Raw genomic sequence first — 56,923 nt, 5'->3', positions numbered from 1 at the left:
CGGGGATTGGAATAATGGTAGAGGCTGGCGTTGGCTTGTCTGCCGCGCAGAGAACTGAGTTACTGAAGCGAGATCTTATGCATGCCGGCCGGACGCTGAGCGAAGAGATCGGGAAACCGTATTCGCCGGCTCCGGATCGAGGTCACGTGAATGGTACTTATCGCGAGCCGGTGTCGCGAGTGAGCGGGAAGTTTGCGGTGATTGAGCGGCAGAGGGATTTTACGATTGTGCCCTGGCGGCAGGTGCTGGAGCAGCGGCGCGGGATGGCCGTGTCGGGGGTCGTGCGCGGGGGGCGAATTTCTTGGGCGCTTGGGCGTGGGGTTGGGATAGGAGAGTAACCCAACGCCACGAGCAATCGTATTGCATAAATCTACTCTGTAGGCACTGCACAATCTTAGACAAATGTCTTTTCGGATCGTAATTCTGACTAAAGTCAGGGCTCAGAAGAATTGAGCAGTTCCAGCAAGCGACGGGCTTGAGGTGGTGAGGGTCGCAGCCACTGAGGCAGGGCGCCCAGTTGAATTGGACATCAACCATCCCGCAGCATTTCGAGATTTCGATTCTTCGGATAATCCTCAAATGCAACGTTGATGATGTCAGGGATAGAAACGCTCAATCCGCGATCGATCTGCCTCAACGCGCGAACCCATTGTATTCGTCCCGTTCCTGACAAGACCAGTCTAGAGATGTCGCCGCCTGCACGCACCCAGAGTTCCTGATCTGTTGGGCCTAGCGGATAAAGAACGCAGAATAGCTCCACTAGAGAGTCTGCTTTCGTCATATGAGCTATTTCGGAATGCAACGATTTAGGTCGAATGCGCTTTTCCACTGCTTCGCAATAAGCCACGGCAAAATTAGAGTCTTGATGATGAGCGGCATAGACCGGGGCCTGACTAGGCCATTCTGCTCTAACACTTACGGCGACATAGTTGAACAAGTCGAACACGCGAATAAAGCCGCCTTCATCGTGACCACCAGCGCCGCGAAACCCCGCGACCAGATGCTTAGTAAAAAGGCTGGTCGAATCACCGCCAAGGATCATCGAAGATTCAGAGCTTCGGCTAGACGCAATAACAACGATCCCCTCCCCATCTTCCATTTCGTCGAGCAGTGCATTGCCCAGCCATTTCGAGCTCTTGGCGCGTGCACCAGTAAGGTCAATGCCTCCGGAACAACAGGCATCAATAGCAATAAGCTTTCTTTTGGATCGGACCTTAAGCAGCGCTTCCGCAAGCAATTGGGAAGTAAGCAGCCCAGTGCCCTGAGTTGGGACGGCATCAACAGGAGCCAAAAATGCGCCGCCCGCACCAACATCTCCGTGACCAGAATAGAATAGAAAAAACGGGTCGTCCTCTTCGATGATTGCAGACATTTTCTCTAGGGTGTCTTTGATGGCTTGTAGCGATGCGTCGGCACCCGATAAGCGAACGACATTTTTGTCAGCATATCCGCAAAGGCCGGGGTCTATGAGGATGGCCCTAACGGCGTCTCCATCTGCGATCACCGCCTTGCCAAGGTCTTTGAATGCCGGGTCGATATTCGAGTCGACCGTAACAATTAGTGCGTGTCCACGAAACTCTCGATAGTTCATTGACCAATCACCCCTGAAATTTGCTGCAGCCGAGAGTTGAGGGGATAATCAGCCAACATAGCGTTTAGAAGGTCTCGCAAGCTTATCTCACCCCCAAATCTTGCGAAGCGAAGTGCCTCTCGCCACTGATTCCGGCCAGAGCCGTGTGTACTCAGGCGTGAAAGGTCCCCGCCCGCCTGCTCCCAAACATCCGCTTGTGTCGGTCCATTAGGGTAGAGCTCGCACACTACTTCAAGAAGAAGGATTAATAGGTCTTCTTGGCTCGGTCGCCATAACCCGTTTGAAAAGCGCGTCCAGGAATCCAGATGGTCGCTACAGACAACGAAATAGGGTTTCAAGCGCGGAACACCGAACGTGTAGCCAAACGTGCGTGACGCAGTACGCCAGTTGCGCGCAACGGCGAGCCGCCCCGCTCGCTCCAACTCTACTCCATCCGGTGTTCGCCCAGCCCCTAGGAAGGCCTTGAAGGTGTCAATAAACAATCCCATCGGCAATGCGTGGTTGCCAAGAAAGGTATCCAACGCGGCTTCAAATGTCCCTGCCTTGAGCGCCGCCAACAATTTATGACTCTGCGAATCATCTGCAATAGACTCTGCAAGCGGCATTTCCGGTGTGAAGAATGCTGGGTTTCCGACATTGGCTGGGTAGCTAGCGATCCAGCTGGCAGCGGTCTCCGACAGTGCTGATGATCTGCAGGTGGACGGCAACAGGCCCCAGACCTGTGCTCTGCATTCGAAAGCGCACCAATCTCCGAGCGGCGTCGACATGAGAATCGTCAGCAAACCTGCATTCACCCCAGCACCCGAGATGGCTTTGAACAAGCGGTCCTGTATCGAAGATATATCTGGCGCGATTTGCCACGCTAGTTGGCTCTTAAGCAAACTTCGATGCCAAAGGGTTTGAACTTGTGATTTGGAAATATCGTGGCGAAAAAGAAAACTCGGATCCTTCGCGACCACCTTAGCGCCTGCTTCAATGACCAGGTCATTGTCCAGACTCGTCGCGCTAGTGACAATAACTTCGTCTGGCAAAGCTAACAGACAATATTCGATAGCGGTGTCGCCGTACACAGAATGATCCCGGCCGCAGGCCTCCTCAAGAGCCGCAAGTATGTTCTTAGGGTGACTGAGAAGCAGAAGTTGCGCTTCGGACTTGTGGAAGCGAGCTCTGGCAAGCAAAGGAGAGAGCTGCTCAATTGCCTTGCCCGCGATTGTTGGTGGCGTTTGCGACATCGCAAGATCAAGGAGAGCCGTAGGAGCTTCGCCGAGGACCATCACTCCAATCTCAGTATTGGTGACAAGCAAAGTCCATATGTGGGGAGCTAGTTTGATCGCCATATTTTTGGTCATCGCGCCTAGCACGCCAATGCCTGCCCGCCGCCATTCCCTGGTCGCTGCTTCTGCATCAAACATCGCCACGAGAAGTTCGCATACATCATCCTGAGGGCCGATGCTCGCCATTCGATTTGCGAAGGACATTTCAAGTTCTTCGGGTTGATCCAAAGCCAGATTGAATGGCGCCCAATTCACATTCCGTATGGCCATAATGTGTTCTAGTGCAGCCGGACCTGGACGAGACAAGACGGCGTCCAAGATCTTACGCTTCACTGACGTTCCTTTGTCCGGATCAGGCTGCAACACCCCTACTACGCGCAAGGCTGCAACAGCGTCGCTGAAGGACACACTTGTCTTTTCTGCGATCTCGCATGATCGTCCAAGTAGTGCGATTTTTGACAGGCTGATCGAATGGATGTTGAGATCTTCGATATGTGCTTCGAGTTTCCCGCTAGACCCGCTTGACAGGTACCGCCCCGCCGCGGTTCGGGCCGGAGACTGATCGTATGTCGCATCGATCCGCCTCTCAAGCGGCCAGAGCATCTCAAGCGAAGCAGGAACCAAGGCGATTTGCAGGCCCTGACTTTGCGCTTCGTCCGGCCCAAAACTCAAGCCGAACCTAAGCTCACTGCGCATAGCTGGCGGAAGCTTGGCCCAGAGGCGTATGATAAGATTCTCAAACCGCGCGTCGTCGACCGTAATGGCAGGAAACTTCGAAGGCACAGTCACCATATCGGAAAAGGGGCCTGGTGGAGGTTCCTCAACCCTACCGGTCGCACTGATCATTCGACGTTCAGCGAGTAGCGGCGAGCTTCGCGCTTTCTGCAGATGGCCAAAGATCGCCCGTAAATCCGCAAATGCCTCGATGTCGTCTTTTGCGACAACAATTGCATGACTGAAAACCATGCCGTTTCTCTCGGCGCTGGGGTCAGAGCTCGTGCGCGCGACGACATAGCTATTCCCGATCAAAGCGCCTGAAACATAGCTTGTCAGCACGTAGCCTTGTGGTGGTTGGCCCGGAAGGTCAAGGTAGTGTGCGAGGCTTTGCGATTGTGCGTCAGAGACACTCGATGACAACACATTCATCCCTCGATCACGTTCTCCGACGAAAATTTCGTCAACAACCAAGGGCATCGGTTTAACCACTAACTGCGCCTAGCAGCGTTAAGTACCCATTCTACCGGTGACAGCAAATCCCCGGATTGGGCGCCGTCTTCATCAAGAACATAACCCATCTTATCGGGCCCCTTGGCGACGAAATCAGCATCTGGCTCGGAATCGCTTAGCGCTTGACCAAGTGGCGAGACGCCGAAAATTCGCAGGTCTTCTGAACTCCAATTTGTACGCAAGTAAGCGTCAAGGAGCGGCAATTTCAGGCGCGAGTACTCAGCGGGAGAGAGGTCCGTTTTCAATTCATCATAACAAGACAAGATCACACATATAGGTGGCGGGTTGGTCCATGCCTCCGAATAGGCGGCGACCTTGAAACGAAGCATCTGCAGCGTTTCGACAAGGCGCGATTGAGCGGATAGAACACTTTCAGTTTCATCATCTTCGGCAGGCAATCTGACCTGACGCGTAAGGACATCTTCTGGCAAGCGCACGCGGCTGGCTCGAACCATAAAGACCCATGCAGAGGTCGATTCAATCTTCTCGCGCCATGCAATCGGCATGCGCCGTTCCGCGACCATAGCGCTTATTTGCTCACCGCCATAATCGGGCCATTCAAGGGTGAAACGCGCGTCATCAGATTTGCGTCTTATAGTCCAGCGACTTGTCGACGACTCGCTTCTTGGAGTGTGGCGTCCCGCCAAACCCTGGCTGATCTGGTCCATGGTTTCGCGGAAAGGCTGAAGATTGTCGCTATTGATGAGTTCCATCGTTCCAAGACCGCTATTGAGACGCCTCAGAAGCTGAGCGCCGAAATGCGTCTTGCCGACATCGGACTCACCGATCAGAAGAATTGAAGCGGAACGCTCAGTCATGATGCGTCTCGATATGCCATGAAGGGATCGAATGCGGCGTGGTCAGGCCTCGTCAGAGAAATGGTACGGCTCCGGGGCTCGAAAGCCCAAGAGAAAATCACCTCCAACTCTTGCAGTGTCTTGTCAGGGTCAGGATTTTCTTGCTCTGGGACGCCAATCGCGAACACTGGCCCATCCTTGAAACAGGATCGGAATAGGTCTTCGATCGTATTTGACAATTCTGCGTCTCGCGGGAGATCATTCTTGGTCCATACCAGCGCCACACCTTCGGTGCCAGAATCGCTGGCAATTCTCCTGATTAAAAACTCCAGCTCCCGGCGAGAAACCCCACCCTTCTTTCCCATCAAGGCGTCGGTGTCTGCGGCGATAAGCAGTTTGTCAGAATGGTCCGCTGTCCAGCGAGCGCCGGCCGCTTTTTCCGATGTCGGCTTGTCAGTCCATGCAGAAAACCACTCCCCTGAAGCGTCGGCCAAAAGCACATCCATGCGGTTCCGATCATCGTCAGAAAGCCCCAAATGCAAAAGGCCAGGTACTCGCCCGTTCTGGGATGTATGCGGTGGAAATTTGATGGTTTCTCCTGCATTCAATTGCAAATGACGCGCGATGTTCTCCCAGCCCTGTAGAGTAAATGAGCCAGAAAACGTATGAGGACCGATACGGCGCCCGCGATAGATGGCCAGAAAAAGAAGACAGAGAAGCGTCGTTTTTCCAGCGTCAGCTGCACCGGCAATTCCTACAAGGTGCGGGCGACGTGTCGCCGAGACGAAGCGAAGATCGATGAGGCCAAGTGGACGTCCAGTCCATGGGAAAAGTTCATCATCCTCAGTACGAAACGCTCCCATTGCCACGATTGCATTGGGTGCCACAAAGTGCGGACATTTCGAAGGATCCATATGGCCTTTCGCGCACGACGTTTGGGGAACAAAGCAGTCGTCTTGCTTGCAAGTTTGGTTATCGGACAAACTCATTTGGCGGCGCCCGTCACTTTTCCGGCTGTTCCGGCCTCGTCAGGGGGAGACACCGGCGTGACATGTTGAATCGCTTTCAAGGCTTGGAATTCAAGGAACAAAAGCGAAGCGAAGGCTGCCGGATCTAATTTCAGGGTTCCTTGGAAGACGGTCCGCTCGGAGATGAGTTCTGGGCGAGTTGCCCCCTCCAGGACAAGAGCGCCCAATGGTCTTAAGTTGGCTGTTTGATCTGGTTGCGAACTCTTGAATGGAACTATTTCATCGGCCTCTGACATCGCGGCAAGAAAATCGCCCAGTGAAGTCGTTTCGTTCTCACCCGAAAGGGTACGAACCGATTCTCGCAAAAAGGCTACAACACTGGCAGGCGCGAGCGCCGGAAGCATGGATTGATAGTCCAGGGCCATTAAACCAGGCGCCACTTTGCGGTCGATCAATCGATATTCTTTCCGGGCACTCGGCGAAATCTTAGCCTCCTTCCACCAAAGCAGCCTAGATCGCAGTTCGACACCATGGGATGCAGCCGCGGTTTGATTTATCGCTGCACTGACATAAGCGGTAACCATTGTACTGATTGCGCCAAAGATTTCATCCGATGCCAAATTGTAGACCCGCTCGCCTGCGGCTCTCTTAACCGCTGTCGCGATTGCTTCTGTCGCCAGTGGAACAAATTCATTCGACCAAGTTGCGCCAGCGTTCGGCGCATGAGGATTGCCGCCAGTTTCCTCACCGGCCTTGTTATTCGGTCCTGCAGCCTTTTCGAGCCCCTTCAGCAAAGCGGCTTCGTCGATTTTGATGGCACCCAATTTGCCTTTTATCTCGGGTGGTTTGACTGCGACCATAGGAGCAAGCGCGATGGCGCTCGGAACTGACCAGCGCGCCTCGGCCTCAGCCTCGACGGCTGAAAGCAATTCAGAGACTGTTTTCTGCCAGACCTCGGCTTCTTCCCCAAGCGACATGTGTGGCAGAGCACTCGATAGTAGGAGTGTAACGCCGAGCCGAATTTGATCGTCTCGCTTTGCGTTCTGTATTACCGCGTCGAGGATGATCCCTCGAAACACCAAGTCAAGCGACCCCATCGTGACAGAGGAATAAGTCCGCCAAACGCTTTTCAGCGTTTCCTGCGCCATTGCACGGGAGGGGTCTCCAAGCCGTTCCCGAGGGTCGACGGCCGAATATACGAATGCCGCCAATTGTTCGGGGTGTGCGCCGATATGAACCGCCAGCTTGTCGGCCGCTGCGGATATGTGCTCAAACCAAGCGTCATTTCCGCCAAGCTCCAAGAGTCCCGCGTCCAGAAATGTTTCGAGAATTCGGTCAGCCACAAAAGCCCCCTGTGTCATGATTATTTTGCATTTTTGAATAGCACGCCGATATCTTACTCTCTCATTGTAATTTCGTTGCTTTCTCTCACGATCAATTGCCCCACGCATAAGAATCAGCAGTTTGAATCTATTGAATATTCGGTACGCGTCTAAGTCCTTCTGGCAAAGCTAAAGGTTGAATTTAGTCTGAATGATCACAATCTACCAGCGACGTAGCCGAGATAATGTGCCACGGCGCGACCCGTAGAGTTCAGCAACTCACACCTTTCTGATCGCAGTCGGTAGGCTGCTAATTCGCCCCACATTCGTTCTGTGAGTTCGCTGAACCCAAAAGATTGCCAACCAAACTTCAGTGCCAGACAACGTTCTCCGAAGCAAACGGAGCATCCACGTCGCACGATCCGTCAGAGTATTTCTAATGAGTTGCCTCAATTCGCTCCACGACTCAAAATCTTCGACGAGCAGAAAAAATCCCGCAAATTCTTCCCGCAACTTCACGTCTGTCACCCTGCCGTTCCCAAAACTTCAGAATACCCCCCTGATTTCCCCCAATTCCCTCTCTGGAGCGTGAGGCGATGATTGGTCAGGTTCTGCGTCATGAAACATGGCACGAACCTCTTCTGGCAGATCATCCTGGTATCGCTCGTCGTCCTGGTGGCGCTCTGGTGCGCAACCCAGTGGACAGCCTTGTCGCTGGGCTGGTCGCCCCGTTTGGGCGAGCCACTCTTCGTCATCCTCGACATGCCGGTCTATGTGCCTTGGGCATTCTTCGGGTGGTGGTACTCATTCGATGCCTATGCGCCGGATGTGTTCGACCGGGGCGGACTGATCGCCGGTTCGGGCGGTGTCGCGGCCATCGTGATTGCGGTGACGGGATCGATCCTCCGCGCACGCTGGGACAAGCGGGTCTCGACTTTCGGCTCAGCGCGCTGGGCGGAAAGCAAGGATTTGCGCAAGCCCGGCTTGCTCAAACCTTCCGGTGTGTTCCTAGGTCAGGCAACGGGTTCTTACCTCCGCCATGACGGACCGGACCATGTCATGGCGTTTGCCCCGACACGGTCCGGCAAAGGTGTAGGGCTTGTCGTGCCAACACTCCTCTCCTGGCCGCATTCGGTGCTGGTGCATGACATCAAGGGCGAGAATTGGCAGCTGACCTCCGGCTGGCGCTCAGAGTTTTCCCATTGTGTGCGGTTCGATCCGACCGATGTCGCCTCGGCCCACTTCAATCCCCTCATGGAAGTCCGGCGCGGGCATTGCGAAGTGCGCGATGTCCAGAACATTGCCGACATTCTCGTCGACCCGCAGGGCAAGCTTGGCGATCTCGGGCACTGGGTCGACAAGGCGAACTCGCTGCTCGTCGGGGTTATCCTGCATGTCCTCTATGCCGAGCGTGAGAAGACGCTGGCGCGTGTGGCGAGCTTCCTTGCAGATCCCGACCGGACATTCCGCACGACGCTGTCGATCATGCTCCGGACAAACCACCTCGGCACGAGCGAAGCGCCCAAGGTTCATCCCGTCGTCGCCGAGACGGCCCGTGAACTGATGAACCAGTCGGAGAACGAGCTTTCGGGTGTACTCTCGACGGCTTTGAGGTTCCTTTCACTTTATCGCGATCCCGTTGTCGCAGAAGTAACCTCACGCAGCGATTTCCGGATCGACGATCTTGTGTCCGGGGATCGCCCCCTGTCGCTTTACCTTGTCGTGCCGCCCTCGGACCTGTCGCGCACAAAACCCTTGATGCGCCTCATCCTGAACCAGGTCGGTCGGCGCCTGACCGAACACCTTGAGGTTCGTCCGTCCACCTTCTTGCGGGGCAAATCGCTTGCGGCAAATGTACTCCGGATCTGCGGGCTCGTGTCGCCTGTGATTACGCTGGCTGAACCCAAATCCCGCCGGCGTGTCCTGTTCATGCTGGACGAGTTCCCTGCCCTTGGCCGGCTCGACTTCTTCGAAAGCGCACTTGCCTACATGGCCGGCTATGGCCTCAAGGCCTTCCTGATCGCGCAATCACTCAACCAGATTGAAAAGGCCTATGGCCCTTCGAATGCGATCCTCGACAATTGCCATGTGCGGGTCGCGTTCGCGACCAATGACGAACGCACCGCCAAGCGTATCTCCGATGCACTCGGCACCAAGACTGAACAACGGGCGATGAAGAACTATGCCGGCCACCGGCTCGCGCCCTGGCTGTCGCACAAGATGGTTTCGCGTCAGGAAACCGCCCGCCAGCTGCTCACCCCCGGTGAAGTGATGCAGCTGCCGGCAGACCAGGAACTTGTCCTTGTTGCAGGCTCCCCGCCCGTGCGGGCGCTGAAGCTCCGCTACTATGAGGATCAGAACTTCACCGAGCGGCTGAAGGCGGCTCCGGATTTCGCAACCTGCATTCCGGACGAGCGGGGCAATGACTGGGGCAGCGAAGTCCGGTCGATCCATGAAGGCCTGATGCAGGCCGCCGAGCTCGAGCCTGAAGTCGAGGGCCTTGGGCCTCAGAAGGCGCGGGATGCGGCCGAGGATCGTGCGCGGATTGCCTCGCCTGCAAAGTCGGGCAGGTCCCGGGCACGGTCTCGCGGCGCCCCTCAGCCCAGTCTCTTCGATGCGCTTGTGCAGGCCGACAGTCTCGAACAGGCGACCGGCATTGATCTCACGGGGAATGGCGAATGAAACCCCGCATCCAGCCCTATATCTCGCCCGAGAATTTTCACTGGCTGAAGGCCATGGCGAAACGCCCGGGCCTGTCAGAAAGCACAATCATCGACGGGGCTGTTACGGCCTACCGGGCAGGCGAGTCCGACAATAAGCGCGAAGCCGCGATCAATCGCCGGCTCGACCGGCTGACGCGCCAGTTCGGGCGGATCGAGCGGGACAATCTCGTCCTTGCCGAAACGCTCGCGACCTTCGTGCACTATTTCCTGACGGTGACACCGCCGGTGCCTGCCAACCAGGTTGAGGCAGCCCGCGCCAAGGGCGACATGCGGTTTGACCTCTTCGTCCGGCAGGTCGCCGAGGCCCTCCGCTCCGGGCAGCGCATTCTCCAGAACGCCGTCGAGGACGTGACGGCAGAAGCAGCTCCCCTTGAAACCCACCCTGAGCATTTGAATGGGGAGCGGGCCGATGCGTGAGGTTGAGAGTCTGACACGCACCCGCGCCATGCTGGTGACAGCGCTGGGAACCGAGATCGTGGCGGCGCTGGAGGATCCGTCCGTCGTCGAGATCATGATCAATCCCGATGGCAGGCTCTGGGTCGAACGGCATGGGTCTGGCCGGACCGAGTCCGGATCCGTTGTTTTACCTGCCGATACTGAACGCGTGATCCGGCTGGTTGCCAGCCATATGGGCCGCCGGGTCGATGCGGCCTCGCCCATCGTGTCGGCTGAGCTGCCTTTGGGCGGGGAACGGTTCGAAGGCGTTCTGCCGCCCGTATCGCCCGGGCCCTGTTTCTCGATCCGCAAGCCTGCCGGGCGGGTGATTGCTTTGGGTGAGTATGTCGCCTCGGGCGTCATGGCACCTCATCACGCCGAAGCCTTGCAGCAGGCCGTGCGGGACCGCGAGAACATTCTCGTGATCGGCGGCACAGGCTCCGGCAAGACAACACTCGCCAATGCCCTCCTTGCCGAAATCGCCCTGACCGGCGACCGGCTGGTCATCCTCGAAGACACGCGCGAACTTGTTTCGACGGCGCGCGATACGGTGCAACTGCGGACCCAGCCGGGATCGGTGACGCTCGCAGACCTTGTCCGCTCGACCCTGCGGCTTCGTCCCGACCGGATCATCATTGGCGAGGTGCGCGGCGCCGAAGCGCTCGACATGCTGAAGGCCTGGAATACCGGCCATCCGGGTGGCATCGCCACCCTGCATGCCAACTCGGCCCTTGGCGGCCTTTCCCGGCTAGAACAGCTGATCGGTGAGACCTCCGCCCAGGTGCCGCACGATCTCATCGCCGAGACGATTGACTGCGTCGTCTACATTTCCCGGCGCGCCGGGATCCACCGCGTCGAGACAGTCGCGCGCATGAACGGGCTCGGACGCGGCGGCTATGACCTCATGCCCGTCCAGCCCGACCTGCAGCTCGTCCTGCCGAGCCTGCCCTTTTCCGAACCGCTTCTCTCCACCGCTCCAGAAAGGACGTAATTCCAATGAACGACAGACTAATCAAAGCCCTGAGCCTGACGGCTTTTGCCGTTGCGCTCACCTTCCCGGCCCATGCGGCAGGCTCCGGCATGCCCTGGGAAGCGCCGCTGCAATCGATCCTCGACTCCATCGAGGGCCCGGTCGCGAAGATCCTTGCGACGATCGTCATCATCCTGACCGGCCTTGGTCTTGCTTTCGGCGAAAGTGGCGGCGGCATGCGCAAGCTCTTGCAGATCGTGTTCGGTCTCTCGATCGCCTTTGCCGCCACCTCGTTCTTCCTGTCCTTCTTCTCCTTCGGCGGCGGGGCAACGCTCTGATGGCTGACACCCGCCCCCTGCCCCCTGGCTATAGCGTGCCGGTCCATCGCTCGCTGACGGCGCCGATCCTGCTCGCGGGCGCGCCAAGGCTTGCGACCATCGTCAACGGCACGCTGGCGACCGCGCTCGGTATCGGCCTGCAGCTCTGGGGCGTGGGTCTCGTCTTCTGGATCGTGGCGCAGGGCATCTGCGTGTTCGCCGCCCGGCGCGATCCGCAATTTGCCGACGTGCTGATCCGGCACATAAGGACAAGGGGCTATTACGCATGCTGAACCTTCGTGAATATCGCCAACGTCCAGATTGCCTTGCAGATCATCTTAAATGGGCCTGCCTGATCGCGCCCGGCATCATCCTCAACAAGGATGGCAGCCTGCAGCGGAGCTGTTTCTATCGCGGACCCGATCTTGAAAGCTCGACGCCGGAAGAACTGGTCGCTGTCACCGCCCGCATGAACAATCTCCTCAGCCGGTTCGGGTCAGGTTGGGCGCTGCATATAGAAGCGGACCGGCGACCATCCGTCACCTATCCCGAAAGCACCTGGCGCGACCCGGCCGCCTGGCTGGTGGACCAGGAACGCCGCGCAGCGTTCGAGGAAGCAGACCGTCATTTCGAGACAGATTGCTACCTGACCCTCACCTGGATGCCGCCGGCCGACCGGACGGCCCGGATCGAACAGCTCTTCATCGAGGATCCAGCAGACGCCCCGGCGGCATTCTGGTCCGAACATATAGCGCATTTCGAAACCGAAACCTCCCGGGCACGGGACATGATGGCGGATTTGATGCCGGAAGCGCGGTTCCTGGATGATGACGAGACGCTGACTTACCTTCACGCCTGCATTTCAGTCACGCGGCAGATGGTACGGGCACCTGCGCTACCGATGTGCCTCGACGCCCTCCTGGTCGACACCCCGCTGACGGGTGGCCTCTCGCCCCGTCTTGGCGAGGAGACGCTGAAAGTTCTCACCGTGAACGGGTTCCCGGCGTCCGGCGAACCGGGACTGCTCTCAGACCTCGACCAGCTCGGCTTTGCCTATCGCTGGGTGACGCGGTTCCTGCCGCTGGACAAGCCGGATGCCGAGAAGACGCTCAATGCCTATGTTCGCAACTGGTTTGCCAAGCGCCGGTCGCTGACTTCCTACCTCCGCGAAATCCTCACCAACGAACCCGCCACGCTCTTCAACTCAGACGCCGACAACCAGGCCGCCGATGCAGATGAAGCTTTGCAGGCGCTAGGGGCTGGCCATGTCGCGTTCGGATACTCCACGACCTCCATTGCTGTCCGGCATGCGGATGCCGCGATCGCGGAAGACCAGATCCGCGCCGTCGAGCGCGTGATCCGGGGGCGCGGGTTCACATGTGTCTCCGAAAGCGTCAATGCCGTCGAAGCCTGGCTCGGCACGCTTCCGGGTGAAGCCTATGCCAATGTCCGCCAGCCGCTACTGAACACGATCAACCTTGCGCATATGGCCCCCTTGTCGGCACTCTGGGCAGGGCCGGAGCGTAACACACATTTGGACGGCCCGCCGCTCCTGATGGCTCGCTCGGCAAGTTCGACCCCGTTCCGGCTGGTGACCCATCAGGGCGATGTCGGGCACATGATGGTGGTCGGACCGACTGGGGCCGGCAAGTCGGTGTTGCTATCGCTCCTCGCCTTGCAGTTCCGCCGCTACGAGCGGGCGCAGGTCTTCATCTTCGACAAGGGTGGCTCGGCGCGCTGCGCGACGCTTGCCCTTGGCGGTACCTGGTACGACCTCGGCCTCGACGGCGACCTTGCGTTCCAGCCCTTGCGGGACATTGATAGCGAAGCCGGGATCGCCGAAGCGCAGGCTTGGGTGCTGGGGCTGATCGCTCAGGAGAATGTTGCCGTCACGCCTGAGGTGAAACAGGCCGTCTGGACGGCGCTGCAGAGCCTCGGCGCGGCACCTGTTGTCCAGCGTACACTGACGGGTCTTGCGGCGCTGGTACAATCTCCGGAACTCCGGCAGGCGTTGGAACCCTATACGCTGACCGGCCCGTATGGCGCTCTGCTCGACGCCGAAGAAGACAGTCTGGATTGTCGAGACATCCTCTGTTTCGAAATGGACGCATTGATGCAGAACAAGCGGCTCGCCGCGCCGGTGCTCGCGCACCTGTTTGCGAAACTGGAAGCCCGGTTCGACGGGAAGCCAACCCTGCTCATTCTCGATGAGGCCTGGCTGTTCCTTGATCATCCGATGTTTGCGGGGCGCTTGCGCGACTGGCTGAAGACGCTGCGCAAGAAGAATGTCTCGGTCGTGTTCGCGACGCAGAGCCTGTCGGACATTGCGGCAAGCGCGATTGCGCCAAGCCTGATCGAAAGCGCGCCGACCCGCATCTTCCTTGCCAATGCGCGTGCCGAGGAGCCGTCGCAACAGGCGACGTATGAAGGGTTCGGGCTGAACGCCCGTCAGGTCGAACTCATCGCACGAGCCACGCCGAAGCGGGATTATTACGTCCAGTGTCCGGATGGTAACCGCCTGTTCGATCTCGATCTCGGGCCGGTGGCGCTCGCCTTCTGCGCCGCCGGTTCCAAAGCCGACCAGAAGCGGATCTCCGAGATTGTTGCCGCAGTCGGTCCGGACGGTTTCGCGCCAGCCTGGCTGGAAGCGCGCGGACTTCACTGGGCCGCGGACCTGATCGGAACAGAAGGAGATGTGCCATGCGCCGCCGAATGATCGCCCTTCTGCTCGGATCGGTCTCTACGTTTGTGATGGCCGTGCCACCTGCAAACGCCTTACTCGGGGTTGGCGATGTCGTGATCGATCCGACGAACCTCGTTCAGAACATCCTAACTGCCACCAATACGCTCGATCAGATCAATAACCAGATCGAGCAACTCCAGCACGAAGCGCAGATGCTGGTGAACCAGGCCGAGAATTTGAAACGCCTCGACTATGCCTCGATCGAGCATCTGAAACGCCTGCTTGAGCGCATCGACACGCTGATGCGTGAAGCTGGCGAAGTGACCTACGAAGTCGAAAAATCCGAGCGCCAGTATGAGGAGGCGTTCCCGGACTCCTATGAGAACCTCTCCAATGAGGAGATCGTGGTCGAAGCCGCCGACCAGTGGCGGATCAGCCGGGAGGCGTTCCGGGCCTCGATCCAGGTCCAGTCGGGGATCGTGACCTCGATTGCGGAGTCGCGCGAGACGCTGAGCGACCTAGCCCGCGAGAGCCAGACGGCCACAGGCAACCTGTCGGTCCTCCAGGCCGGCAACCAGCTTGTCGCGCTTTCCGTCGAGCAACAGATGCAGATGCAGCAATTGATGGCGGCGCAGTACCGGATGGTCGCGCTCGAAGAATCCCGCCGGGCTGCCATCGAGGAACAGGCCCGTATCCGTCACAAACGCTTCCGCGGCGACGGCGTCGCCTATTCGAGGGATTAGGCCGATGGAAGACCTTGGCGTCATCGACCAGTTCGTTGCGACCTTCTCGGCCTATATCGATAGCGGGTTCGGGCTGTTGCAGCCGGATGTCGCGTTCCTGACCTCCGCGCTCATCGCGATCGATATCACGCTGGCAGGCCTCTTCTGGGCGATGGGGCCGGATACCGACATTGTCGGGCGCTTCCTGAAGAAGGTCCTCTATGTCGGGGCCTTCGCGCTCATCCTCGGTAATTTTGCCCTTCTCTCGGATGTGGTGTTCACGAGCTTTGCGCAACTGGGCCTGAACGCCACCGGCGGTACGATCACGGCCGATGACATCATGAAACCCGGCTTCGTCGCGGCGACGGGGTTCGATGCGGCGCTGCCCTTGCTCGACGAGATCGAGAAGCTCACCGGCCCGATCGCCTTCTTCCAGAACATTGTCATCATCGCTGTCCTGTTCCTTGCCTGGATCATTACCCTGCTCGCCTTCTTCTTCCTTGCGATCCAGCTCTTCGTCACGATCATCGAGTTCAAGCTGACGACCCTGGCCGGGTTCGTGCTGATCCCGTTCGCCCTCTGGAACAAGACGTCATTCCTTGCCGAAAAAGTGCTCGGCAATGTCATCGCTTCCGGCATCAAGCTCATGGTGCTCGCCATCATCGTCGGCATCGGCTCAACCATCTTCTCCTCCATCACATCGACCTTCCAGCCAGACGAGGTGACCCTTGAACAGGCTGCCTCCGTCATCCTCGGATCCCTCTCGCTTCTCGCCCTCGGCCTGTTCGGACCCGGCATCGCAACAGGCCTTGTCTCCGGCGCGCCGCAGCTTGGTGCCGGCGCGGCCATCGGTACGGCAGCTGGCGTCGCGGCCGGGACCGTCGCAGGCGGCAGCCTTGCCAAGGCGAGCATTGGAGCGGCCGCAGGTGGCGCGCGTAGCGCGGTCGGCGCAGCGGCGTCCATGGCAGGCGGCGCTCGCACGGCCTACCAGATGAATGCCGCCGCTTCCGGCAAGACCGGTGCAGGGGCCACGATCGCGGGCATGAGCGGTGTCGCAGGCGCAGGTATTCGCGCGGCAGCGTCTGGCGCGAAAGGTTTTGCCCGGCGCGCCTTTGGAACCCCTAGTGAGCGTCATCAAGCGGGTGCCCGCGCCGCCTTTGCGGCAACGGGCGGAACGGGTGCGCCCAATGCCAGTCCAGCCAATGGGAACAATTCTTCCCCGGACTGGGCCAGGCGCATAAGGCGCGACCAGTCGACCCGGGACGCCGGCATGATGGCAGCTTCCGCCGTGCGCGACGGCGACCGTCCCGGCGGCGGGACATCGATACAACTCAGACATGACGAGGACTGACATGAAGCTCTGGAAGCGAAATTCCACCCGCTATGGCGAGACACCGGAACCGGTCACGCCCTACCAGCGCGCGGCGCAGGCCTGGGACGACCGGATCGGTTCAGCCCGGATCCAGGCGGCGAACTGGCGGCTGGCCGCACTCGGCAGCCTTGGCCTCTCGTTCGTGCTGGCGGGCGGCCTTGTCTGGCGCTCAACCCAGTCCTTCGTCACGCCTTACGTGGTCGAGCTGACCGGCGAAGGCGCCGTGCGCGCCGTCGGCCCGGCTGACGGGCGCTATGAGCCGACCGATGCGCAGATCGCGTTCCACCTTGCAGAATTTGTGAAGAACACGCGGTCCATCTCCATCGATCCGGTCGTGGTCCGGCAGAACTGGCTGAAAGCCTATGCCTACGCGACCGACAGGGCGGCAGCCACGCTCAACGACTATGCCCGCGACAATGATCCGTTTGCCGATCTCGGGCGGCGCTCTGTGTCTGTCGACGTGACGAGCGTGGTGCGCGCCTCCGATGACAGTTTCACAGTCCGCTGGCGCGAAACCGCCTACCGGAACGGCACCGAGACCGGCCAGTCGAACCATACCGGCGTGCTCTCGATCGTCATCGATCCGCCCCGCACCGAAGAGGCCCTCCGGGCCAATCCCCTCGGCCTCTACGTTCACGGCCTCAACTGGTCGAAAGACCATCAATAGGAGCATATCCAATGAAACGCCTTGCCCTGATCCTCCTTGCCTCGACCGCCCTTGCGGCCTGCGAGAGCTTTCCGGCTGCTGTCGGCCCCGACATCACGCTCGATGAACCGGACTATGTCGAAGACCTCTATCTCGCCCCCGACGTGGAAGAGGCCGATATCGCAGACGTGGGCCTTTCTTCGACGCCGGTCGTTTACCGCACCTATACGCCGACAAGCGTCACAGGCGCGATGCCCGGCCAGTTGAAACCCATGCCGACGGAGACAGATGCGCCATCCCTGAAACCCTACCAGGCCATAGAAACAGCAAACGGCAAGGCGGCGGTCGAACCCTCGCTCGACAATTACATGAACGCGATCCAAGTCTATCCTTATACTGTGGGCGCGCTCTACCAGGTCTATTGCGCGCCGGAGCAGGTCACCGACATCGTCCTCCAGCCCGGCGAAGAACTTGTTTCTGTCTCTGCCGGCGATACGGTCCGCTGGGTGCTCGGGGACACAGTTTCGGGCACAGGCACAGAGTCGCAGGCCCATATCCTGATCAAGCCGACCCAGGCTGGCCTCAAGACAAACCTCATCATCACGACGAGTTTGAGAGCCTACCATTTGGAGCTCCGCGCGTTCGAAGAGACCTATATGGCAGCCGTGTCCTGGCGCTATGCCGACCAGGAATTGGTGACGCGGGTGGCGAGGTCCGGCGCGGCGCGTGGCACAACATCGTCTTCGCCCGCGGGGCTGCAGCTCGACCGGCTCAAGTTCCGCTACGATATCGACGGAGATGCGCCGCACTGGCGTCCGGATCGCGTCTTCGATGACGGACGCAAGGTCTATATCCAGTTCCCGGCCAGGCTCGACCAGGGCGAGGCGCCAGCGCTCTTCGTGATTGGGAGGGACGGTAAGTCCCAGCTCGTCAACTACCGCATGTCCGGCAACTATTATGTCGTCGACCGCCTGTTCGCCCGCGCCGAGCTGCGTCTTGGGGAAAAGCGCCAGGATGTCGTGAAGATCGCCCGCAATGATCTTGGCAGCGCGAAGCCATGACAGAGACTGCGTCCCCTTCAACCCCGCCACTCGAAATCCGCGGCGCACCTAGGCCTGTCAAACGGTTTTCCAAACGCGCGCTCATGGTCCTGCTTGGAACAGGTAGTGCGATTGTTCTCGGTTCGCTCGCCTTTGCGCTGCAAAGCCCGAAGGACGGCGCTAACGGTCCGGCCCGGGAGCTTTACAATACCGAGCATAATCCGACAGCGGATGGGCTCGCTGCGCTTCCGAAATCTTATGGCGAGATTGCGCCGGAAGACGACATCCTCGGGCCACCACTTCCAGGCGACCTCGGAACGCCGATCCTGAAGGCGCAGCGTGAAGGACGGATGGGACTGCCGACGGAAGATGCGCCCGAGGTGGATCCAATGCGTGAGCATCTGGCGGCGGTCGAGGCAGAGCTGCGAGCACGTGAAGTAGCTCTCTCTGATGCGGCACGTGGGAGCGGTGTGTTTTTCCAGGTTGGATCGAGTTCCGGGTCGCAAAGCGTGGGAGGAAGCGTTGCGAGTCCATCAGCGGCTTCGATCAGTTTTCCGGACCTATCGGCATTTGCGCCTTCTAATGGTAGCGCGTTTGGGTCATCCTTAAGTGAAGACCCAAACCGACAAGTTCGCAAGCTCGACTTTCTCGGTGCCGATCCTGATCCCTCGATCTACAATCCTCACCGATTGGAGACGCCGGTCTCTCCGTACCAGCTGATGGCGGGGACGATCATCCCGGCAACGCTGCTGACGGGGGTAAACTCGGATCTCCCGGGGCAAGTCATCGCGCAGGTGACAAGCCCGGTTTATGACACCGTCACGGGAGAGATCGTGCTCGTGCCGCAAGGGGCGCGGCTAATCGGTCGCTATGACAGTGTCATCGCGTTCGGTCAGTCACGGGCGCTCCTTGTCTGGAGCCGGATCGTCATGCCGGACGGCACTTCGATCCGGATCGATAACCTCGCCGGCGTCGATGCCCGCGGATATGCCGGTCTTGAAGACAAGGTCGACTATCATTCCTGGAAACTGCTGCAGGGCGTTGCGCTGTCGACACTGCTCGGTGTCGGGTCTGAACTTGCCAGCGATGATGAGGGCGATATTGCGCGCGCTCTCCGTCGCTCGGCGCAGATTGGCGCCAACGAGGCCGGCCAGGAAATCGTGCGACGTAACCTCGACGTCCAGCCCTCGATCACGATCCGGCCGGGCTGGAGCCTTGGCGTACTCGTCAACAAGGACATCGTTCTGAAGCCCTATGAAGGAGAAGACTGACCATGAGTGACATCAGTTTGAAGATCGGGGCGTTGCCCGACCGGACACCGCAGAAACTGACCGCGCTCATCGATCCGCCGCTGGCGGCGGATCTTGAGGATTATGCGCGGATCCATGCTGCAACCTACGGGGCAGAGGCATCGGTCGCCGTGCTGGTTCCTCTGATGCTTGAAGCTTTCCTTTTGAGCGATCCGGGCTTTCGTAAGGCCGTGAAAACTCAAGTCCGCCGGTGATGTCGAGCAATGGCCCGAACGCAAATACCTCCGCATCTAAAAACCTGTGAAATCAAGCGCCGCCTCAAAACGCTGATCGCTGCAGCGAAAGATACAGGATTTGACGTATGCGGCGTCCGGCTCATGCCTGACGGCGAAATTACACTTCTGGACAAGGCCTCTCTCAGGCTCGAAACTGATTCGGAGGCGAAATGGCTAGGGAGCTGACCATGTCCATCAAGGGACTGCATGTAATTGCGAAGAAGCTCGCGACGGGTCAGATCCGCTACTATTATTACGCGTTTCGCGGTGGCCCAAAGTTCTGGACGAGTGAAGGAGCGAGGCTGGACGGCCGTGGCAAGCGACTACCTCCGGAATTCATTCAAGCCTATTCAGAGGTAATGGAAGATGAGAGAGCGCCCGTCGCAGATTCTGTCGCCATGGGAGTCATGCTCTATCGGAAGAAATCTCCCGCATTCAGAAAGATGAAGCCGAAGGGGCAAACGGCAAGGATCAAATATCTCGACAAGTGGCTGGAAATGCCCCTGAAGGCGGGCCAGCCAGCTGCGAACGCACCGCTTTCGGTTTTCGATAGCAGACGCATTATCAAGTTTATCACGTCCCACCGCGATCGTGTTTGGGGTCACTCTCCGAGCGCTGCTGATGAGGCTGTCCTTGCTCTGTCGGCCTTCCTGACCTGGTGCAAAAAGGATGGGCGGCTCGATTGGAACCGAGCGCATGGAATCGAGCCGCTTTATGAACGGCCAACAGAAGCCCGTATTTGGTCTCCAGAGGAGCAAGCCAAATTTCTCAAAACCGCGTCGGTGCATTTGGCATGGGCCTTCAAACTGGCCCTTCACACTGGACTTCGCCGTGAAGACCTTACCCGCTTGCCCCTTTCGGCGATCACGAAACAGCATCTGATCATTCCCACGGGCAAGAGCCGTGGCCGCAACACTGCACTTATCCCCATCACGCCTCCGCTCCGGTCGCTGCTTGATGAAATCGATGCGGCGCGCGCCAAACTCGCGACGGCACCCCTCACGATTCTTTTCTCCAGTAAGGGCAAGCCTTGGACGGCAGAAGGGTTCGGCACGAGCTTTGATCGCCATCGCAGCCGTATGGGACTTGGCCCTGAAAACCACGGTCCAACCATCCACGACATGCGCAAGACATGCGCGACGAATATGATTATCCTTCAGCACCTTTACCCGACTCTGATATCAGATCAGGTTCTGACCGATTTGTTCGGCTGGACGCCCGGCACACTTGCGAAAATGAAGCGGATTTACGTGTCAGATGCAGCTGTCATTGAAGCGATGACGACTTCGATCTAGTAGCCAAGTCTCGTAGAGAATTCCGCCTGCATAGGTAAGAGATCGCTTGGTGTTGATTTGCACCAATTTGGTGATTTTCTTTACACGTTAGCTGGACATGTAAAGAAAATTGCGTTTCTTTGACACATCATGTCGAAGTTACCAGATTCCTCGTACAAATTGCCAGACCTTCCGCCACCGGTCGAGATAGAGACGGTACCGGTGCTGAAGGCACTTGCACGCGCCAACAGGGCACTGGCGGAATTGAAGGGCGCAGCCAAAGCCATCCCCAACCAGGGTATCTTGATCGACACGCTGGCCTTGCAGGAGGCCAAGGCAAGTTCTGAAATTGAAAACATCGTCACCACTCAAGACGAACTGTTCCAGGCAGACTTGTTTCCGGAAGGACCTGGCTCAGCAGCAGCAAAAGAGGTCGCGCTCTATCGTGATGCCCTGAGACTTGGATTTGACCAGCTACGCAAGACACAGGGATTGATCACCAACCGCATCATCATCGACATGTTTCGTTTGTTGAAGGGGCGAGACGATGGCTTCAGAACGCAGGCCGGAACAGAGCTGAAGAACGATCGCACGGGCGAAACCGTCTATGTGCCGCCTCAGGGCCCGCGTGAGATTGAAGCCCTTATGGCTGGGCTCGAAGTCTTCATCAATGATGATGACGCCTGCGATCTGGACCCGCTCATCAAAATGGCGATCATTCACCATCAATTTGAGAGCATCCACCCGTTTCCGGATGGCAATGGCCGCATTGGGCGTATCCTCAATGTACTTTATCTGACGCGCACGGACCTGCTCGACATTCCCATTCTCTATCTCAGCCGTCACATCACAGGTACGAAAAACGACTATTATCGATTGCTGCAGGCCGTGCGAGATGACGGCGCCTGGGAAGACTGGGTACTCTACATTCTGGAAGCGGTGGCAGAGACATCCCAGACGACCCTACAGCTGATCGAAGGTCTGCACGCCCAGATGGCGGACTACAAGAAGCGGATGCGAGCGGAGCTCGGCAAGATCTACAGTCAGGACCTGTTGAACAACCTCTTCCGCCACCCTTACACGCGCATCGATTATGTGATGCACGATCTGCATGTCAGCCGACCGACCGCCACCAAGTATCTCGACCAGCTTGCCGAAGCGGGTTTCGTGACCAAGCATCAGGCCGGCCGGAACAATTACTATATCAACGAACCGCTTCTCGCACTGTTCATGCGTGTGTCCGACGGTGGTGGACGGCAAGAAGCGAAGCAATCCAGCAACTGATAAGCCGGGAACGCCTCACCGAAAAAGTCTTCACCGATCTGTTCGGCTGGACACCCAAGACATGCACAAAAAATCTAGCGCGCACACACGTTTGACGCGACCGTTCTGGGCGGATGAGCGCCGCATTTTTAGGACGGAACAAGAACAGAACCTGTAAACTGCACTGTAAACTGTTCTCGGATGTTCTTTTTTCCACAGGCTAGTGCCTTGTTTTTATGGTGGGCGGTAACGGGCTCGAACCGCTGACCCTCTCGGTGTAAACGAGATGCTCTACCAACTGAGCTAACCGCCCTATTCCATCGCGGGCTTTTGCGGATTTCTGAGAGAAAAAGCAAGAGAGCGCGTGTGAAAAACACGCGCTCTCTTCATTTGGGAGACTAGGCGGCCAGCTCGGCAATGGCCTCGACAACGGACGTGTCGCCTTCCTTCATCTCGAATACTTTGCCTTCAATGCCGGCCTGCCAGACTGAGGCTGACAGCACGGCGGCTACATCATCGCGCGTTACCTGACCATCGCGGTCGACGTGGTCGGCGAGCGTGACAAAGCCTTTGCCGTCCTCATTGCTGAGGCTGATCGGGCGGACGATGACATAGGGCAGATCGGATTTTTGCAAATGCGCGTCTGCCGCGTGCTTGGCCTCCAGATAATGACGAATGCCGTCCGAGCCTTGCGAGGGGTCGTCTGCGCCGACCGAGCTGAGCATGACGAAGCGGCCAATTTTGGCCTTGGCTGCCGCGTCGATCAGCGCAATCGCCCCATCGCGGTCCACCTTGTCTGTCATGTCCTTGCCGGTATCGCCGCCCGAGCCGGCCGCGAAGACCACCGCATCCACATCGCGCACGACGTCCTCCTTCAGGTCGGTCAGGTCGGCCATGCGAAGTTCACAGCCCGCTGGCAGTACGCTCGTATCGGAACTCTCCCGCGCCATGGCGACGGGCACGTGGCCTGCGTCGGTCAGTTTTTGCACAAGGCGTGCGCCTGTATTGCCTGTCGCGCCAGCTACAAGAATTCTCATATCCATATCTCCTGTCAGTTTCATGTTCTGACAGACCAATGGGTGCAGGCAGCCAACGTTCCGCTTCGCACGCAGGCACAAAAAAAGCGGCCGCATCAGAAACGCGGCCGCTTTATCTTTATGTGTCAGTCCTTAGTGGGGACGAACCGTATCCGAACTCGAGGCCGGTTGGCCGGAGAGGCTTGCCTGCAAGGCAGCCTCGTCCGCTTCCGACCAGACAATCGGGCTCAGGGGCTCGCTCAGCGCGAGTTCCAGAACTTCGTTGATGTCCGACACCGGAATGATCCGAAGGCCGGTCTTCACATTGTCCGGGATCTCCTCGAGATCCTTCTCGTTCTCTTCCGGGATCAGCACCGTCTTGATGCCGCCGCGCAGCGCCGCCAGGAGTTTCTCCTTCAGGCCGCCAATCGGCAACACGCGGCCACGCAGCGAAATCTCGCCCGTCATCGCGACCTCACGGTTCACCGGAATGCCGGTGAGCAGCGAGACGATGGCCGTTGTCATGGCCGCGCCGGCACTTGGACCATCCTTCGGTGTCGCGCCATCGGGCACGTGCACGTGGATGTCGTTCGTGCTGAACACGGTCGGCTTGATACCAAGGACAACCGAGCGGGACCGGACCAGCGAGCTGGCCGCCTGGATCGATTCCTTCATGACGTCGCGCAGGTTACCCGTGACCTTCATGTTGCCACGACCCGGCATCTTGACCGCCTCGATGGTGAGAAGGTCACCGCCGGATTCCGTCCAGGCAAGGCCGGTAACGGCACCGATCTGATCGGTCTCATCGGCAAGGCCATAACGGAATTTCTTCACGCCGGCATATTCGGCCAGGTTCTGGGCATTGATCGTCAACGAAGTGAGCGACTCATCCGTTGCCAGCTTGCGCACGACCTTGCGGGCAAGCCGCGCGATCTCACGCTTGAGCGACCGCACACCGGCCTCACGGGTATAGTACCGCGCAAGGTCGCGAACGGCTTCGTCCGTGACAATCCATTCGTCGGCTTTCAGGCCATGGTCTTCACGCACCTGAGGGATCAGGTGGCGCTTGGTGATCTCGACCTTTTCGTCCTCGGTATAACCGGCGATCCGGATGATCTCCATGCGGTCCAGCAGGGGCTGGGGCATGTTGAGCGAGTTCGCCGTGGTGACGAACATCACGTCCGACAGGTCATAGTCGACTTCAAGATAGTGGTCGTTGAACGTGGCGTTCTGTTCCGGATCGAGCACTTCGAGCAGGGCCGAGGCAGGATCGCCGCGATGGTCCATGCCCATCTTGTCGATCTCATCCAGCAGGAAGAGCGGGTTGCCCGTCTTCGCCTTTTTCAGCGACTGCACGATCCGGCCCGGCATGGAGCCGATATACGTGCGGCGGTGACCGCGGATCTCGGACTCGTCACGTACGCCGCCCAGCGACACGCGTACAAAGTCGCGGCCCGTGGCTTCGGCGATGGACTTGCCAAGCGAGGTCTTGCCGACGCCGGGAGGGCCGACGAGGCAGAGGATCGGGCCTTTCAGCTTGCCGGTGCGCTTCTGCACGGCAAGGTATTCGAGGATCCGCTCCTTGACCTTCTCGAGACCGTAATGGTCGTCATCGAGCTGCTTCTCGGCCTTCGCAAGGTCCGTCTGGATATCCTTGCGCTTGCCCCATGGCAGCGACAGCAGCCAGTCGAGATAATTGCGCACGACGGTGGATTCCGCAGACATCGGAGACATCTGGCGCAGTTTCTTGACTTCGGCTTCGGCCTTGGCGCGGGCCTCCTCGGTGAACGGCGTGTCGGCGATTTTCTGCTCGAGTTCGGCCACTTCGTCGCGTTCGCCGCCGTCGCCGCCCTGTTCGCCCAGCTCGCGCTGGATCGCCTTCATCTGTTCATTGAGATAATACTCGCGCTGGGTCTTCTCCATCTGCCGCTTGACGCGGTTTTTGATCTTCCGCTCCATTTGCAGCATGCCCATTTCGCCTTCCATCAGGGCGAACACCTTCTCGAGGCGGTCCTTGATGTCTGACAGTTCGAGCAGTTCCTGCTTGTCGGAAATCTTCACCGACAGTTGCGAGGCAACGGCGTCAGCGAGTTTGCCCGGCTCGGTAAGCTGGCTGATCGTGGTGACGGATTCCGGCGGGATCTTGCGGTTCAGTTTGACGTAATTCTCGAACTGCTCCTGCACGGCGCGCATCAGCGCCTGCACATCGCCGCCGTCTGTCTCGGCTTCAGGAATGGTTTCAACTTCAGCTTCGAAATAGTCGCCCCGATCATGCAGCGCATTGAGGCGCGCACGTGTCTGGCCCTCGACGAGCACCTTAACGGTGCCATCAGGCAATTTCAGAAGCTGGAGGATGGTGGCAATCGTGCCGATCGGATGCACGTCATCAGCGCCAGGATCGTCGACCGAGGCGTCGCGCTGGGCCACCAGCATGATTTCATTATCACCCTCATCGATCATTTCGAGGGCACGAACGGACTTGTCACGGCCCACGAAAAGCGGTGCGACCATGTCCGGAAACACAACGATGTCCCGAAGCGGCAACACCGGAAGGTTCTTTTGTCTTGGCATGTGAATGCCTCCTTGGAATATGGGCCCCGCTTGGCGGCGACCCCTCTGTGCACCCTGCCCGTCAATCATGACGAGAGTCGGGCGGATAGCTAAGATGTGGATCGCAAGGGCCGGTGCTTCAAGCCGAAGAATGCGCAAGAATCTGGGGAATTGAAAAACAGCCTGAAATCAAGGCATCGCGGCCCGCCATTCCTTTGCACTTTCCGTCTCTTTCTTTTGATGAGCCATGAACGCTTTCAACACGCCTAGCCTGGGGTTTGTGGGCTTGCCGTCACCGAGCAGCCTTATCTGTTCATAATACCAGCCCTGAGCGCCAAATCCGTTGAGCGCCTTGATCAGTTTTATGGGCGAATTCGGCCCGAATATGCCCGGCCCGATGCGTAGCTCTGCCTCCCATTTGGTGGCATCGGCTTCACCGGACAAGAGCTTTGCCGGGGTCGCCGGATCAACACAGAGCGGGCGTCCGAGACCGACAAGATCGGCTTCATGCCCTTCAAGCGCAGCATCCATTGCAGATCGCGTACGAAACCCACCCGTTACCATCAGGGGCATCGTGGCGCGCTCCTGCACGGATTTGGCATAGGAGAGGAAATAGGCCTCACGCTCACGGGTCGAGCTGCGGCGGGAATCCTCGAAAGAGGGCTCAAGCCCCTCCATATCCATCATCGCCGGCTGCTCGTAATTGCCGCCGGAAATCTCCACGAAATCAACGCCAAGTCCGTTGAGAATATCAATCACGGCAAGACAGTCCGCATGGCTGAAGCCGCCTTTCTGGAAATCGGCCGAATTGAGCTTCACCGACACCGAAAAGCCCGGCCCGCCCTGCACTTTGGCCTCCCGCACACTATCAACCAGCAGGCGCGCGCGATTTTCCAGCGGCCCACCCCAGTCATCCTCGCGCCGGTTGGCGAGGGGTGAAAGGAAGGAACTGAGCAGGTAGCCATGGGCGGCATGGACCTGAATGCCATCAAACCCGGCCTTCCTGCCGACGCGCGCTGCCCGCCCAAAGCCCTCAACCACCGCCTTTATCTCATCGGCCGTCATCGCGCGCGGCTCTCCGAACTGCCCACCGGGCAGGCCCAATGCCACAGGGCTCGGAGCGGCAGGGCGCGGATTGACCAGTTTGGGCGTCTGCCGCCCGGCATGGCTGACCTGCATGATGAACGCCGCGCCATGCGACTTGGCCGCTTCAGCCCAGCGCGACAGGCCATCCAGCTCATCATCGCCCGACTTTGCGTCGATCACGACATTGCCGACGCGCTCAAGATGGTGGCGGTCAATCTGCACGTTTCCGGTCAGCAGGCCGCCTGCCCCGCCCTCGGCCCAGCGGCGATAGAGGGTGACATGTTCCTCAGTTGGCCGGTTGCGCGAATCCGCGAGTCCCTCTGTCATGGCAGCCTTCACAAGACGGTTCGGGAAGGTCAGCCCACTCGACAGGGTTAACGGGGCATTAATCGTGACAGGCATTATGTTCTCCCAATATCGACACTGAGTCGCACGCCCTTTAAGGGAGACCAATTATGGCCGCCGCCAATCAAGCAAAGCTGTTCGACACTATGGTACCAGATTCTTCCGGCTATTCGGCCAAAGATATTGAAGTTCTTGAGGGCCTTGAACCGGTCCGCAAACGGCCCGGCATGTATATTGGCGGCACGGATGAGCGCGCCTATCATCACCTCTTCGCCGAAGTGCTCGATAACTCGATGGATGAGGCCGTTGCCGGCCACGCGAACCGCATCGAAATCCACCTCGATGCCGAGGGCTTCCTGACGGTCGTCGACAATGGACGCGGCATCCCGGTCGACCCGCACCCGAAATTCCCCAAGAAATCGGCGCTGGAAGTCATCATGACCACGCTCCACGCGGGCGGCAAGTTCTCCGACAAGGCCTATGAGACCGCTGGCGGTCTCCACGGCGTGGGTATTTCGGTGGTGAACGCGCTGTCCGAACTGGTCGAAGTGGAAGTCGCGCGCGACAAGATTCTCTACCGCCAGACCTTCTCCCGCGGCCTGCCACAGGGAAAACTGGAAAAGGTCGGCGCCACGCCAAACCGCCGAGGCACGTCGGTGAAATTCCGTCCCGACACCCAGATCTTCGGCGAGAAGCTGCGCTTCCGCCCTGCCCGCCTGTTCCAGATGGCGCGGTCGAAAGCCTATCTCTATCGCGGCGTCGAAGTGCGCTGGAGCTGTGACCCGAGCCTGCTGCCGGAAGATTCCAAGATCCCGGCCGAAGCGGTCCTCTCCTATCCGAACGGCCTCGCTGACCAGCTGGACGAAGTCTTTGCCGATAAGGCGACGATTACCGAGAGTTCGTTCACCGGCCTCGTCGACGCCGGCAAGGAAGGCAAGGTCGAATGGGCCATCGCCTGGACACGCGCTGGCTTCGGCGAAGCAGACGGCTTTGCCCGCTCCTACTGTAACACGATCCCGACACCGGAAGGCGGCACGCACGAAGCCGGCTTCCGCTCGGCCATCACCAAGGGCCTGCGTAACTTTGCCGAACTGACGGGCCAGAAGAAGGGCTCAGACATCACGGCTGAAGACATCATGGGCCATTCGGGCCTGTTGCTGTCGGTCTTCATCCGCAACCCTGAATTCGTCGGCCAGACCAAGGACAAGCTGTCGACCACGGCGGCCTTCCGCTTGGTTGAAAACGCGGTCCGCGACCGGTTCGACCACTGGCTCGCCGGCAGCCCGAAAGAGGCTGACAAGCTGCTCACCTGGGCCATCGACCGGGCCGAGGAGCGCGCCAACCGGCGCAAGCAAAAAGAGATCAGCCGCAAGTCTGTCACCAAGAAGCTCCGCCTGCCCGGCAAGCTGGCTGACTGCGCCGAGAAGGGCCCGGAAGGCACTGAACTGTTCCTCGTCGAAGGCGACTCCGCTGGCGGCAGCGCCAAGCAGGCGCGCGACCGGAAAACGCAGGCCATCCTTCCCCTGCGCGGCAAGATCCTGAACGTGGAGAGTGCTTCGGCCGACAAGCTGGCGGGCAACCAGGAACTCAACGACCTCGCCCTCGCGCTCGGCACCCAGCTCGGTCGCAAGTTCGACCTGGATGAGCTGCGCTATGAGCGCATCATCATCATGACCGATGCTGACGTCGACGGCGCGCACATTGCGGCGCTGTTGATCACATTCTTCTATCGCCTGACGCCGGGCCTGATCGAGAGCGGACGCCTGTTCATGGCGCAGCCGCCGCTGTTCCGCCTGTCGAACAAGGGCACGATTGCCTATGCGATGAATGAAGAACAGCGGACTGAAGTGATGGCCAAGCATTTCAAGCCGAACCAGAAAGTCGACATGGTGCGCTTCAAGGGTCTCGGCGAAATGAACCCGTCGCAGCTCAAAGAAACCACGATGAACCCGTCCACCCGCACACTGGCCCGCGTCACGCTGCCGGACTCGATGGACGAACTGACGGAAATGAAGCCATCCGAACTCATCAACACGCTGATGGGCAAGAAGGCTGAAACCCGGTTCAAATTCATCCAGGACAATGCCGCCTTCGTAGACGAGCTGGATATTTAAGCGGGCTGCTTAACGCCCGCCCCCTGGCGAACGCCGGGGTCGCATGCGGCTTTTTCCTGTCTCCAATTGCCTGAAGCCCCGGCGTTAGCCGGGACTGCGCATAGATTTATCTGAAGGTATGTATGGAGAGGGGTGAGAAAGCGCTGCGACCGGCCATGTCCGCGAGGGGTGGCACGGGGGGCCGGTCGCAGCGCCCGATCCTCAGGCGGCGCCAGTCGGGGCGGGAGGCACCTGGCCTGTGGAGGTCTTGCGGGCAGACGTGTCATCGCTGCGGATGCTATCGCGAACGGAATCAGACAGACGTCCGAGAACAGAGTTTTCGCCGGTAAGGTTATGGCGGTCGGCCTCGTCCTTCATGGTTGAGAACAAGCGGCCGAGCTTCTTGCGGTTGGCATAGCCGGCAACGGCGGCGAGGCCGAGCAGCGCGATTGTGGACGGATATGATTTGCTGGACATTGAGATATTCCTTTCCGATTTCAGGGTTACGCGTGAGTGCGACGTGAGAAGAAGTTCCAGACAACGAGAACGATGACTGCGCCGAGCGTGGCACCGATCAGGCCAGCCCCGTCGCCTTCGCCATAGAAACCAAGCGTCTGGCCGAGGAAGGTGAAGACGAATGCGCCGACAACGCCGAGCAGCATCGTGAGCAGGAAGCCTTTCGGCTCGTTCTTGCCGGGGTGGAGAAACTTGGCGATGACACCGGCAATGAGGCCGATGAAGAGTGTCATGATGAAGCCCATTGCGAGGGTCCTTTTTGGCTGGATTGCTAAATCAATCCGCGCAAAGGCTTTTCGTTCCGGGGTTACAAAATGATTAGTTCGATTGGTCCGCGAGCTATCCGCGCCGGGCCTCGGTCACGAAATCCACAAAGGCGCGCAACGGCGCCGGCATGAAACGCCGATTGTAGAAATAGAGCTGCGGCCCTTCGAACTCAGGCCACCAGTCCTGCAAGACGGGCTCAAGCGCTCCGGTTGCGAAATGCGGCTCGAGCAAATTGCGGAAGCCCTGGATCAGACCGAAGCCATTGATCGCGCTTTTGATCGCCGCGCTTCCGCCAGAGGTACCGACGATCAGCCGGCCCTCCGGCTCGACCACGAGTTCCTCGCCATCGCGGGCAAACTCCCACGGGATCATGGCGCCGCTGGAGAAGCGCAGACGGACACATTCGTGCTGCAGCACGTCGCGCGGGTGCTCCGGGCGTCCATGGGCATCGAGATAGGCCGGCGAGGCGGCGGTGGCGGCCTGCTGCATGGCCGGACCGATCGGCACGGCGATCATGTCCTGCGCAAGGCGTTCGCCATAGCGGATGCCCGCATCGCACCCGGCGGCAACCGTATCGACGAAGCGATCATCGACCATGATCTCTACACTGACGTCCGGATGGCGGCGCAGGAATGCCTCGACCAGGGGCGGCAGGATGTCGACCATCACGGCGCCCGGCACGTTAAGCCGCAGCATGCCGCGCACGGCATTGCCGGAACTCATGGCCGCGTCGACGGCGGCGCGCGCCTCCGCGAGGATGGGTTCGAGGCGAGCAGCCAGATCGCGCCCGGCCTCTGTGGGCGTCACCGAGCGCGTGGTGCGGCTCAGCAGGCGCACACCCATGCTGGCCTCAAGGCGCGAGAGCGTTTCGCTGACGGTGGATGGCGACACGCCAAGCTGGCGCGCGGCATCACGGAAACCGCCTGCACGCACAATGGCCAGGAAGACCGAAAGCTCGTCGAGAGAGGCGGCGGAATTGTTCGACATTCCGATCAGTCTATTCGGGATTGGCCGGATTATCAATCTTGCCGCGCGACGCTATCTCAGTCGACGAAAAGGAGACATCGCGATGACACAGACAGATACAGGCCCCGCAGCAGCAGCTGGCCGCTTCACGTTTCCGGGCACCGACATCAGCGTCAACCGGATGGGCTACGGCGCCATGCAGCTTGCCGGGCCCGGCGTGTTCGGCCCGCCAAAGGACGAAGCCGTGGCGCGCGATGTGTTGCGTGAGGCCATTGCGCTCGGCATCGACCATATCGACACGAGCGACTTCTACGGGCCTTATGTCACCAACCGGCTGATCCGCGAGGCGCTGCATCCCTATCCGGCAGACCTGACGCTGGTGACAAAGGTCGGCGCCTACCGGGACGACAAGGGCGGCTGGCTGCACAACATCACGCCGGACTTCCTGAAACGCTCGGTCGAGGAAAACCTCGAGAATCTGAAACGGGACCGTATGGACGTCGTAAACCTGCGCATTGCCGGACCGGACGAGGACGTGCGTGAGGCCATGATCGCCATGCGCAATCTGCAGGAAGAGGGCCTGATTGCCCACATCGGCATGAGCACGGTGACGATGGACCAGCTGCGCGCAGGGCAGGACATTGCCCCGGTCGTGTGTGTCCAGAACATGTACAATCTCGTACACCGCGAGGATGACGCCATGATCGACGCGCTCGCCGATGAAGGCATTGCCTATGTGCCATATTTCCCGCTGGGCGGATTCTCGCCGATCCAGTCTGAGGGCCTGAATGACGTGGCGGCGGACCTTGGCGCGACGCCGCAGCAGGTGGCACTCGCATGGCTGCTGCAGCGCAGCCCGAACATGCTGCTGATCCCCGGCACGGGATCGATCGGGCACCTGCACGAGAATGTCGCTGCTGCGGCGCTCGAACTGACGCAGGACGCAAAGCTCAAGCTGGACGGGCTAGCCAGCGCATAATTGACCTGCCGTCGATTGCTTATCCTTCGCGGCCCGCCTAAATGCTCAGAATGAGCAAAGTACTGGATATTCTCGCCGCGCAGCTGAACCCCGTGGTTGGCGACATCAATGGCAACCTGGCGCTGGCACGAGAGGCCTATGCCGAGGCAAGGGAGCGGGACGCAGACCTTCTGGTGCTGAGCGAGCTGTTCATCCTCGGCTATCCGGCGGAAGATCTCGTGCTGAAGCCGAGCGCTGTGGACCTGTCCATGGCCGCCGTGAAGATGCTCGCCAGCGAAACCGGCGGCGGGCCAGCCATCCTGATCGGCTGTCCATGGGATGTGGACGGGAAAGTGCACAATTCATCCGTCCTGCTGAAGGACGGCATTGTAGCCGGGCGCTGCGACAAGCGTGAGCTGCCAAACTATGGCGTGTTCGACGAGAAGCGCATCTTTGCGCCCGGCGACGGCGCGCCCTTCGTGTTCACGCTGAAGGGCGTGAAAGTGGGCGTCGCGATCTGCGAGGACATCTGGTTCGAGCGGGTGCCGCTGTCGCTGAAAGGCGCAGGCGCCGAAATGCTGATCGTGCCGAACGGATCGCCCTGGCGCCGGACGGTCCATGCCGAGCGGCACACCACGTTCTCGGCATGGCGCAAGACCGGCCTGCCCTATCTCTTCGTCAACCAGGTCGGGGGACAGGACGAGCTTGTCTTCGACGGCTCCAGCTACGCCGTCGATGATGACGGCACCGAGCACCAGTTGCTCGGCGATTTCGAGACAGGCACCGCCATGGTCTCGTTCGACGGCGAGAGCGGCAGTTTCCAGAGCCAGGCACGGGCGACGCTGACCGAGGGCTGGGAAGCGGAATACCGCGCGGCTGTTCTGGCGCTCGGCGACTATGTGAACAAGAACAAGTTCCCCGGTGTCGTGCTTGGCATGAGCGGCGGGATCGACTCGGCGCTGACGGCGGCAATGGCAGTAGACGCGCTGGGGGCCGAGCGCGTCTGGTGTGTGATGATGCCGTCAAAGTATACGAGCAGCGACAGCCTTGAGGATGCCAAGGCGTGCGCCGAAATGCTCGGCTGCAAGTATGACATCATCAACATCCGCCCGGGCGTGAACGCGCTGGACGAGATGCTGGCCGACCAGTTCGCCGGGACACAACCAAACACGACCGAAGAGAACATCCAGTCGCGCCTGCGCGCTGTGACGCTGATGGCCCTGTCGAACAAGTTCGGCCACATGGTGGTGACAACCGGCAACAAAAGCGAAATGGCCGTCGGCTATGCCACGCTCTATGGCGACATGTGCGGCGGCTACAATGCGCTGAAGGATTTCTACAAGACCGAAGTGTTCGAACTGGCCAAGTGGCGCAATACGGCCATCCCGCGCGGCGCGCTGGGTCCCGGCGGCGAAGTGATCCCTGTGCGTATCATTACCAAGCCGCCCTCGGCCGAACTGCGCGAAGACCAGCGCGACGATGACAGCCTGCCGCCCTATGACGTGCTGGACGATATCCTGCGCGGCCTTGTGGACCTTGAAGAGGATATCGATGACATCCTCGCGCGCGGCCATGACGTGGCCACCGTGCGCCGCATTGAGCACCTGCTTTACATTGCCGAGTACAAGCGCCGCCAGGCCCCACCGGGCGTGAAAGTCGGCGGCAAGAATTTCGGCCGCGACCGGCGCTACCCGATCACGAACAGGTTCAGGGACGACTGAGGCTTATTCGATCGGCGCTTCGCCGAGGCTTTCCGCCAGCGCGGCATTCTGCTCCGCTTCAGCGCGGATGCCTTCCACCTGTTCCAGCGTGATGTCGGACGCGTCGCCATAACCGGTGATCGGTGACGGCACGATGCCGGGCACGGTGACAACCTCGTCATAAAGCAGCCAGGCCTTGCTGCCATCGCTACAGGTCACGCGCAGCCATTCATCTTCCTGGCCCTTGGTGGACTGGATATCGGTGATGTCCATCAGCTCGGCTTCGTTGATGTCATACTCCGTGCCGGCATAGGAGAGGATGGCAAAGCCCTCGCCGAGATAGCGCAGATAGTTCAGCTGCTCGCCTTGCTTCAGGTCCAGCGTCTGCATGCTGCCCGCATCGCTGATATACTCGATCTGGGCATCCTGATTGAGCGTGACGGGGAAGGTTTTCGTGGCGACGAAGAATTCCAGCTCGTCGGACGAGACGCGCGGATTGTTCCAGAGCTGGTAATTGGCGAGCTGCGGCAGCGTGCAGGCCTTGTCCTGTGGCGAAGCGGGGTTGGGCTTGGCCCGGCCCATGACGCTGATGCCTTCATCAAGCACGACAAAGCCCGCCGGATATTCCCCCGGCCAACCGGGCGAAATATACCAGCCCTCGCCATAGCCCGACAGCTTGGCAAAGTCCGGCGCCACATAGTCGCTCGCCTGAGGCGTTTCGCTCAGCGAGCCCGGCTCGGCCATTTCATGGTCCTCGACAGCCACGATGTCGCTTTCCTGCGGCACGTCCTTGGGCTGTCCACAGGCAGCCAGCAGGATGGCGGCGGTAAGTATCCAGCCATATTTCATATCCGACTCCTTCGGGCGACTCGCTCGAGAGTCGATGTTTAGCATAAACAATAGCAAGATTGTGACCTCCATGCCTTGGCTTTTTAGGCAATTTGATGTCGAAAGCGGCTTGGAATGACTGGAAAACAACGCCCATGACCCACCCGATTGTCCGCTTTGCCCCTTCGCCCACCGGGCGCCTGCACGTTGGCAACGTTCGCACAGCCCTGATCAACTGGCTGTTTGCGCACGCGAAGGGCGGTAAATTCATCCTGCGTATCGACGACACAGATCTTGAACGGTCCACCAAGGCCTATGAAGACGGCCTGCGCGAAGACCTGACCTGGCTCGGCCTGGTCTGGGCCGACACGTTCAGCCAGTCCGACCGCTTTGCCGAATATGACAAGGCCGCCGCGCGCCTCAAGGAGATGGGCCTCCTCTATGCCTGCTACGAAACCGCCGACGAACTGGAGCGCAAGCGCAAGATCGCCCTCTCGCGCGGCCGCCCGCCCGTCTATGACCGGGCTTCGCTCGACCTGAGCGACGACGAGAAAGCCAAGCTCGAAGCCGATGGCGTGAAGCCGCACTGGCGTTTCAAGCTCTCCGGCAACCGCGTTGACTGGGACGACCTCGTGCGCGGCCCGCAAAGCATCGACACGTCGAGCCTCTCCGACCCCGTGCTGATCCGTGAGGACGGCTCCTACCTCTACACGATGCCTTCGGTCGTCGATGATATCGACGCGAAAATCACGCATGTCGTGCGCGGCGAAGACCATGTGACCAATTCCGGCGCGCAGATCGAAATCTTCCTCGCACTCGGCGGAACGGCGCCGCAAATGGCCCACACCCCGCTGCTGATCGGCGCCGATGGCCAAGGCCTCTCCAAACGCCTTGGTTCGCTCTCCATGGGCGAGCTGCGCGCGCAGGGCTATGAGCCGATGGCGATTACCAGCCTGCTGGCCAAGATCGGCACGTCCGACAATGTCGAGGCACGCACCAGCCTTGATGAACTGGCCGGCGAATTCGACTTCAGCAAGATCGGCCGCGCCCCGGCGCGCTTCGACGAGGCAGACCTCCTGTCACTGAACGCGTCCATCCTGCACGGCCTTCCCTTTGAGGATGTGAAAGAGCGCTTGGCGGCGGTGGACCCGCGCGCCGCAGACGAAGCCTTCTGGACCGTTGTGCGCCAGAACTGCTCGCTGCTGCCCGATGTGTCAGCCTGGGTTGATGTCGTATTCGGCGACACCGCACCTCTGGTCGATGCCGAGGACAAGGACTTCGTTCTGCAAGCGGCTGACCTGCTGCCCGAAGGCGAGCTGACCGCCGAGACATGGAGCGAATGGACCAACGCCGTGAAGGCCGCGACGGGCCGCAAGGGCAAGGGCCTGTTCATGACCCTCCGCAAGGCCCTGACCGGACAGGAACATGGACCCGACATGGCGAGCCTGATGCCATTGATCGGACGCGAGCGGGCACTGGCACGGCTAAAGGCGGCTTAGATCCCTCACCTCCCACTGCCTTCGGCAGCGGGCCCCTCCTCTCCCAAAGGGAGAGGGGTTTGACCGGAAGAGCCACTTAACCCCTCTCCCTTTGGGAGAGGAGGGGCCCATCGCAAAGCGATCTAAGCGCGAACCAAAGGCTCATCCTGAGCGAAGTCGAAGGACGAGCCGGGCGAATCCAGCTCTCCCCGCGCCCGTCCTTCGACTTCGCTCAGGATGAGCGCTTTAGATATTCTGCGCTTCCACTGGTATATCTGGCCGCATGAAGCCAATCGCCTTAAAGCCACAAGACCTTGAATATGTTCCCTTATTGTTCACAAGAACAAAAATCGAACATACTCTCTATTCATTCACTTCAAATTGTGCATATTATTACATTTAGCTGCGGCAACCCGTGGTCAGCGTAGATTTGAATTATGCCCAAGAGGGCTGGTGCCGTGGCAAATTCAGTCACCACACAATCTGCCCTCCAATGTTACTTTTGGAGATTATATGATGGCAAAATTGGTAATCACCGGATGCGTGCCAGATGGTAGCGATTCGGATAGAGTAATCGATATCGTGTATGGCGATGGCTTCCGCCTACGGATGGATAAGGCAGTTGAACTTGCGCTTGCAGGTATTGAGTTTTGGGCAAAGATGCCCGGGATCACAATCGCTAAAGTGAACGTCCAGAAGTCGCTGACAGGTAATTATTTCCTGAGAACCAGCCCAGACGCATGGGTCGCCAACAATCTGGGCAGAATATGCTCAGGAAACAATATTGCGAAACTTACGCGTTCAGCATCGCTTGCGCCGGGGTTCGGAACTGTACTGAAGCAGCCTACGAACGCATTGGCTCCGAGCGCAAGGCTCCCCACTATCCTTGGCTAGATTACTCTTCCACCAGCTGAACCAGCACCACACCCTCGGCGACCTGCTCGCCAACAGCGCCTGACACCGCCTCAACCACGCCATCGCGCGGCGCAGCCAGGCTGTGCTCCATCTTCATGGCCTCCATCACAGCGAGCGTCTGGCCTTGGGTGACCGTGTCCCCGGCCTTCACGTTCATCGCGATGATCTTGCCGGGCATCGGCGCCTTCACGGCATCGCCACCGAGCAGGGCTTCGACATCGGCGTCATAGTCCGGCACCTCGACCAGCACGCTGTCGCCCGCCGTCGTGACGGCAAAGCGGCGGGGCGAAAGGTCTGTCACGAGCGGAAGCGGCAGGTCTGCATCGACCTCATAATCATCGGGGTCGATCCAGTCGGCATCCCCGCCAACGGCCACGGAAGCCCGGTGCAGGGGCGCCGCGTTCATCCGCCAGCCATCCTTGATGTCCCAGGGCTTGGCTGCGCCCGGCGCATCAAGGTGGATATCGCAGACGGCCATGACGGCGGCATGCTGGTGCGCCCCCGGCGCGTCGGTCAGCGCCTCGCCCTGCTCCGCAATCCAGTTCACATGGTGCGTCGCCTCAAGGAAGGCGTCCGACATGGCGCAGCGGCGCAGGAACCCGGCATTCGAGGGCACGCCGACAAGCTGGGTATGGGCCAGCGCGTCGATCAGGCGCTCAGCAGCTTCATCGCGGTCCTCGCCCCAGACGATCAGTTTGGCGATCATGGAATCATAGCTGGACGGCACACGGTCGCCGCTTTCAAAGCCGGCATCCCAGCGGACGGTTTCGCCATCCACCTCTTCCAGCAGGCCGAATTCAAGGATCAGCCCCGCGCCGGGGCGGAAGCCTTCAGACGGGTCTTCAGCGCAGATACGCGCCTCGATGGCGTGGCCATTCAGCGTGATCTCATCCTGCGAAAGCGGCAGCTCGCCGCCGGAAGCGACATGCAGCTGCCATTCGACCAGATCGGTACCCGTGACCATTTCCGTCACCGGATGCTCCACCTGCAACCGCGTGTTCATCTCCAGGAACCAGAAACTGTCGAGGCTGAGCGGGCGGCTGCCATCGACGATGAATTCCACCGTTCCAGCGCCCTCATATTTAACGGCTGCGGCCAGTTTCACGGCGGCGTCCGTCATCGCAGCCCGCACATCATCCGGCATGCCGGGCGCAGGTGCCTCTTCCAGCACTTTCTGGCGGCGGCGTTGCAGCGAGCAATCGCGCTCGAACAGGTGGACCGTATTGCCATGGCTGTCGCCGAAGACCTGCACTTCGATATGGCGGGGCTGTTCGACCAGTTTCTCCAGCATCACGCGCCCGTCGCCAAAGGCGCTTGTCGCCTCGCGCACAGCGCTTTCAAGCTCGTCTTTCAGGTCGGCGGCCCTGGTGACGAGGCGGATGCCCCTGCCCCCGCCGCCCGCAATGGCCTTGATCAGGATCGGATAGCCAATCTCCTTGGCCGCACTGGTCAGCGTCCTCAGGTCCTGCGCCTCGCCGCGATAGCCGGGCAGCACGGGCACGCCGGCCTCCTCGGCAATGCGCTTGGCCTCGTCCTTAAGGCCCATCGCGCGGATGGCGGATGGCGGCGGGCCGACCCAGATGAGACCGGCCTCGCGAACGTCTTCAGCGAACTCCGCGTTCTCCGACAGGAAGCCGTAACCGGGGTGGATCGCGTCGGCGCCCGTGGCCTTGGCAGCAGCAAGGATGCGGTCGGCGTTGAGATAGCTTTCGCTCGCGGGCGCCGCGCCGATGTGCACAGCTTCGTCGGCTTCGCGGACGTGTTTGGCGCGGGCGTCGGCGTCGGAATAGACGGCGACCGTACGGATTCCCATGTCGCGGCAGGTGGCCATGATACGGCAGGCGATCTCGCCGCGATTGGCAATGAGGAGGCTTTTGATCATGGCCGCAGCAAGACCCGATTTCGCCGCAAAAGACAAGTTGCGGGGCCGGAAGCGCGTGCCTAAGCTGGCAGGCCATCAAGGATGAGAACGCCATGCGCCGACTGACCGCCCTGATTGCCTCCGCCACGCTGTTAACCATGGGCACGGCTGCCGCCGCACCGAAAGACGAGGCATCCGTCGCCAAGGCGTGGGAGAAACAATGCCGCGTCGATGTTGCCGCTGAGGGCGTGTCGAAGGCGCGGGCCAAGCCCTTCTGCAAGTGCGCAAAATCAGAAGTCGCCGACTGGATCGACAAGGCCGAAGGCAACGAGCGCACCCTGCGCCTCTGGTCGGCCTATTATCAGGGCGATCCGGAGATGAGCGAAGATGACTTCTATGAAGGCGCCGCTGCTGCGGGCCTGAACCCTGACGAACTCAAGGCCCTGCTCGTCTCGCTCTTCTTCGAACCGGGCAAGTTCTACGCGCCCTGCGTCGACATCATCGAGTGAGCTTTGTGGGCCTTGCCCGGTGAACCGTGGCGACTAGCACGAAGCTGATGATCATCAGCAGGTACCAAGAGCCGAGCTTCGCGAGCGAGACCATCTCCCAGCCATTCTCCTGCCCCGGATAGGCCCAGGCTTTGGCGAACGTGCCGAGGTTTTCCGCAAACCAGATGAATAGTGCCACCAGCAGGAACCCGACCACGAGCGGCATCTGGCGGTAGGCCACATCCGGCCGGAACTGGACCCAGCAGCGGCCATAGATCAGCACCGTCGCCGCAAAGAGGCCAAGCCGAATGTCCGGCAACCAATGGTGCGCGAAGAAGTTCACATAGATCACTGCGGCCAACAGCCCCTGTAGCCAGAGCGGCGGGAAGTGCGTGAACCGGAAAGCAAAGATGCGCCAGACGCGGGCCAGGTAGGAGCCGACGGCCGCATACATGAAGCCGGAGAACAGCGGTACGGCGCCGATGCGGAGATAACTATCCTCGGGATAGATCCAGCTGCCTGCATGCGTCTTGAACAGCTCCATGATCGTGCCGACGACGTGGAACACAAGAATGATCCGCGCCTCTTCCCATGTCTCCAGACCGGTCAGCAACATGGTCACCTGAATGGCAACGGCGGCAAGCACAAGGAAGTCATAGCGCGAGATCACCGCCCCATCCGGATAGAACAGGAAGGTCAGCATCAGGAGGCCCAGCATCGCCCCGCCGAACAGGCACGCCCAGGCCTGCTTGATGCCAAAGGCGAGGAATTCGAACGCCGCCTGGCTGACCGGACCACGCACCCAGCGCGCATGGAGGTCCGCACGGGCCGCATGGAGGCGGCGTTGCAGGGCATTGGCGGGAGGCGGAGGCATTATGGGCTTCATGTACTCTCCATTATCCCCGAAACGGGCAGCTTTAGGGCCGGAAACGGTCACGGAAGGGTCAGGGACTGGTCCGGGAATGGTCCGGGAATGGTCGGCGAACGGTCCACGAAGCACAGCGGAAGGGAGTGAAATTCCGGCTTTCTGCCGCCTGCGGCATGTCGTAAGGGTTAACCATAGTCAATCGAGGGGACTAAAAATGGCCTATGCATCCGGAGTTCAGTTGAGCGGTCTTGCCGGCATCGTTGGCGCGGCGGTCGGTGGTTATATCGGCTATTCGCAAGCGGCAGACGTCAGCAACCTGACGCCCATTGCCGGGGCACTCATCCTTGGCGGTGTTGGGCTTGTGGCGGGCAGCGCTGGCGCATTCCTGCTCAAATCGGCGATGCAGTTTGTCATCTACATCATCATGTTCGGCGTGCTGGTTTATGTGTTCCAGACACCGATAACGAAAATGACCGGGATAAACCCCGTAGCCGCGACCCTTGAATTCCTTGGAGATATGGGCCTGCCTGTGAAGACCGCGACCGAAAAGCTGGTTACCGGCTCCAACTAGGCTTGCGCTTCTCAAGGAAGGCCGCGACGCCTTCCTTGCCTTCATCCGAAGCCCGACGGGCCGCAATACGGCGCGCGGTTTCGTGGCCAAGATCCTTGTCGATAATCTCGCCAGTGACATCCGCCACCAGTTTCTTGGCATCCGCTATTGCGCCAGGCGCAGCGGCGAAAACGAGATTGGCGATATGCTCTTCCATGGCGGTCATCCCGGCCTGGTCGGCCACCACATAGTGAACGAGGCCCATGCGCTCTGCATATTCGGCATCAAATGTCTCAGCCGTCACGAACAGCGCCCGCGCCCGCCGCGGCCCGATGGCGTCGATCACATAGGGGCTGATGGTGGCGGGCGTCAGGCCAAGGCGCACTTCCGAAAAGCGGAACTTGGTGCCGGTCATGGCAACGGCCACGTCACACGCCGCGACAAGCCCTGCGCCGCCGCCCATGGCTGCACCGTGGACCAGCGCCAACGTCATCTGGGGCATGTCGTAGAGCGCCTGCAGCATGGCCGCCAATTTCTGCGCGTCGTCCTCGTTATCATCCCTGGTGTGGAGTTCAGCGGCCTGCTTCATCCAGTTAAGGTCAGCCCCTGCCGAAAAGGACGGGCCATTACCACGCAGGATCATCATCCGGATGGTTTCCTGATCGGAAATCACCTCGAAAGCGTCCCTCAGTTCCTCAATGACGAGCGCATTGAAGGCATTGTGCACGTCAGGCCGGTTCAACGTGACGACAGCGAGGCCTTCCTGCGTGGCCTGAAGGGTGATGGTTTCGTAAACAGTGTCGGTCATGCGGTTTCCTGACGTATGAGAGCGGGTTCCAGGCACTGTGCCGGACTATCGGGCCGTCAGCGAGCACGATAAGGCCGGAACGCCCGCTGCGGCAACCGGAACAACTGCGGAAAAAGCCATGCTTCACAAGCACCTGCAAGCGCCGCTCAGACAGCCTCGCGACCGAAGATGCGCATGTCGGTGCACCAGCGCTTGAACTTGGCCTCATCGACCTCACCGGCCCCGCCGAGAATGGTGTGGTGCAGCGGGCCGAAGCCGGACAGGCCGAGGACGCCGCGCTCGAGTGCGCGCAGGGCGCCGGCATCCATGCCAAAACGGTAGACGAGACCTGGCATGCCCATGGTAATGACAGTGCGGGCGGATTTGCCCTTCATCATCTGCATGGGCCATTTATGGGCGCTGTCGGATGCGGCGAGGAAGAATTCTGCCCGCGCCGCCTGTTCGAAGAAGGCGCGCAGCTTGGCCGGCATGCCGCCGAGCCAGAGCGGAAAGGCGATCAGCAGATGATCAGCGTCGGCGATTTTCCGGCGTTCGCTCAGCATGGGCTCAGGTGGCGGTGTAGCAAAATCGTCCGGTGTGCTGAGGAAACCGAAATCGAGACTCCCCACGTTGATGCGCGAGACGGCGTGGTCTTCCTGCGCCGCCCCTTCGGCATAGGCATCGCACAGGGCGTGAATGAGATGGTGCGGGGCCGGGTCGGGGTGGCCGTCGATGATGCAGATGCGGGTCATGGGTGAACGTCCTCAAGATGATCCTGAGGCGCCAGTCTGGCAGGTGCAAAGATGCGGGCCCATACGGACTTGCCCCTAGACAGAGGCCCGGTAGATTCAAGGCACCCTTATGAATGCAAAGAGGGCCTGCCAGGGGACAGGCCCTCTCCCCTTCCATGTCGGGCGCAATTACTGACTGTTCGCCAGATCGGTTGCTGACACGGATGTCTCATCTGTCTCGCCGCGCCAGGCCTGTACGGCGCGCAGGAGCTCTTCTTCGGAAACGGTATGGTTCTGATCGAGATCGAGCCGGGTGAACTTGGCGATGGCCTCAGATTCGGATGCCTTGCGGCTGCCGGTCTGCTGGGAGACGTATTCGTCCTCCGAGATCAGGCCGTCATCATCGACATCGAACAGGGAAAAATCGGGTAGCTGGTCGGCATGGCCGATGAGGGCCGTCATCATCGCCGCCACCAGAAGGAAATTCGCACGTCGCACCATGGCCGCCTCTCCTTTTCATGCCTGCCGCAATGGTTGCGACAGGCTGACCCTGTCACAATGTGGCATTAATGGGGCGTGAAAAGCCGTTCACGAACAAGATGTAATGTTTACATCCTGAATACGCCAAAGCCACGCTCCGGGAATGGGGCGTTGAGGCTGGCGGAGAGCGCGAGGCCGAGGACACGGCGTGTGTCAGCGGGGTCGATGATGCCGTCGTCCCAGAGGCGCGCGGTGGAGAAATACGGGTTGCCTTCGGCCTCGTAGAGATCGCGGATCGGCTGCTTGAAGACCTCTTCCTCCTCGGCGGACCATTCCCCGTCCTTGCGCTCGATGCCTTCGCGCTTGACCGTGGCGAGCACGGAGGCGGCCTGTTCGCCGCCCATCACCGAGATGCGCGCGTTCGGCCACATGAACAGGAAGCGGGGCGAATAGGCGCGGCCGCACATGCCGTAATTGCCCGCCCCGAAGCTGCCGCCGGTGACGACGGTGAACTTCGGCACGCTGGCGGTGGCGACGGCGGTGACCATCTTGGCGCCATCCTTAGCGATGCCGCCGGCCTCGTATTTCGAGCCGACCATGAAGCCGGTGAGATTCTGCAGGAAGACCAGCGGGATGCGGCGCTGGTCGGCCAGTTCGATGAAATGGGCGGCCTTCTGGGCGCTTTCGGAGAAGAGGATGCCATTGTTCGCCAGGATTGCGACGGGCATGCCGTAGAGCCGGGCAAAGCCGCAGACGAGCGTTTCGCCGTAAAGCTTCTTGAACTCGTGGAATTCCGAACCGTCGACGAGCCGGGCGATGACTTCGCGCGCGTCATAGGTCTCTTTCAGGTCCGGCGGGACGAGGCCGTGGAGTTCAGAGGGGTCGTAGAGTGGTTCGGCAGGTGCGGTCAGTTCGAAGGGCTGGGGCTTTGGCGTGGCCAGCGTGCGGATAATCGAGCGCACGATTGCAAGGGCGTGGGAGTCGTGGGCGGCGTAATGGTCCGCCACGCCCGACTGGCGCGCATGGACGTCAGCGCCGCCAAGGTCTTCCGCAGATATGACTTCGCCGGTTGCAGCCTTCACAAGTGGTGGGCCACCGAGGAAGATGGTGCCCTGCTGGCGCACAATGATGGTCTCGTCGCTCATAGCGGGCACATAGGCGCCGCCAGCGGTACAGCTGCCCATGACGGCGGCGATCTGGGGGATGCCCTTCGCGCTCATCTGGGCCTGATTGTAGAAGATGCGACCGAAATGCTCGCGGTCCGGGAAGATTTCGGACTGGTGCGGCAGGTTTGCGCCACCTGAGTCCACAAGATAGATGCATGGCAGGCGGTTCTCGAGGGCAATCTCCTGCGCGCGCAGGTGTTTCTTGACCGTCAGCGGGTAATACGTGCCGCCTTTGACGGTGGCATCATTGCAGACGATCATGCATTCGCGGCCCTCGATGCGGCCAACGCCCGTAATGATGCCAGCCCCGGGCGCCTCGCCATCATACATGCCGTGGGCTGCCAGTGCGCCGATCTCAAGGAAGGGGCTGCCCGGATCGACCAGCCGCTCGACACGCTCACGTGGCAGCAGTTTGCCGCGCTCTGTGTGGCGCTGCCGGGACGCTTCAGGCCCGCCAAGCGCCGCAGCAGCGGTCTTTTCAGCGAGTTCATCCAGCAGGGCCTGCATGGCGGCGCGATTGCGGGCAAAGCCCGCACCGGCAACGTCGAGACTCGATTTCAGTACGGGCATGATGCCTCCCTCAAGGGCTTGAAGCCTGCTTAACGAGGGCGCAGGCCGCTGTCACGCGACTGTAACCCAATATTGAGAGAGTTCAGGTAGGGTTCCCACTTGGAAGGACCTTCTGGAATGGGCATCTTCAAACCTATGAGCATCGACATCACCCCGGCCCTTAAGAACATCCCGTTCCTGAAGGATGTACCGGCGCGCGCCATGAAAGCGGCAGGCAAAGAGGCCCAATGGTATTCACTGCCTGCGGGCGGCGCCCTGTTCAAAACGGGCGAGCCGGCCGATTCAATCTATTTTGTGCTCTCGGGCACGCTCGGCGCGTTCCACGAAGGCCCGGAAGGCGCAAGCGAGTTCATTGGCCATATCCGCGCTGGTGAGCCCTGCGGGGAGATGGCGCTGTTCCTGGGTGGGCTCGATGTCGACGGCGACGGCTCGCCGGAAAATGCGCCGCATACCGGCTCTGTCTACGCCATCCGCGATTCCGAAGTGATCGCGATCACCCGCAAGGGCTGGCAGCGCATGGTGAAAGCTGAGCCTGAACTGCTGGAGGCCATGATCCGCGTGATCCTGCGCCGCCTCGGCAAGGCGGGTCAGCGCTCGACACGGGCCGCGCCTAAAGTATTCACGCTGGTCGGCACATCGCCCACAATAGATTTGAGCCTGCGGGCCAAGGCGCTGGCAGACAGCCTCTCACGCGCCGGCAAGACAACCGTCATTATTGCCGAGGCCGAAGGCGACGAAAAACCAGCAGCCTTCTTTGACGATCTCGAACTGCGCCATGATGTCGTAATCCTGATCTCGACCATCGGCGACAATACCTGGTTCAGGCTGTCGATCCGGCAGGCAGACCGGATATGGGTCATGGCGCGCGCCGATGCGCGGCCCTCCATTCCGCTCATGCCGACGGAAGACTCCCCGGCACTTGCCCTGAAACTGGTCGACGTCGTGCTGCTCCATCACGGCAATGAGCGACGCGCCGCCCGGCCGGTCGAGTGGCTCGATGCGTCTGGTGGCAGCCGGGTTTTCCACTGGACCGGCGTACAGGGACCAAGTTGCGCGCGGCTGGCGCGTGTCATGTCAGGCAGGTCTGTCGGGGTGGTGATGTCAGGCGGCGGGGCACGGGCTTATTCCCATATCGGCATGGTACGCGCCATCCGTGAGGCTGGCATACCAATCGACTTTGTCGGCGGTTCATCCATGGGCGCGGTTATCGCAGCCTGTGTCGCCATGGGCTGGGACAATGACGAGATCGACCGGCGCATCCGCAAGGCCTTTGTCGAGACCAATCCGTTGGGGGACTATAACCTGCCTGTTGTCGGCATGGTCAAAGGCGCGCGCGTGAATGCCCGCCTGAAAGAGCATTTCGGCGAGGCGGAAATCTGCGACCTGGACGTTCCCTTCTTTGCCACCTCGACCAATCTGACGACTGGCACGTTGCGACTGCATCGCACCGGGCTCCTGCGTGAGGCCCTTCGCGCGACTATCTCTTTGCCAGGCATCCTGCCGCCAGTGGTGGACGGTCATGATGTGCTGGTCGATGGCGCCGTACTGAACAATTTCCCGGTTGATGTGATGCGCGAAATGCACCGGGGCTTTGTGGTCGGCTGCGACGTGACGCAACAGGCTGAGGGGCTGGATGTGGAAGAATTCATCAACCCACCCAACTTCTTCCGCTGGGTTCTGGGTAACGGGTTCTCGGCGGCCCCGCCAATTGCCGGCCTGTTGATGCGTGCGGCAACCATCCGGGCAGACCGCACGTTTGGCCGCGATATGACCGATGTGCTAATCCTGCCGGATCTGATCGACACAGAACTGCGAGACTGGGAGGCCTATGACGCCACTGTCGAGGCCGGGTATGACGCTGCCAAGAAAGTGCTCGAGACCAGCGATATCAAGGAAAAGTGCTGCACTGAATGATCCGTATCCACCTAAGCTCTGAAACGCCCCGTTAACCGAGATCAGGCCATTCTGCATACGCTATAGAGGCAAAGATGCCGCCTGGCGCCCTGCGGAGGAAGACTGAGATGGACGATACCATCGTCGACATATTGCCATTGACGATTGTCGAGTTAGCGCCAGTCCGGGATGATCAGGGCCAGATCGTGGATTTCATCTGGGTCTATGCCAATGAGATGTCCAACCGGGTTGTGTTACCCGAAGGTGGGTCGATCGTCGGCCAGCGCGTGTGCGACATCGACCCCGCCTATCGTGAATCCGACATGTTTTCTGACGCTGTTCTCTGCATTGAGACGGGCCAGCCACGCGAATTGTTCAATAGCAGTCGCACACCAACGCCGCACGGACGCCTGAAGCACCTCGAAGGCACCGTTGTTCGCTACTCCATAATGCCAAAAGGCGACGGATGCGTAATCTGCTCGGTTGAAATAACCGATCTCGTTCATGCGCGCGATCAGGCCAATGACTGGCTGGAGATGTTTCGCTCGGCCTTTGACCATGCCGTGCAGGCGATCACGCTGACAACCGAAACCAGCCGCATCATCTATGCAAATCAGGCCCTGTACGACCTGCTTGGTTACGCGCCCGGAGAGCTCGAGGGGAAATCCAGCCAGGTTATCATGCGCCGCGAAGATCATGAGGCCGTGGTCAAAGCCGGCACGAAAATGTGGGGCGGCAAGATCGAACAGGAGATCATGGACGTGACGCTCATCGGCAAGTCCGGTGAAGAAATCATCGTCTCAACCGCCTTGACGAGCCTCTACTCCGAGGTGCGCGGCGAGCGCATCTTCATCTCGCATGCCCGCGATGTCCGCGCAGATCGCAAGCTCGCCCATGACCTCGCCACGGCGCTCCAGCGGGCGGAGCATGCCACGCAGCTGAAATCGGAATTCCTGGCCAATATGAGCCATGAATTGCGTACGCCGCTGAATGGCATTCTTGGTATGTCGCAGGTCCTCACGGGAGGAGAGCTGACAACGGCCCAGGCCGAACAGGTCAGCATTATCCTGGAATCGGGTCAATCGCTCCTGGCGATCTTGAATGACATACTGGATCTGTCCAAAATTGAAGCGGGTCGAATGGAGCTTTCCTTTGTCGAGGCGGACCTGCGACACAAGCTTAACCGCGTCTGCAAACTCTACGAGCCTGTCGCGCAAGAGAAGGGCATCAACCTGCGGCTCGTCATCGACCCCAGCGTGCCAGCACTCCTCATGCTCGACACAGTGCGTCTGCGGCAATGTGTGGGAAACCTGATCTCAAACGCCGTGAAGTTCACGGAAAAGGGCGACATCCTCATCGTTGCAACTGCTGAAACACGGGGCGAAGACACATCGCGGATCACGATCCACGTTTCTGACAACGGATGTGGAATCCCACACGAAAAGGTGGCGCAGATATTCGAATCCTTTGTTCAGGCCGACGGATCCACCACGCGAAAATATGGGGGTAGCGGCCTCGGCCTACCCATTTCACGAAAGCTCGCTCGCATGATGGGCGGCGACATCACTGTCGCCAGCGAGCTGAACAAGGGATCCATCTTTACCTTGACGCTCGAGAGCCAGATCGTGAGACAGGAGAGGCCCATCTCCGTTCCAAAACCTGCCCGAGACACCGATCTCGGAATAACCAGAAAAGCCTCGCTGGAGGATGGCCGCGTCGCACCCAGCGTACTTGTCGTGGATGACAACGCCATCAACCGCCGTGTCGCGCGGTCATTCCTTGAGCAGAACGATTATGAAGTTCATGAAGCATGTGATGGCCTGCAAGCGCTCATGAGGCTTGGCAATGAATTTTTCGACCTTGTGCTGATGGATATAAACATGCCTGAGCTGGACGGCCAACGCGCGCTGGACCGTCTGCGTGCCGGCGATGGCCCGAATGCAAGTGCTCCTGTGATCGCCCTCACCGCCGATTCCATGCGCGGTGACCGTGAGAAATATATCGCGCGAGGCTTCAATGGCTATGTGTCAAAGCCGATTGACCAGCGCTCGATCCTCACCGTTATGGAATCATGCCTTGCCGCAGCGCGGCCAAATCCGGACAGGCGCAGCGCCTAGGCTGTCTCGCCGAACAATTCCCGGCCGATCAGCCAGCGGCGGATCTCGCTCGTGCCCGCACCAATCTCGTAAAGCTTGGCATCGCGCAGCAGGCGGCCAGTCGGATATTCGTTGATATAGCCGTTACCACCAAGAATCTGGATGGCATCAAGGGCGAGCTTCGTGGCCGTTTCAGCCGCGTAGAGGATGGCGCCTGCAGCGTCCTTGCGGGCGGTCTCGCCCCGGTCGCAAGCCTTGGCGACGGCATAGACATAGGCCTTGGCCGCATTCATCTGAACGTACATGTCGGCGAGCTTGCCCTGGATCAGCTGGAACTCGCCAATCGACTGGCCGAACTGTTTGCGGTCGTGAATGTAGGGAATAACTACATCCATACAGGCCTGCATAATGCCCGTAGGGCCTGCTGACAGCACCGCGCGCTCATAGTCCAACCCGCTCATCAGGATACGTGCGCCAGCGCCCACCGGGCCCATGACGTTCTCTTCCGGCACTTCGCAATTGTCGAACACAAGTTCGCCCGTCTCGGACCCGCGCATGCCCAGCTTGTCCAGCTTCTGGGCCACAGAATAACCCTTGAAGCCCCGCTCAATCAGGAAGGCCGTGATGCCCTTGGAGCCGCCTTGCGGATCGGTCTTCGCGTACACAACCAGCGTGTCCGCATCCGGCGAATTGGTGATCCACATCTTGGTGCCGTTGAGCACATAGCGGTCGCCCTTCTTATCGGCGCGCAGTTTCATGGAAATCACGTCCGAGCCTGCGCCGCTCTCGCTCATGGCCAGGGCGCCGAGATGCTCGCCGGAGATCAGTTTCGGCAGGTAGCGCGCCTTCTGGTCGTCAGTGCCCCAGCGGCGCAGCTGGTTGACGCAAAGATTCGAGTGGGCACCGTAGGAGAGCCCAACCGATGCAGACGCGCGCGAGATTTCCTCCATCGCCACGACATGCTCGAGATAGCCAAGGCCTGTGCCGCCCCATTCCTCCTCGACCGTGATGCCGAGCAGGCCAAGCTCGCCCATCTTGGGCAGCAGGTCGCGCGGAAACGTGTCGGTCTTATCGATTTCCGCAGCGCGGGGCGCGATCTCGGCCTGGGCAAAGCTTGCCACGGTTTCGCGGATCATATCGGCGGTTTCGCCGAGATCGAAGTTCAGGGTGGGATATGTGTTCGGGATCATGCTGCCTGACTAGCAGGGCCTGCCCTGCCTGTCAGCGGAAAATACGTCAGGTGCGACGCACAAGGACACGCATGAGATAATATGCGGAAATCACGAGGATGACGCCGCTACCAAGCGCCAGCAGCGGCCCGATATAGATATCCGACGTGCGACCGGCCAGCTTGTATGCCTCGCGGAAGAAGCGGTCGATGCCGATCAGGAAACCGATAATGCCAAGCCCTGCAAGCAGCGCAAAAGGCCAGCCTTCGCGCATGACCTCATACCAGGTATCGTCGTGATAATTGTCATTCTCGGCGAGACGACGTTCGATCTCTTCGTCGCTGATGCGGACCTGCTCGAGGTCATCCACGAGGATCGGTTCTGCCGGTGGCAGCATGCCGCCGCCAAATTCGAGGGGCGATTCATATGACGGCGGCCGCGGCGTGCGGCGCCGTTCGATGCCTTCCGGCGGCCCCTTGGCCACGTCGATCACACTGGACGGCTCATCCACGCCGAGCGGATCGGCCAGCGCAGAAACCGCGCGAGTGATTTCGTCAATGCTGGGACCGTCATGGGAACTGTCATTGTCAGCGACGGGCGGCGTCTGGCCCGATGCGAGCGTTGCGTTCTCACCCAATATCCGCGTCAGGCGCTCGTTGACGGCGCGGGCGGCGGCTTGCGGAGAATTGCTGGCAGGCTTGGCCTTGGCGGCGGTCGCGCGGTCACCGTCAACACGGGTCTCCACGATGACGGCCCGCTCGCGCGGTGTCATCAGCGACGCAGCGACATCCAGCATGGGCGCCACGAGTGCCGACGGGACGGAGGCGCGACCCGACGGGTGCTCAAGGAACATGGCCTTTTCAGCGGCCCGGCGACGGACAAGCGCATCAATGACGCGCATTTCGCCCTCAATCTGACCCTTGCGCCAGAAGCTCAGCGCATCGGCGGCTTGCAGCCGGTCGCCACTATTGAGATGGGCCAGCACATCGGAGGCTATGAAGGCATCTATGCCAATATTGAACACGAAAGAGACCAGCGCATCGAACTCGTTCTGGCTCAGCGGGGCCAAAACACGGTCGACAATCGCCTGCTCGACGGCGAGCAAATCATGGTGGCGCAGAAGGAGTTCGGCGTCCTGAGAATTAACCGTCAGGCCTCTGCGGGCCGACTGGGTATGCCCGTATCCGATGATCCATATGCCCGTTGGCAACTGGGCCGCGCGCGCACGGAAACCCTCAAAGCTCTTGATGAGCTCGAGACCTTGTCGAGACGTTCGCATTGGCCGGGCCATTCGGATGGCTCCCGTATTGATACAATTGGACTTTTACTATCGCGCCACTCTGCAAATGGCGCGCCTGTTCGCCTGCGCGGCGAAATCACTGCTCAGAAACACCCCAAATTACAGCAAAACGAGGGTCGCGAGGCCCAGGAAACTGAAGAAAGCCATCACGTCTGTCAGCGTCAGAACGAAGACGGACGAGGCCACGGCAGGGTCGGCCCCAAGACGCTTTAGGCTCAGCGGAACGAGAATACCCGACAGCCCTGCCCACATGAACGTGGCCAGCATGGAGACGGCGATCACAAGGGCCAGCTTGACCTGATGGAACCAGAGGAAGGCGATGATGCCGACACCAATGGCGAAGATAACCCCGTTAACCGTACCGCTAAGGAATTCACGCAAAACGGCGCGGCGCGCGGCTGGACCGTCCAGCTCGCGCTCGGCGATGGCGCGAACGGCAACTGCGAGGCCCTGGCTGCCGGCATTGCCACCTAGCGCCGCGACAACCGGCATGAGCACGGCCAGCGCGACAAGCTGCTCAATCGTGCCCTCGAAGATGGAGATGATGGCGGATGCAATGAAGGCCGTGAAAAGATTCACCGCGAGCCAGGGCGCACGCGCCTTCACCGTGTCCCAGACACTGTCCGAACCGTCGGCAGAGCTGACGTTGAGAAGGGAGAGAAGGTCTTCCGTGTTTTCAGACTGGATGACGTCCACCATATCATCGACCGTGATCATCCCGACGAGGCGACCGGCAGCATCCTTTACCGGGGCGGAAGCCAGCGAGTATTTCTGGAACTGGTAGGCGACCTCCTCCTGATCCATATCGGTCGTAATGTTGGACATTGGGTCTTCCATGATGTCCGACAATTGCGAGTCGCGAGGTGTCCTAAGTAGCGTGGCCAGCGAGACAACGCCGATCAGGCGGTGCGCTGGGTCGGTGACATAAACCTCGTAGAAAACTTCCGGCAGTTCCGTTCCCAGCTTTCGGGCATGGTCGATGGAATGACCGACGGTCCAGAATTCGGGCAAGGCCACAAATTCTGTCTGCATGAGGCGGCCGGCGGTCTCTTCATCATAGGAGAGGCCACGCTCCAGCTGGGCCCGGTCAATAGGAGCAAGATCTTCAAGGATGCGCTCACGGCGATCATCCTCAAGGTCGTCCAGAATTGTGGTCGCATCATCGGAATCAAGCTCGTCGAGCGCGTTGACGACCGCGTGGTCCGGCAGAACATCAACGGCGCCTTCGCGATAGGAATCGCGCAGCTCGATCAGGATGTCCGGCGGGAGCTCTCCGCCGAGTAGCTCAACAGCTTCCTCGAACGTGTCATACGGCAATTGTTCCAGCGCATCGGCGGCATCGGCCGGGTGCATGCGCTGCAGCGTGCGAGCCAGCCAGCGGACGTCCCGTTCTTCAACGGCATCCGACATGTCCGCCAGCAGGGCCGCATCAATCTCGGCAGCGTCCGGCGCCGGAGGCATGGTTTGCGAAGTGTCCGTCATGGCGCTGTTCTTGCCGGGCTTAATGCGTTTCGGCAAGCGGAGTCATGAGCGGATCAGGCTTCGACGATGATCTCTTGCCGTATCAGAAAGAGAGCAGCGGAGAGATACCGCGGCTTCGCCTCGCCAAGCACTTCCTCCATACGGCCCTGTGCCTTCCGCCACAGCGGGCGAGCCCCTTTAGACTTAGGCAGACCATTCACGGGCAGCAGGACATGGGGATATTTTGAAGCCCCCCCCCTATTTCGTCCATTTGCAGTTTTCTGAGGGAGCATCAACGGAACACTTATTTGCATTGTCTTCGGGCAAAATTCACATTGACGATGAGATAAACGTGTATATACACTTTAATATCATTCTGTGTGTCGTGTCGACCCAAGCTGTCAGCCAGCCCTCCGTTTACCGGCATGCAACTTCCCCGTCTGGCCCATCGCCGGACGGGGCCTTTTCTCACCAGTGCGCCCTTGCGCACCCCATATAGTGTATATGCACTAACAGAAAGGCTTAGTAGATGAAAATCCTCGGCTTCTTCCCTATCGCAGTCTTCGTCGTCGCCGCATCCGTGCCGGCCGCCAATGCGCAAGCGATCATCTATCATTACGGACAGAACCAGGCTGAGACATGCGCCCAGCGTGTCGCTGTTCCGGACGAGAACTCGGACACTGTCCTGCATCTCTGCGAGGCTGCACTCAATGACGAGGCGCTATCACCCGCCACCCGTGCAGCCACGCTTGCCAATACGGGTATCATCCTGATGAGGCAGGGTAACCTGGACACCGCGCTATCGCATCTCCAAGATGCAAATGCCAGCGCCGCCGCATCGCCGGATATTGCCATCAATCTCGGCGCTGTGCTTGTCCGTCTTGGCCGATTTGATGAGGCAATTGACGTACTTTCATATCCCCAGACAGTTAGCCCCAAGCGCCAGCATGTCGCGTACTACAATCGCGCCTTGGCCCACTGGGCACGCAATGACATCGCCCTTGCCTATGAAGACCTAAAAACGGCGACCGCCATAAAGCCAGACTATGTGGCCGCCCGTGACATGCTTCAGTATTTCAAGATCGCTCAGGTCGAGTGACGGTTAGCCACGCGCATCGGCATCGAGGATACGCTGGGTTTCAGACGCCAGCATCCGCTTCTCCTCGGCAATTATGTTTTCCACCGCGAATGCCGCATTCGGCACGGCGCCGGGGTCTTCTGCATAGTCCTTCGGACCATAGTCGTCAGCGACGAAAGCCCTGACCCAGTCTGATAGCGGCCCGCCGGCCCGGTCACAGGCAGCAAGCAGTTCAGCGAGGATCTGGCGCTGGGCCAGCAAGCGGCCCTCTAGTGTGGCATCAAGCATCTCGGTCATGGCGTCCTCCTGCAAAACATTGCGATGCAAAAGGGGCCGATGCCAATGGCACCGGCCCCGGATCTACTTGTATGGGATCCTAGGCGATCGGGATCCAGTATGGCGTATGGCCATAGTGGGAGTAAATCGCTGCACCATAGATGCGGTCCTTCAACCGATCATATTCGTCTTTACCGAGTGTCGGTGCGGCCTTCAGCTGATCAGTCGTCATGTTGACCACATAACCGTCCTTGCGCTCGTCATAGTCCAGCGATTGCCAAGGCAGAGGGTGATATTGCTCACCGATGCCAAGGAAACCACCGAAGGACATGACGGCGTAGGCGACCTTGCCTTCGTATTTGTCGATCATGATTGCGTCGACCGTGCCGAGCTTCTCACCAGCTGCGTTATAGACGTGCGTGCCTTCAACGCGGGCCGAGCTAATCAGCGCATTGTTCGATTGGGTGGATGGGCGTGTCATTGTATCAGTCATGCTTTCCTCTCCATTCATTTGGGTTCGGGATTATAACCCCTTGGTGAATCAACAGATGACGGCGATTAGCGTTCCCTAATTTCCGCGAAATTTCCACACCCTGCGCCGACGCTTAAAAAGATGCTGAGGGGTCGGTTAATCTGCGGGAACCAAAACGCACATCGGCAGTTCTAAACTGCATGAAACGAACGTCCTCCCCCCAACAGTCATTTACTGCCACCCTTCGGAGAGGCGGAAACCTCGCTAGCCTGCGCCATGTAATATCGACCGGTAACATCCGTGCCGCTTGTGCTATGGTTTTTACCGGACTCGCGTGTGCGCTGACATGCGTGGCACAGCGCGCCCGCCTCGCGACCAGTCTGCGGCGACGTAAAGTCCTGCTTCTGACCTACCAGGGTCCCACCCACCAGCACATTCAGGCCTGACCAAAGCCACCCTTCCGGGTGGCTTTTTCATGACGGCTTCTCTTTGCGTATGAGCCAGCGATATATGCCGAACACGTTCACGGCTGTCAGCGCCACATTCTGTATGATCAGCGGCGGCTCGCCTTTGAAAGTGCCCACAATCACCCAGACAATTGACGAGACCGTGAATACAATAAAGGCATAGCCTGTAATCTTGCGGCTGAGATTGGCTGACACGAGCACGGCAGCAACAATGCCGGTCGCCATGGCCAGATATCCAAGAAAATCACTCATATCCGAAATCCCCCGCGCATTATCCACAGCGCTGGAAGACATACGTGACCCATACCGAAAGGTTGCGATGTGCGGATTGTCACGGAAGGCTGGCCCCCAAAAGAGGGCCAGATGGTGCGGTCAAGAGGACTCGAACCTCCACGGGTTGCCCCACAGCGACCTCAACGCTGCGCGTCTACCAATTCCGCCATGACCGCACACTGGTCTGTAATAGGCAGACGGGCCGTATAAGGCGCGCGCTAACCTTTGTGAAGCCCCGATTATCGCCTATATGCCACCTATCATGCAGAAATTTCCTGACGTCGACTGGGCCGTTTCCAATGCCCCGATACCATATGAGGCCGCAATCGCCTTTATGGAGGCCCGTGCGCGGGCGATTCGGGAGGGCGAAGCGCCCGAACTCGTCTGGTTTCTGGAGCATCCGCCGCTCTACACATCCGGCACCTCCGCCAAGGTCGAAGACCTCAAAGCACCAGATCGTTTCCCCGTGTTTGATGCAGGTCGTGGCGGCCAGTACACGTATCACGGACCCGGCCAGAGGGTTGCCTATGTGCTGCTCGACGTATCGGCCCGTGGACGTGACGTGCGCGCGTTCGTGCAGAACCTGGAAACCTGGATCATTACAGCCCTCGCCGCTTTCAATGTAGAGGCAGGCCCGCGTGACGGCCGCGTCGGCGTCTGGGTCGACCGCACACAGGCGAGTGGCTCATTGCGTGAAGACAAGATCGCCGCGATCGGCGTGCGGCTGAAACGCTGGGTCAGCTATCACGGCATTTCGCTGAACGTGGAGCCGGACCTCGAGCATTTCTCGGGAATCACGCCCTGCGGCATCGCTGATCCGCGCTATGGGGTCACCAGCCTGGTCGATCTCGGCATTCCGGCCAGTATGGACGACGTCGACATCGCCCTGCGTGATGCCTTTGAGCGCGTCTTCGCGAGCCGCCTTGTGACCGTTCCGTGTCCGCTTCAGGCGGTTTCGTAGGGCCGACGCAGGCCTTCATTTTCAGGAATGTGGCTACCGGTGTGGAATTCCCCTACGCCGCCATTCGGCATGCGGGCGACGTAAAGCAGCGTCCAAAGCATGGCGCCGAATGAGGCCAGCATCCAGATAGGGATAGCCATGCCGAGGCCACCACCAATTGCCATCTGACGCGCTGTCTGCGGTTCAGCAGGCGGGCCACGCCGCTGCGGGGCTTTCGCATTCTCTTCCGCCTTGGCAGCAGCGGCTTTCGCAGGGTCGGCAGCAATTTCCTTTTCCAGCGCCACCTTGGCGACCTGCGCCTCATGCTGTGCAATGCCACCTGCCACGCCGCCTGCAAAGGCCAGCATGGCAAGGATCAGCGGGATCAACACAATACCCGCCAGCAGGGTGGAGCGCCCAGCCTCGGCCAGCCTACGCAGGTGCGCCACGAAGGATGTGTACTCGGTCACCAGCACGAACACGACGAAGGGCACCAGAAGCGTCGGCACAGGCACGGGGCCCAGATTGACCGGCTTGTTCAGCATCGCCGTCTGCACGCCTGCCACGGCCAGCACAGCCACCACACAGGTCGGCACGATGTAGAGCAGCAGGCGCCCCATGAACATGAAGGTCCACGCCCGGCTGAAATGCAACTTGCTGGACTTGCCCATCGGATTGAACAGGGTCTGGATCCAGTTCATCGCAGCCGGGTCGTCACGGCGATCAAGGATCCAGGGGCGGTGCGGGTCGATCATGGCGGAAGAATCTTGCATCGGTGATGTGTCCTGCGAAAGCATCAAGAGAATGTGCCGGGCTGGTCTGACCTGGCGGTTGGCGGGCCATAAACATTGCTGGAGGGATCAGACTTCAGCCGTCCGCCGATAAGACCAAGAATACCGCTGGCGATCAGGAAGGTGACAATCGTGGTCAGAACGGATTGCCGCGCGAGTTTCTGAGCGTCCTGGGTCATGGCCTCGAACGCCGCCGCAATGCCGCCGGACTGCGCCACTTTCTGGAATTCCGCCTGCATCGAGAAGGCATCTGGCGAAAGGACAGGCAGAAGGAAGGCACTGCCCACCGTGACGATGAAGAAATAGCCGGCGAGGAAGGCCAGATAGAACCACGCCGTG

The 56,923-nt window shown here is 59.9% G+C and carries 52 protein-coding genes and 2 tRNA genes (2 of these 54 cut by a window edge); 26 read left to right on the top strand and 28 right to left on the bottom strand.

Annotation, left to right across the window (positions count from 1 at the left end; translation table 11 throughout):
- Positions 1–338: the final stretch of a DUF3363 domain-containing protein gene (locus V7651_RS09060; protein ID WP_290482813.1), read on the top strand. 1,567 nt of this gene lie to the left of the window's left edge; only the last 338 of its 1,905 coding nucleotides appear in the window; its start codon lies off the left edge, out of view; its stop codon occupies positions 336–338.
- 191 nt (positions 339–529) lie between these two features.
- Here V7651_RS09060 and V7651_RS09055 read toward each other — a convergent pair whose 3' ends face one another.
- From V7651_RS09055 to V7651_RS09035, 5 genes are read right to left on the bottom strand one after another with little or no spacing between them, the layout of a single operon-like run.
- Positions 530–1,591, bottom strand: coding sequence for a caspase family protein (locus V7651_RS09055; protein ID WP_290482814.1), 1,062 nt, complete (start codon positions 1,589–1,591; stop codon positions 530–532).
- Complete coding sequence (locus tag V7651_RS09050; protein ID WP_290484738.1) at positions 1,588–4,071, bottom strand: GAP1-N1 domain-containing protein; 2,484 nt, start codon at positions 4,069–4,071, stop codon at positions 1,588–1,590. Before V7651_RS09050 ends, V7651_RS09055 begins: the two co-directional genes overlap by 4 nt.
- Positions 4,071–4,910 (bottom strand): TRAFAC clade GTPase domain-containing protein, encoded by an 840-nt coding sequence (locus V7651_RS09045; RefSeq protein WP_290482818.1) that lies wholly within the window; start codon positions 4,908–4,910, stop codon positions 4,071–4,073. Before V7651_RS09045 ends, V7651_RS09050 begins: the two co-directional genes overlap by 1 nt.
- On the bottom strand, positions 4,907–5,878 hold the full coding sequence (locus V7651_RS09040) for a TRAFAC clade GTPase domain-containing protein (protein WP_290482819.1): 972 nt from the start codon (positions 5,876–5,878) through the stop codon (positions 4,907–4,909). The genes V7651_RS09045 and V7651_RS09040 overlap by 4 nt, the downstream gene beginning before the upstream one ends.
- Positions 5,875–7,200 (bottom strand): GTPase-associated system all-helical protein GASH, encoded by a 1,326-nt coding sequence (locus V7651_RS09035; RefSeq protein ID WP_335612981.1) that lies wholly within the window; start codon positions 7,198–7,200, stop codon positions 5,875–5,877. The genes V7651_RS09040 and V7651_RS09035 overlap by 4 nt, the downstream gene beginning before the upstream one ends.
- A gap of 597 nt (positions 7,201–7,797) precedes the next feature.
- Here V7651_RS09035 and traG point away from each other — a divergent pair.
- The 14 genes from traG to V7651_RS08965 all read left to right on the top strand — a co-directional run bounded on the left by traG (position 7,798) and on the right by V7651_RS08965 (position 22,170).
- Positions 7,798–9,861 carry an IncP-type conjugal transfer protein TraG gene (gene traG, locus V7651_RS09030; protein ID WP_335612980.1) on the top strand — a complete coding sequence of 688 codons (2,064 nt, stop codon included), beginning with the start codon at positions 7,798–7,800 and terminating at the stop codon, positions 9,859–9,861.
- Entirely contained in the window at positions 9,858–10,319 is a 462-nt protein-coding gene (locus V7651_RS09025; RefSeq protein WP_335612979.1) for a CopG family transcriptional regulator, read from the top strand. The genes traG and V7651_RS09025 overlap by 4 nt, the downstream gene beginning before the upstream one ends.
- Positions 10,312–11,328 carry a P-type conjugative transfer ATPase TrbB gene (gene trbB / locus V7651_RS09020; RefSeq protein ID WP_335612978.1) on the top strand — a complete coding sequence of 339 codons (1,017 nt, stop codon included), beginning with the start codon at positions 10,312–10,314 and terminating at the stop codon, positions 11,326–11,328. The genes V7651_RS09025 and trbB overlap by 8 nt, the downstream gene beginning before the upstream one ends.
- Before the next feature lie 5 nt (positions 11,329–11,333).
- On the top strand, positions 11,334–11,645 hold the full coding sequence (locus V7651_RS09015) for a TrbC/VirB2 family type IV secretion system protein (RefSeq protein ID WP_290494561.1): 312 nt from the start codon (positions 11,334–11,336) through the stop codon (positions 11,643–11,645).
- A complete protein-coding gene (locus tag V7651_RS09010; protein WP_335612977.1) occupies positions 11,645–11,917 on the top strand; it encodes a VirB3 family type IV secretion system protein in 273 nt (90 codons plus the stop codon). Before V7651_RS09015 ends, V7651_RS09010 begins: the two co-directional genes overlap by 1 nt.
- Positions 11,911–14,340, top strand: a complete 2,430-nt coding sequence (gene trbE / locus V7651_RS09005; RefSeq protein ID WP_335612976.1) for a conjugal transfer protein TrbE — start codon at positions 11,911–11,913, stop codon at positions 14,338–14,340. The genes V7651_RS09010 and trbE overlap by 7 nt, the downstream gene beginning before the upstream one ends.
- Complete coding sequence (gene trbJ, locus V7651_RS09000) at positions 14,325–15,050, top strand: P-type conjugative transfer protein TrbJ (protein ID WP_335612975.1); 726 nt, start codon at positions 14,325–14,327, stop codon at positions 15,048–15,050. The genes trbE and trbJ overlap by 16 nt, the downstream gene beginning before the upstream one ends.
- A gap of 4 nt (positions 15,051–15,054) precedes the next feature.
- Entirely contained in the window at positions 15,055–16,380 is a 1,326-nt protein-coding gene (gene trbL / locus V7651_RS08995) for a P-type conjugative transfer protein TrbL (protein ID WP_335612974.1), read from the top strand.
- Position 16,381: 1 nt separating this feature from the next.
- Complete coding sequence (trbF, locus tag V7651_RS08990; RefSeq protein WP_335612973.1) at positions 16,382–17,068, top strand: conjugal transfer protein TrbF; 687 nt, start codon at positions 16,382–16,384, stop codon at positions 17,066–17,068.
- An 11-nt stretch (positions 17,069–17,079) separates the two neighbouring features.
- A complete protein-coding gene (trbG, locus tag V7651_RS08985; protein WP_335612972.1) occupies positions 17,080–18,108 on the top strand; it encodes a P-type conjugative transfer protein TrbG in 1,029 nt (342 codons plus the stop codon).
- Complete coding sequence (locus tag V7651_RS08980) at positions 18,105–19,358, top strand: TraB/TrbI/VirB10 family type IV secretion system protein (protein WP_335612971.1); 1,254 nt, start codon at positions 18,105–18,107, stop codon at positions 19,356–19,358. Before trbG ends, V7651_RS08980 begins: the two co-directional genes overlap by 4 nt.
- A 2-nt stretch (positions 19,359–19,360) precedes the next feature.
- Entirely contained in the window at positions 19,361–19,591 is a 231-nt protein-coding gene (locus V7651_RS08975) for a DUF2274 domain-containing protein (protein ID WP_335612970.1), read from the top strand.
- 209 nt (positions 19,592–19,800) lie between these two features.
- Positions 19,801–20,907, top strand: coding sequence for a tyrosine-type recombinase/integrase (locus V7651_RS08970; RefSeq protein ID WP_335612969.1), 1,107 nt, complete (start codon positions 19,801–19,803; stop codon positions 20,905–20,907).
- Positions 20,908–21,036: 129 nt separating this feature from the next.
- Positions 21,037–22,170, top strand: a complete 1,134-nt coding sequence (locus tag V7651_RS08965) for a Fic family protein (RefSeq protein WP_335612968.1) — start codon at positions 21,037–21,039, stop codon at positions 22,168–22,170.
- 216 nt (positions 22,171–22,386) lie between these two features.
- Here the strand turns inward: V7651_RS08965 and V7651_RS08960 are convergent.
- From V7651_RS08960 to V7651_RS08945, 4 genes are all read right to left on the bottom strand, one after another.
- Positions 22,387–22,462, bottom strand: a tRNA-Val gene (locus V7651_RS08960).
- 85 nt (positions 22,463–22,547) lie between these two features.
- The gene (locus V7651_RS08955; protein WP_335612967.1) at positions 22,548–23,186 is read right to left on the bottom strand and encodes an SDR family oxidoreductase; all 639 of its coding nucleotides are present in this window, start codon (positions 23,184–23,186) and stop codon (positions 22,548–22,550) included.
- 132 nt (positions 23,187–23,318) lie between these two features.
- Positions 23,319–25,736 carry an endopeptidase La gene (gene lon, locus V7651_RS08950; RefSeq protein ID WP_035534559.1) on the bottom strand — a complete coding sequence of 806 codons (2,418 nt, stop codon included), beginning with the start codon at positions 25,734–25,736 and terminating at the stop codon, positions 23,319–23,321.
- A gap of 168 nt (positions 25,737–25,904) precedes the next feature.
- Positions 25,905–27,203, bottom strand: coding sequence for an NADH:flavin oxidoreductase/NADH oxidase family protein (locus tag V7651_RS08945; protein WP_335612966.1), 1,299 nt, complete (start codon positions 27,201–27,203; stop codon positions 25,905–25,907).
- Between the two features lie 53 nt (positions 27,204–27,256).
- On the opposite strand from V7651_RS08945, the gene parE reads away from it, so the two are divergent.
- Positions 27,257–29,260, top strand: a complete 2,004-nt coding sequence (parE, locus tag V7651_RS08940; protein WP_335612965.1) for a DNA topoisomerase IV subunit B — start codon at positions 27,257–27,259, stop codon at positions 29,258–29,260.
- Between the two features lie 201 nt (positions 29,261–29,461).
- Here the strand turns inward: parE and V7651_RS08935 are convergent, their stop codons facing one another.
- From V7651_RS08935 to V7651_RS08925, 3 genes are all read right to left on the bottom strand, one after another.
- Positions 29,462–29,716, bottom strand: a complete 255-nt coding sequence (locus V7651_RS08935; RefSeq protein ID WP_335612964.1) for a hypothetical protein — start codon at positions 29,714–29,716, stop codon at positions 29,462–29,464.
- Between the two features lie 26 nt (positions 29,717–29,742).
- On the bottom strand, positions 29,743–30,000 hold the full coding sequence (locus tag V7651_RS08930) for a GlsB/YeaQ/YmgE family stress response membrane protein (RefSeq protein WP_335612963.1): 258 nt from the start codon (positions 29,998–30,000) through the stop codon (positions 29,743–29,745).
- 94 nt (positions 30,001–30,094) lie between these two features.
- On the bottom strand, positions 30,095–31,009 hold the full coding sequence (locus V7651_RS08925; protein WP_335612962.1) for a LysR family transcriptional regulator: 915 nt from the start codon (positions 31,007–31,009) through the stop codon (positions 30,095–30,097).
- Between the two features lie 82 nt (positions 31,010–31,091).
- Between V7651_RS08925 and V7651_RS08920 the strand changes: the two genes are divergently transcribed.
- Together V7651_RS08920 and V7651_RS08915 are read left to right on the top strand one after the other, a co-directional pair.
- Complete coding sequence (locus V7651_RS08920) at positions 31,092–31,967, top strand: oxidoreductase (protein ID WP_335612961.1); 876 nt, start codon at positions 31,092–31,094, stop codon at positions 31,965–31,967.
- A 50-nt stretch (positions 31,968–32,017) separates the two neighbouring features.
- A complete protein-coding gene (locus tag V7651_RS08915) occupies positions 32,018–33,667 on the top strand; it encodes an NAD+ synthase (RefSeq protein ID WP_335612960.1) in 1,650 nt (549 codons plus the stop codon).
- Between the two features lie 3 nt (positions 33,668–33,670).
- On the opposite strand, the gene V7651_RS08910 is transcribed toward V7651_RS08915, so the two are convergent.
- Positions 33,671–34,495, bottom strand: coding sequence for a hypothetical protein (locus tag V7651_RS08910; RefSeq protein ID WP_335612959.1), 825 nt, complete (start codon positions 34,493–34,495; stop codon positions 33,671–33,673).
- A gap of 134 nt (positions 34,496–34,629) precedes the next feature.
- Here V7651_RS08910 and gltX point away from each other — a divergent pair, with 134 nt between their 5' ends.
- Both gltX and V7651_RS08900 read left to right on the top strand, forming a co-directional pair.
- Complete coding sequence (gene gltX / locus V7651_RS08905) at positions 34,630–35,973, top strand: glutamate--tRNA ligase (protein WP_335612958.1); 1,344 nt, start codon at positions 34,630–34,632, stop codon at positions 35,971–35,973.
- 492 nt (positions 35,974–36,465) lie between these two features.
- Positions 36,466–36,846, top strand: a complete 381-nt coding sequence (locus V7651_RS08900) for a DUF3892 domain-containing protein (RefSeq protein WP_335612957.1) — start codon at positions 36,466–36,468, stop codon at positions 36,844–36,846.
- 1 nt (position 36,847) lies between these two features.
- Here the strand turns inward: V7651_RS08900 and V7651_RS08895 are convergent, their stop codons facing one another.
- Positions 36,848–38,749, bottom strand: coding sequence for an acetyl/propionyl/methylcrotonyl-CoA carboxylase subunit alpha (locus V7651_RS08895; protein WP_335612956.1), 1,902 nt, complete (start codon positions 38,747–38,749; stop codon positions 36,848–36,850).
- A gap of 92 nt (positions 38,750–38,841) precedes the next feature.
- On the opposite strand from V7651_RS08895, the gene V7651_RS08890 reads away from it, so the two are divergent.
- Entirely contained in the window at positions 38,842–39,237 is a 396-nt protein-coding gene (locus V7651_RS08890) for a hypothetical protein (protein WP_335612955.1), read from the top strand.
- On the opposite strand, the gene V7651_RS08885 is transcribed toward V7651_RS08890, so the two are convergent.
- Positions 39,227–40,090 carry a DUF817 domain-containing protein gene (locus V7651_RS08885; protein WP_335612954.1) on the bottom strand — a complete coding sequence of 288 codons (864 nt, stop codon included), beginning with the start codon at positions 40,088–40,090 and terminating at the stop codon, positions 39,227–39,229. The genes V7651_RS08890 and V7651_RS08885 overlap by 11 nt on opposite strands.
- A gap of 208 nt (positions 40,091–40,298) precedes the next feature.
- On the opposite strand from V7651_RS08885, the gene V7651_RS08880 reads away from it, so the two are divergent.
- Positions 40,299–40,655 carry a hypothetical protein gene (locus tag V7651_RS08880; protein WP_335612953.1) on the top strand — a complete coding sequence of 119 codons (357 nt, stop codon included), beginning with the start codon at positions 40,299–40,301 and terminating at the stop codon, positions 40,653–40,655.
- Here V7651_RS08880 and V7651_RS08875 read toward each other — a convergent pair.
- The 4 genes from V7651_RS08875 to V7651_RS08860 all read right to left on the bottom strand — a co-directional run bounded on the left by V7651_RS08875 (position 40,639) and on the right by V7651_RS08860 (position 44,368).
- Entirely contained in the window at positions 40,639–41,442 is an 804-nt protein-coding gene (locus V7651_RS08875; protein ID WP_335612952.1) for an enoyl-CoA hydratase-related protein, read from the bottom strand. The two genes, V7651_RS08880 and V7651_RS08875, sit on opposite strands and share 17 nt — an antisense overlap.
- A gap of 146 nt (positions 41,443–41,588) precedes the next feature.
- The gene (locus V7651_RS08870) at positions 41,589–42,173 is read right to left on the bottom strand and encodes an NAD(P)H-dependent oxidoreductase (protein ID WP_335590537.1); all 585 of its coding nucleotides are present in this window, start codon (positions 42,171–42,173) and stop codon (positions 41,589–41,591) included.
- Between the two features lie 168 nt (positions 42,174–42,341).
- Entirely contained in the window at positions 42,342–42,653 is a 312-nt protein-coding gene (locus V7651_RS08865; RefSeq protein WP_335612951.1) for an EF-hand domain-containing protein, read from the bottom strand.
- Between the two features lie 107 nt (positions 42,654–42,760).
- Positions 42,761–44,368 (bottom strand): carboxyl transferase domain-containing protein, encoded by a 1,608-nt coding sequence (locus V7651_RS08860; protein WP_335612950.1) that lies wholly within the window; start codon positions 44,366–44,368, stop codon positions 42,761–42,763.
- Positions 44,369–44,485: 117 nt separating this feature from the next.
- Between V7651_RS08860 and V7651_RS08855 the strand changes: the two genes are divergently transcribed.
- The gene (locus V7651_RS08855) at positions 44,486–46,282 is read left to right on the top strand and encodes a patatin-like phospholipase family protein (RefSeq protein WP_335612949.1); all 1,797 of its coding nucleotides are present in this window, start codon (positions 44,486–44,488) and stop codon (positions 46,280–46,282) included.
- 107 nt (positions 46,283–46,389) lie between these two features.
- Entirely contained in the window at positions 46,390–48,378 is a 1,989-nt protein-coding gene (locus V7651_RS08850) for an ATP-binding protein (RefSeq protein ID WP_335612948.1), read from the top strand.
- Here V7651_RS08850 and V7651_RS08845 read toward each other — a convergent pair.
- From V7651_RS08845 to mgtE, 3 genes are all read right to left on the bottom strand, one after another.
- Positions 48,375–49,547 carry an isovaleryl-CoA dehydrogenase gene (locus tag V7651_RS08845; protein WP_035534598.1) on the bottom strand — a complete coding sequence of 391 codons (1,173 nt, stop codon included), beginning with the start codon at positions 49,545–49,547 and terminating at the stop codon, positions 48,375–48,377. The genes V7651_RS08850 and V7651_RS08845 overlap by 4 nt on opposite strands.
- A gap of 46 nt (positions 49,548–49,593) precedes the next feature.
- On the bottom strand, positions 49,594–50,817 hold the full coding sequence (locus V7651_RS08840; RefSeq protein WP_335612947.1) for a lysozyme: 1,224 nt from the start codon (positions 50,815–50,817) through the stop codon (positions 49,594–49,596).
- Positions 50,818–50,925: 108 nt separating this feature from the next.
- On the bottom strand, positions 50,926–52,344 hold the full coding sequence (gene mgtE, locus V7651_RS08835; RefSeq protein ID WP_335612946.1) for a magnesium transporter: 1,419 nt from the start codon (positions 52,342–52,344) through the stop codon (positions 50,926–50,928).
- A 472-nt stretch (positions 52,345–52,816) separates the two neighbouring features.
- Here mgtE and V7651_RS08830 point away from each other — a divergent pair, with 472 nt between their 5' ends.
- Positions 52,817–53,386 carry a tetratricopeptide repeat protein gene (locus V7651_RS08830; protein WP_335612945.1) on the top strand — a complete coding sequence of 190 codons (570 nt, stop codon included), beginning with the start codon at positions 52,817–52,819 and terminating at the stop codon, positions 53,384–53,386.
- Between the two features lie 3 nt (positions 53,387–53,389).
- Here V7651_RS08830 and V7651_RS08825 read toward each other — a convergent pair whose 3' ends face one another.
- From V7651_RS08825 to V7651_RS08810, 4 genes are all read right to left on the bottom strand, one after another.
- Complete coding sequence (locus V7651_RS08825; protein ID WP_035534606.1) at positions 53,390–53,662, bottom strand: hypothetical protein; 273 nt, start codon at positions 53,660–53,662, stop codon at positions 53,390–53,392.
- A 79-nt stretch (positions 53,663–53,741) separates the two neighbouring features.
- Positions 53,742–54,134, bottom strand: coding sequence for a PRC-barrel domain-containing protein (locus tag V7651_RS08820; RefSeq protein ID WP_335590530.1), 393 nt, complete (start codon positions 54,132–54,134; stop codon positions 53,742–53,744).
- A gap of 452 nt (positions 54,135–54,586) precedes the next feature.
- A complete protein-coding gene (locus V7651_RS08815) occupies positions 54,587–54,832 on the bottom strand; it encodes a hypothetical protein (protein WP_035534610.1) in 246 nt (81 codons plus the stop codon).
- 112 nt (positions 54,833–54,944) lie between these two features.
- Positions 54,945–55,029 (bottom strand) — tRNA-Leu (locus V7651_RS08810).
- 86 nt (positions 55,030–55,115) lie between these two features.
- Here V7651_RS08810 and lipB point away from each other — a divergent pair.
- Positions 55,116–55,814 (top strand): lipoyl(octanoyl) transferase LipB, encoded by a 699-nt coding sequence (gene lipB, locus V7651_RS08805; protein WP_335612944.1) that lies wholly within the window; start codon positions 55,116–55,118, stop codon positions 55,812–55,814.
- On the opposite strand, the gene V7651_RS08800 is transcribed toward lipB, so the two are convergent.
- Both V7651_RS08800 and V7651_RS08795 read right to left on the bottom strand, forming a co-directional pair.
- A complete protein-coding gene (locus V7651_RS08800) occupies positions 55,799–56,566 on the bottom strand; it encodes a hypothetical protein (RefSeq protein ID WP_335590528.1) in 768 nt (255 codons plus the stop codon). The genes lipB and V7651_RS08800 overlap by 16 nt on opposite strands.
- A gap of 23 nt (positions 56,567–56,589) precedes the next feature.
- Positions 56,590–56,923, bottom strand: partial view of a DUF805 domain-containing protein gene (locus tag V7651_RS08795; protein WP_035534616.1) — the 3' portion only. The gene runs 203 nt beyond the window's last position; the window shows 334 of its 537 coding nt (coding positions 204–537); the start codon falls outside the window, past its right edge; the stop codon is at positions 56,590–56,592.

It is taken from the genome of Hyphomonas oceanitis (assembly GCF_036964545.1).
Taxonomy (GTDB): Bacteria; Pseudomonadota; Alphaproteobacteria; order Caulobacterales; family Hyphomonadaceae; genus Hyphomonas; species Hyphomonas oceanitis.
The sequence above is the reverse complement of the archived record's forward strand: the minus strand, read 5'-3'. Positions and strand labels throughout refer to the sequence as shown.

What these genes read in the sequence shown, in the direction of transcription:
- V7651_RS09055 (WP_290482814.1), bottom strand. Translation starts at nt 1,591, where the DNA reads ATGAACTATCGAGAGTTTCGTGGACACGCACTAATTGTTACGGTCGAC.
- V7651_RS09045 (WP_290482818.1), bottom strand. Translation starts at nt 4,910, where the DNA reads ATGACTGAGCGTTCCGCTTCAATTCTTCTGATCGGTGAGTCCGATGTC.
- V7651_RS09040 (WP_290482819.1), bottom strand. Translation starts at nt 5,878, where the DNA reads ATGAGTTTGTCCGATAACCAAACTTGCAAGCAAGACGACTGCTTTGTT.
- traG (WP_335612980.1), top strand. Translation starts at nt 7,798, where the DNA reads ATGAAACATGGCACGAACCTCTTCTGGCAGATCATCCTGGTATCGCTC.
- V7651_RS09025 (WP_335612979.1), top strand. Translation starts at nt 9,858, where the DNA reads ATGAAACCCCGCATCCAGCCCTATATCTCGCCCGAGAATTTTCACTGG.
- trbB (WP_335612978.1), top strand. Translation starts at nt 10,312, where the DNA reads ATGCGTGAGGTTGAGAGTCTGACACGCACCCGCGCCATGCTGGTGACA.
- V7651_RS09015 (WP_290494561.1), top strand. Translation starts at nt 11,334, where the DNA reads ATGAACGACAGACTAATCAAAGCCCTGAGCCTGACGGCTTTTGCCGTT.
- V7651_RS09010 (WP_335612977.1), top strand. Translation starts at nt 11,645, where the DNA reads ATGGCTGACACCCGCCCCCTGCCCCCTGGCTATAGCGTGCCGGTCCAT.
- trbE (WP_335612976.1), top strand. Translation starts at nt 11,911, where the DNA reads ATGCTGAACCTTCGTGAATATCGCCAACGTCCAGATTGCCTTGCAGAT.
- trbJ (WP_335612975.1), top strand. Translation starts at nt 14,325, where the DNA reads ATGCGCCGCCGAATGATCGCCCTTCTGCTCGGATCGGTCTCTACGTTT.
- trbL (WP_335612974.1), top strand. Translation starts at nt 15,055, where the DNA reads ATGGAAGACCTTGGCGTCATCGACCAGTTCGTTGCGACCTTCTCGGCC.
- trbF (WP_335612973.1), top strand. Translation starts at nt 16,382, where the DNA reads ATGAAGCTCTGGAAGCGAAATTCCACCCGCTATGGCGAGACACCGGAA.
- trbG (WP_335612972.1), top strand. Translation starts at nt 17,080, where the DNA reads ATGAAACGCCTTGCCCTGATCCTCCTTGCCTCGACCGCCCTTGCGGCC.
- V7651_RS08980 (WP_335612971.1), top strand. Translation starts at nt 18,105, where the DNA reads ATGACAGAGACTGCGTCCCCTTCAACCCCGCCACTCGAAATCCGCGGC.
- V7651_RS08975 (WP_335612970.1), top strand. Translation starts at nt 19,361, where the DNA reads ATGAGTGACATCAGTTTGAAGATCGGGGCGTTGCCCGACCGGACACCG.
- V7651_RS08970 (WP_335612969.1), top strand. Translation starts at nt 19,801, where the DNA reads ATGTCCATCAAGGGACTGCATGTAATTGCGAAGAAGCTCGCGACGGGT.
- V7651_RS08965 (WP_335612968.1), top strand. Translation starts at nt 21,037, where the DNA reads ATGTCGAAGTTACCAGATTCCTCGTACAAATTGCCAGACCTTCCGCCA.
- V7651_RS08955 (WP_335612967.1), bottom strand. Translation starts at nt 23,186, where the DNA reads ATGAGAATTCTTGTAGCTGGCGCGACAGGCAATACAGGCGCACGCCTT.
- lon (WP_035534559.1), bottom strand. Translation starts at nt 25,736, where the DNA reads ATGCCAAGACAAAAGAACCTTCCGGTGTTGCCGCTTCGGGACATCGTT.
- V7651_RS08945 (WP_335612966.1), bottom strand. Translation starts at nt 27,203, where the DNA reads ATGCCTGTCACGATTAATGCCCCGTTAACCCTGTCGAGTGGGCTGACC.
- parE (WP_335612965.1), top strand. Translation starts at nt 27,257, where the DNA reads ATGGCCGCCGCCAATCAAGCAAAGCTGTTCGACACTATGGTACCAGAT.
- V7651_RS08935 (WP_335612964.1), bottom strand. Translation starts at nt 29,716, where the DNA reads ATGTCCAGCAAATCATATCCGTCCACAATCGCGCTGCTCGGCCTCGCC.
- V7651_RS08930 (WP_335612963.1), bottom strand. Translation starts at nt 30,000, where the DNA reads ATGGGCTTCATCATGACACTCTTCATCGGCCTCATTGCCGGTGTCATC.
- V7651_RS08925 (WP_335612962.1), bottom strand. Translation starts at nt 31,009, where the DNA reads ATGTCGAACAATTCCGCCGCCTCTCTCGACGAGCTTTCGGTCTTCCTG.
- V7651_RS08920 (WP_335612961.1), top strand. Translation starts at nt 31,092, where the DNA reads ATGACACAGACAGATACAGGCCCCGCAGCAGCAGCTGGCCGCTTCACG.
- V7651_RS08915 (WP_335612960.1), top strand. Translation starts at nt 32,018, where the DNA reads ATGAGCAAAGTACTGGATATTCTCGCCGCGCAGCTGAACCCCGTGGTT.
- V7651_RS08910 (WP_335612959.1), bottom strand. Translation starts at nt 34,495, where the DNA reads ATGAAATATGGCTGGATACTTACCGCCGCCATCCTGCTGGCTGCCTGT.
- gltX (WP_335612958.1), top strand. Translation starts at nt 34,630, where the DNA reads ATGACCCACCCGATTGTCCGCTTTGCCCCTTCGCCCACCGGGCGCCTG.
- V7651_RS08900 (WP_335612957.1), top strand. Translation starts at nt 36,466, where the DNA reads ATGATGGCAAAATTGGTAATCACCGGATGCGTGCCAGATGGTAGCGAT.
- V7651_RS08895 (WP_335612956.1), bottom strand. Translation starts at nt 38,749, where the DNA reads ATGATCAAAAGCCTCCTCATTGCCAATCGCGGCGAGATCGCCTGCCGT.
- V7651_RS08890 (WP_335612955.1), top strand. Translation starts at nt 38,842, where the DNA reads ATGCGCCGACTGACCGCCCTGATTGCCTCCGCCACGCTGTTAACCATG.
- V7651_RS08885 (WP_335612954.1), bottom strand. Translation starts at nt 40,090, where the DNA reads ATGCCTCCGCCTCCCGCCAATGCCCTGCAACGCCGCCTCCATGCGGCC.
- V7651_RS08880 (WP_335612953.1), top strand. Translation starts at nt 40,299, where the DNA reads ATGGCCTATGCATCCGGAGTTCAGTTGAGCGGTCTTGCCGGCATCGTT.
- V7651_RS08875 (WP_335612952.1), bottom strand. Translation starts at nt 41,442, where the DNA reads ATGACCGACACTGTTTACGAAACCATCACCCTTCAGGCCACGCAGGAA.
- V7651_RS08870 (WP_335590537.1), bottom strand. Translation starts at nt 42,173, where the DNA reads ATGACCCGCATCTGCATCATCGACGGCCACCCCGACCCGGCCCCGCAC.
- V7651_RS08865 (WP_335612951.1), bottom strand. Translation starts at nt 42,653, where the DNA reads ATGGTGCGACGTGCGAATTTCCTTCTGGTGGCGGCGATGATGACGGCC.
- V7651_RS08860 (WP_335612950.1), bottom strand. Translation starts at nt 44,368, where the DNA reads ATGCCCGTACTGAAATCGAGTCTCGACGTTGCCGGTGCGGGCTTTGCC.
- V7651_RS08855 (WP_335612949.1), top strand. Translation starts at nt 44,486, where the DNA reads ATGGGCATCTTCAAACCTATGAGCATCGACATCACCCCGGCCCTTAAG.
- V7651_RS08850 (WP_335612948.1), top strand. Translation starts at nt 46,390, where the DNA reads ATGGACGATACCATCGTCGACATATTGCCATTGACGATTGTCGAGTTA.
- V7651_RS08845 (WP_035534598.1), bottom strand. Translation starts at nt 49,547, where the DNA reads ATGATCCCGAACACATATCCCACCCTGAACTTCGATCTCGGCGAAACC.
- V7651_RS08840 (WP_335612947.1), bottom strand. Translation starts at nt 50,817, where the DNA reads ATGGCCCGGCCAATGCGAACGTCTCGACAAGGTCTCGAGCTCATCAAG.
- V7651_RS08830 (WP_335612945.1), top strand. Translation starts at nt 52,817, where the DNA reads ATGAAAATCCTCGGCTTCTTCCCTATCGCAGTCTTCGTCGTCGCCGCA.
- V7651_RS08825 (WP_035534606.1), bottom strand. Translation starts at nt 53,662, where the DNA reads ATGACCGAGATGCTTGATGCCACACTAGAGGGCCGCTTGCTGGCCCAG.
- V7651_RS08820 (WP_335590530.1), bottom strand. Translation starts at nt 54,134, where the DNA reads ATGACTGATACAATGACACGCCCATCCACCCAATCGAACAATGCGCTG.
- V7651_RS08815 (WP_035534610.1), bottom strand. Translation starts at nt 54,832, where the DNA reads ATGAGTGATTTTCTTGGATATCTGGCCATGGCGACCGGCATTGTTGCT.
- lipB (WP_335612944.1), top strand. Translation starts at nt 55,116, where the DNA reads ATGCAGAAATTTCCTGACGTCGACTGGGCCGTTTCCAATGCCCCGATA.
- V7651_RS08800 (WP_335590528.1), bottom strand. Translation starts at nt 56,566, where the DNA reads ATGCAAGATTCTTCCGCCATGATCGACCCGCACCGCCCCTGGATCCTT.